We start from the raw sequence: 56,806 nt of genomic DNA, 5'->3' as shown, positions 1-56,806 counted from the left end.
GCGGGATCGTTCGGTTGGCCCTGCACCGCGAATATGCCCTGGTTGTCCAGGCGTGCTACCACCGTATCGATCCGACTCATGCCGGCGATCTTGGATGCATAGGCCACTTGTCCCGCCGCGTTCTCCAATTGGTTGCGGTCATTGAACAGCGGCGCCAGGCGGCCCTGATGACGCTGCTCTTCCAGCACTTCCAGCTTCTCCACGGCTTGCTGATAACGTGGATTGTCCGCATGACCCGGGGTAGCCATGGTTGGTTCGGTGGCCTGTCTTGTCTGCTCGCCCTGTTGCTGCAGGGCGCTCTCCAGGGCGCCGAGCGTGCCGCGCCCGGCCTTGCCGTCCACGGTCAGTTGGTGATCCTGCTGGAACTGCTGCACCGCCTGCAGGGTGCCGGGGCCGAAGTGGCCATCGGCCACCAGCGGTGCGCCGTCCTTGCCCAGATAGCCCAGGTCGGCGAGCTTCTGCTGCATGGCCTGCACGTTGTCGCCGCGCGCACCGCTGACCAGCGCCGCGCCCGCCGTCGGCGCGCCCGGCGCTGACGGCAAACCATGCGATGGTGTGGTGGCGGGGGTGATGCCCAGCTGGGTCATCGCGGTGTCGAAACGTGCGTCACGACTGGCAACTGCGCCAGGTGATTCGATGCCGTACTTGGTGGACTCGACGAAGGTCTGCAGGTCTGCGCGAGTCGGCGGATCGCCGGCCTGGATCTTGCGGCCCTGCAGAGTCACTTCGTTGCCAGCCAGATAGCTGATGAACTGTGGCCCCATGCTGCCGAACTGGTTGTCGTAGTCAGCCATGGCAAGCTGCAGTTCCGGGTTTGCAGCAATGGCATCGGCGGCGGCCGGACTGGTTGCACGCACGCGGGTGATCGCATCGCCCACGCGCTCGATCGCACTATCCAGCTTGGTGTTGGTGAGCTGGTCGATGTTGGCTTGCGGGATAGCCTGCAACTTTGCATCCAATGCAGCTAGCTGCTGGCTGCTCAGGCCGCCTTGCTGGGACAGCAGAGCAATGTCGCCGGTGCTGAAGCCGTTGTCGCGCAAGAAGCGTTGTGCCTGCGGATTCCTGCCCACATCGAACTGCACTAACCCGAAGGAGTACGTGCTGCTGCCCTTTTGGGCGTACGAGAAGTGATCCAGATGGCGCGTATCGCCCCCCAGTTCGGTGTTCAGATAGAGCGTACCCAGTTGTTCGCGGGTGATGGTGGATTCCGTTGCCATTGTGGTCTTCCTTCAGGGTATTTGGGGTGGGCGTGATCGGCGGTTTACCCGGCGCAGTGCTGTTGAGTGAAGGCCACCAGCTGCGCGATGGCTTTTTCGCCGTAGGCAGCCGGTGCCGGTTCGACAACAAAGTCGCCGACCATCTGGTTGCTGCAGACCTGCACATTGCTGTTGCCGGTCGCGCTTTGCAGCGTGCAGTTGGCTGCGAACAGGTCGTTGCCGCCGGCTGTTCCTGCGGCCAGATTGGTCGCTGCGGTGCAGCCCAGCAAGGTGCCCTGCTGTGAGTTTTGACCCATCAGCGTGTTGAAGTTGGCCAACTGACTGTTGGCGTCGCGCAGCTTCATCACGTCCACGCAGTCCTTCTGCCCGTCCGCGGCAACACACATGGCCTGGTCGGTCAGTGCGGTGCGGGTGGTCGACACGATCTGGATGCGGTCGGCATAGACCTGTTGCAGGCATTGCGCGTCGACGCAAAGGTCACGGGTGTGCTGCCGCCAGCGCTGCTGTTCGGCCTCCAGCTGTGCCTGGCCGGCGGCATCGAGGGTCGCGCGCGTGGTCGCAATCGCCTTGGCCAGGTCGGCGTCCAGACGGGTCAGCGCCGGGGTCTTGCAGACCAGCGCCTGGGTCGGTGAGGTTGCAGCCGCACAGGCGGCCTGGCCGGTGGCGGCGGCCGCAGGCGTGCTGGCGGCCTTGTCGGCGGCGCTGGTCTTCGCCTGGACGTCGCTTGCAGGCGGGGTGCAGGCGGCCAACAGGGCCAGCAAACACAACGGCATCAAGAGCTTGGTTGCCCGGGAAATACGTTCGGTTCTGCTGCGCTGCATTGTCTTTCCTTCCTTTGATCTTTGACGTCCTGAGACGTGGCCTGCAGGTTGCGGGCACATCGGCCGAACCATGGGGCGAGAGGCACCATCGGGACCGCGCGGGGCGGTCTGGGTGTGGAACACCTGGCGGCAGGCATCTTTCTGCGGCGGCGAAGCTAGCAAGCTCCACCTTAGCGTTCTGTGACGGGCTGTAGATCAAGATTCGGCGCTCCAGAACACAGAACGGGCGCCTTGCGGCGCCCGTTTTTACACACGTCATTGCGTGGGCGACACTCGCCCGATCACTCAGTAGCGATAATGATCCGGCTTGTACGGGCCGGCCACGTCCACGCCGAGGTAGCCGGCCTGGTCCTTGGTGAGGGTGGTCAGCTTGACGCCGATCTTTTCCAGGTGCAGACGCGCGACTTCTTCGTCCAGGTGCTTGGGCAGGATGTAGACCTTCTTCTCGTAGCTGTCGCGCTTTTCCCACAGGTCGATCTGCGCCAGGGTCTGGTTGGCGAACGAGTTGGACATCACGAAGCTCGGGTGGCCGGTGGCGCAGCCCAGGTTGACCAGGCGGCCGTCGGCCAGCAGGAAGATCGCATTGCCGTTGCCGAACACGTACTTGTCGACCTGCGGCTTGATGTTGATCTTTTCCACGCCCTTCAGCGCGTTCAGTGCGTCGACCTGGATCTCGTTGTCGAAGTGGCCGATGTTGCAGACGATGGCCTGGTCCTTCATCGCCTGCAGGTGCTCGACGGTGATGATGTCCTTGTTGCCGGTGGTGGTGACGTAGATGTCGCCGCGGCCCAGCGTGGATTCGATGGTGTTGACCTCGAAGCCCTCCATCGACGCCTGCAGGGCGCAGATCGGGTCGATCTCGGTGACGACCACGCGGGCACCGTAGGCACGCAGCGAGGCGGCGCTGCCCTTGCCGACGTCGCCGTAGCCGCAGACCACCGCGACCTTGCCCGCCAGCATCACGTCCATCGCGCGCTTGAGGCCATCGGCCAGCGACTCGCGGCAGCCGTAGAGGTTGTCGAACTTGCTCTTGGTGACCGAGTCGTTGACGTTGATGGCCGGGATCAGCAGCTTGCCGGCTTCGGCGATCTGGTACAGGCGGTGCACGCCGGTGGTGGTCTCTTCGGAGACGCCCTTCCAGTCCTTGACCACGCGGGTCCAGTAACCCGGGCGTTCGACGGCCACGCGCTTGAGCAGCGCCTTGATCACGCCTTCCTCGTGCGAGGAGGCCGGCTCGTCGACCCAGGTGCTGCCGTTTTCGAGCTCATAGCCCTTGTGGATCAGCAAGGTGACGTCGCCGCCGTCGTCCACCACCAGCTCCGGGCCGGTCTGGGTGCCGTCGGGCAGGGTGAAGGTCAGCGCGTCCAGGGTGCAATCCCAATACTCTTCCAGCGTCTCGCCCTTCCAGGCGAACACCGGCGTGCCGGAGGCGGCGATCGCGGCGGCGGCATGGTCCTGGGTCGAGAAGATGTTGCACGAGGCCCAGCGCACGTTGGCGCCGATGTCCTTGAGCGTTTCGATCAGCACGGCGGTCTGGATGGTCATGTGCAGCGAGCCGGTGATGCGCACATCCTTCAGCGGCTTGGTCTGCGCATGCTTGCGGCGGATCGACATCAGGCCCGGCATCTCGTGCTCGGCGATGTCCAGCTCCTTGCGGCCCCAATCGGCCAGCGAGAGGTCGGCGATCTTGTAATCGGTATGTGGGGCGATTTTCGTGACAGCGTTCATGCAATAGCTCCGGTAAGCAGATCAATGTCTGCAATTCGGGGCGCCGTTGAACGATGAATGCTTGTCGAGCCTGGCCGTATTTCCTGCACTTTCGTGCAGTTGGCGGATCAGTCCGCCATACCGGTCGCAGCGCCCCTCGACGAGAGCATCGATTATATCGGCAGCACCCCCCTCCGGCATGAATTGGCCGGCTTGAATCGGCACGACCCCCAACCAACGGCAGGGGAGCGGCGGAACGCATGGCTGCTATGGTCCGGAGTCGATCGACACTGGGGATGGATAATGCAGGCGACACCCGATGCACGGCACGGCAGGCGGCAGCAGCGATGGGCCCTGGCAGGGGTACTGGCGCTGAGCGCACCACTGGCTGCGGCGGCAGCCGTCGCACCGGCTGGCCCGCCTGCCGCTGCGGCGAGCACTGGCTACCAACTGCCCTCCAAGGCACTGCAGGCGGTGGTGGATGCCCCACGTGCGCCGCTGCTGCAACTGTCGCCCAAACGCGACCTGGCCGCGATGCTGCAGTTGCCGGCGCTGCCGGACATCGCCGAGGTGGCCCAGCCCGAACTCAAGCTGGCCGGCCTGCGCATCCATCCCAAAACGTTTGCCAGCAGCCGGTTCTCCTTTGCCGACAAGCTATGGCTGCTGTCGGTGGCCGACGGCAGCGAGCGGCAGATCGCCGGGCTGCCGTCACCACTGTCGCTGGCCACGTTGAGCTGGTCGCCGGATCAGCGCTACCTGGCGTTCCGTCGCGAGGACGCGACCAGCGGGGTCAACGAACTGTGGCTGGTGGACGTGGCGGCCGGGCAGGCGCGACGTCTGGTGGCGGAATTGAACACCAGCATCACCGACGATCTGCGCTGGTTGCCTGATGGCAGCGGGCTGCTGCTGCAACAGCAGGTGGCCGGGCAGGGCGCGCCACCGGCGCGCGACGCGACCCCGAACGGCCCGGCGGTCCAGCAGACCAGCGCCGCCGCCGGCGTGCGCTCGCTGCCGACCTATCAGGACCTGCTGCGCAACGAGGCCGATGCGCGTGTGTTCGAGTACTACGCCACCGGCCAGCCGATCATCGTCAGCGTGAGCGGCCAGGTGCGCCCGATCGCCACGCCCGGCATCTATCTCAACCTGTCGGTGTCGCCAGATGGCCGTTACATCCTGAGTGAACGCAGCGAGCGGCCGTTTTCGTACGTGGTGCCGGTAGACAATTTCGGGCGTCGCATCGAGGTGCTGGACCTGCAGGGCAAGCTGGTGCGCCAGATCGCCAGGCTGCCGCTGGTGGAAGGCCTGCCGACCGGCAACGACGCCGTGCCCACCGGCGTGCGCGACATCGCCTGGCGCGCTGATGCGCCGGCCACGCTGGTCTGGGCCGAGGCGCAGGACGGCGGCGACCCGGCACGCGAGAGCAAAATCCGCGATGCGGTGCTGATGCAGGCCGCGCCGTTCGCGCGCGCGCCGGTCACGCTGGCGCAGTTGAGTAGCCGGTTCGAAGGCATCCAGTGGGGCCGTGGCGATCTGGCCATCCTCAGCGAGAGCTGGTGGAAGACCCGCCGCATAAAACAGTGGCGTATCGCACCGGATCAACCGCAGCGTGCGCCCGAGTTGCTCTGGGACCGCTCCTCGCAGGACCGCTACAACGATCCCGGCACGCCGGCGACCGTGGCCGACGGCAAGGGCCGCGCGTTGCTGCAGACCGGCGCCGATGGCAACAGCCTGTTCCTGCTCGGCAAGGGCGCCTCGCCGGAAGGCGACCGCCCGTTCGTGGATCGCTTCGATCTGCAGAACAAGCGTGCCACGCGTCTGTTCCATTCGCAGGCCCCGACCTATTCCGCGCCGCTGGCATTGCTGGATGCGCAGGGCACGCAGTTGCTGCTCAGCCGCGAATCGCCCGAGGAGCCGGCCAACTATGTGGTGCAGGCGCTGGGCGATGCAGCGCCTGCGCCGCGGGCATTGACGCATTTCGCGCATCCGCTGCCGCAGTTGCGCGGCGTGCAGAAGGAGCAGATCCGCTACAAGCGCGCCGATGGCGTGGACCTCACCGCCACGCTGCTGCTGCCGCCCGGATACGACCCCAGGCGCGACGGCCCGCGGCCGCTGCTGATGTGGGCCTATCCGGGCGAGTTCAAGAGCGCCGACACCGCCAGCCAGGTCACCGACTCGCCCTATCGTTTCAACGCGATCAGCTACTGGGGCCCGCAGGCGTTTCTGGCGATCGGCTATGTGGTGCTCAATAACCCGACCATGCCGATCGTCGGCGAAGGCGATGCCGAACCCAACGACACCTACGTGCCGCAGCTGGCCGCCGATGCGCAGGCTGCGGTGGACGAGGTGGTGCGGCGCGGGGTGACCGACCGCGCGCACATCGCCATCGGCGGGCATTCCTATGGCGCCTTCATGACCGCCAACCTGCTCGCGCACACGCGGCTGTTCAAGGCTGGCATCGCGCGCAGCGGCGCCTACAACCGCACGCTGACGCCGTTCGGCTTCCAGGCCGAGGAGCGCAACTACTGGCAGGCGCAATCGGTGTATCAGGCGATGTCGCCGTTCAACTACGCCGACAAGATCAAGGATCCGCTGCTGTTGATCCACGGCCAGGACGACAACAACACCGGCACCTTCCCGATCCAGAGCGAGCGCATGTTCGCCGCGATCAAGGGCCTGGGCGGCACCGCGCGGCTGGTACTGCTGCCGAACGAATCGCATGCGTATCGCGCGCGGCAGTCGATCCTGCAGATGCTGGCCGAGAGCGAGCAGTGGTTGAAGACTCATCTCGGCGAGCCGGTGAAACAGACCGGCGCGACGCGCACGCGGTGATGATGGTGCGCTGGCACCGGTAGGAGCGCGCTTGCGCGCGATGCGGCGTCACCGATAAAGCGTCGTCGCGCCCGGGTGCGCTCCTACGGTGAATGCGTCCGCCTCGCGTCCCGGGAAGATTCGCTGCGCCGTCCACACGATTGCCGCGATCACCGGTAGGAGCGCACCCGGGCGCGACGGAGCATGACCAGGACAGCCACATCGCGTAGGAGCGGGCTTGCCTGCGATGGGCATGACCGGGAAAGCCCCGTCGCGCGCCAGCGCGCTCCTGCGAGAGCCATCGGATAAGGGGCATTGGCACATGATGGTTGGTGTTGAAACCGTCGTGCCGGTCGCGATCATCTAATCCTTTTGGGTTAGTCTTCGACGACTTTGCGCTTGAGAGGGTGTGCGTTTCCGATGAACGAGTACCGCAGCAGTCTTGTGTTCGCTACCCCCGATCTTGCCTTGCGCGACGATGTGCGTCGGCTCGGTGCACTGGTCGGCGACCTGCTCGCCGAGCAGGTGTCTGCGGAGTTCCTCGAGGAAATCGAACGCGTCCGCACCACGGCGATTGCGCGCCGCGAGAGCGATGCACCGCCGTCCACGCTGAGCGCGCAGCTGGCCGGGCGCGAGCCGCGTCAGGCCGAGTCGCTGGTGCGCGCCTTCAGTACCTACTTCCAGGTGGTCAACATCGCCGAGCGCGTGCACCGCATCCGCCGCCGTCGCGAGTACCAGCGCAGCGGCACCGACACGCCGCAGCCGGACGGTTTGCACGATGCCTTGCGCCGGCTCAAGGCGCAGGGCGTGACGATGGACGAACTCAGCGCGTGGTTGCCGCGTATCGACGTGGAGCCGGTGTTCACCGCCCATCCCACCGAAGCGGTACGCCGCGCGCTGCTGGAAAAAGAACAGCTGATGGTCGCCAGCCTGGTCGACAACCTGGATGGCATGCGCACGCCCAACGAGCGCGCCACCGATGCGGCGCGCTTCCGCATGGCCTTGACCGCCTCCTGGCAGACCGCCGATTCCTCGCCGGTGCGTCCCACAGTGGAGGACGAGCGCGAGCATGTGGGGTTCTACCTCACCCAGGTGCTCTATCGCGTGGTTCCGGTGATGTACGAAACCCTCGAACACGCCATCGAAGAGACCTACGGCAGCGTGCCGACCCTGCCGCGGCTGCTGCGCTTCGGCACCTGGGTCGGTGGCGACATGGACGGCAACCCCAATGTGGATGCCACCACCATCGCCGGCACGCTGGATGCCCAGCGGCGTGCGGTGCTGGACCGGTATCAGAAGGAACTCTGGCAACTGGCCAGCCTGCTCAGCCAGTCGACCACGCTGGTGGCGGTGAGCCCGGCATTGAGCGAGCAACTGCAGCGCTACCGCGCGTTGTTGCCGGAGGACGCCGCACGCTCGCGTCCGCGCCACGGCGACATGCCGTACCGGCTGCTCAACGATCTGATGCGCGCGCGTCTGCAGGCCACGCTGGACGATGCCGACGGCGCCTACACCACCCCGTCCGAGCTGGAACACGATCTGCAATTGATCCTGGACAGCCTGCAGGCCAACAAGGGGCTGCACGCCGGTTGGTTCGCGGTGCGCCGCCTGTTGTGGCGCGTGCGCAGCTTCGGCTTCCACCTGGCGCGTCTGGATGTGCGCCAGGAATCGAGCGTGCATGCGCGCGCGGTGGCCGACGCACTCGGCCAGGCGGACTGGGACGAACAGGATGCCACCCAGCGCGCTGCATTGCTCGGCCCGTATGCCTCTGGCGAACAGGCATTGCCGCGCGTGGATGACGAAGGCAATGCGCGGCTGGATGCGGTGTTTGCCGCGCTCGCCGATGCGCGCAGCCGCCACGGCGCCGATGCGCTGGGCAGCTACATCATCTCGATGGCGCACAGCCGCGCCGACGTGCTCACCGTGCTGGCGCTGGCGCGCCGCGGCGGTCTGGTCGACGACGCCGGCACGGTGCCGCTGGATATCGTGCCGCTGTTCGAAACCGTGGACGATCTGCGCGGCGGTACCGGTACCGTGCAGGATCTGCTGGCCGACCCGGTCTACCGCCAGCACCTGGCTGCGCGCGGCGATACGCAGATGGTGATGCTGGGGTATTCGGACAGCGGCAAGGACGGCGGCATCACCGCCTCGCGGTGGGGGCTGCAACGCGCGCAGGTGGAATTGCTCGAAGCCGCCGCCGAGCTGGGCGTGCGGCTGACCTTCTTCCACGGCCGCGGTGGTTCGATCGCGCGTGGCGGCGGCAAGACCAGCCGCGCGCTGGATGCCGCGCCGCGCGGCAGTGTCGATGGCCGGCTGCGCGTGACCGAACAGGGCGAGGTGATCCATCGCAAGTACGGCATCCGTGCCCTGGCGCTGCGCTCGCTGGAACAGATGACCGGCGCGGTGCTGCTGTCCAGCCTGCGTCCGCGTGCGCCCGAGCCGCGCGAGGATCGCTGGCGGCCGGTGATGGACCTGGTCGCCGAACGCAGCACCGTGGCGTATCGCGCCTTCGTCGGCGCGCCGGATTTCATGCAGTACTTCCGCCGCGCCACGCCGATCGATGTGATCGAACGCATGACGCTGGGCTCGCGCCCGTCGCGCAGGCTCGGCCAGGACGCGGCCTTGTCCAACCTGCGCGCGATTCCGTGGGTGTTCGCCTGGAGCCAGGCGCGTGCGGTGATTCCGGGCTGGTACGGCGTGGGCAGCGGCCTGCAGGCGGCGGTGGATGCCGGGCACGAAGAGACATTGCGCGAGATGGCGCAGGACTGGCCGTTCTTCCGCACCTTTCTCGACGACGTGGCGATGGTGCTGTCCAAGGGCGACCTCACCATCGCCGAGCTGTTCTCGCGGCTGTCGGGCGACCTGCACGCGCGGTTCTTCCCGGGCATCGGCGCCGAGCTGGCGCTGACCAAGGGCTGGGTGAAGGCGTTGACCGGCCAGCAGTCGCTGCTGCAGCACGACCCGCGGCTGGCCTTGTCGATCCGCCTGCGCAACCCCTACATCGACCCGATCAGCGTGCTGCAGGTGGATCTGCTGCAACGCTGGCGCGCCACCGATGGCGAAGACGACGAACTGCTGCGCGCGTTGGTCGCCTGCGTCAACGGCGTTTCGCAAGGCGTGCAGAACACCGGCTGATCCGGTTCGTCGCTACGACCGTCGCATCAGATGGTTGAATCCGACCACCTGATCCGACCGTTGGTCGGAGAGGGCGGGGAATCGGCAAGCGGACTCTGGCGTAACCGGACAAATCTGTCCGATAATGCCGCGATGACGACTTCCCGCCCTGATGCCGCGCTGCGCCGCCGGCAGATACTCGATGCCGCCGACGAAGTGTTCAGCGAACACGGCGTCAACGCCCCGCTGGAACTGGTGGTCGAGCGTGCCGGCCTTGGCCGCGCCACGCTGTACCGCAATTTCCCCGACCGGCTCGCGCTGATGACCGCGCTGATGACCCGTGGCCTGGATGGCCTGGAACGGCTGGCCGCCGATCTGGCCGAGCGCCCGGACGGGCTGGCCGTGCTGCTGCACGACGTGGCCGAGCACATCGCCCAGTCCGCCCCGCTGGTGGATTTCTGGCGTTCCATCGAACGCGCGCACCCGGCCGTGGAAACCGCCGATCGGCGTGTGGTGAGCATCTTCCTGCCGTTCGTGCATCGTGCCCGCGACGCCGGCCTGTGTCGTGCCGATGTCGACGACGAGCAACTGCTGCTGGTGATCGACATGCTGGGCAGCTGCCTGCGCGGCAATGACGAATCCGAACGCAAACGGCTTGCCCATCGCTCGGCCGATCTGTTGATGCACGCCCTGGGCATGCAGGTGCCGGAAGGCGGCACCCGATGAAACCGGCCACGCGTTCGCGCATCGGGCGCTGGGCGCTGCGGGCGGCGCTGGTGCTGGCCGCGTTCTGGGGCGGGCTGGCGATCTACTTCGCACTGACCGGCAATGCGTTCGTGCGCGCGGCGTGGGTGGGCTCGTGGTGCGCGATGGCAATCGCGGCGTTGTGGGGCCTGCGCCGTGGCCGCGAGAACTGGGCCTTGGTGGGTATCTTCAGTGCGGCATTTGCGGTGCTGGCGGTGTCGTGGTGGATGATGCAGCCGAGCCAGGACCGCGACTGGGCCGACGATGTCGCCCAGCGCCTGCAGCCCGAGGTGCACGGCAACATCGTCACGCTGCGCAACGTGCGCAATTTCGATTGGCATGGCGAAACCGACTACCAGCCGCGTTGGGAAACCCGCCAGTACGATCTGGACCGTCTGGTCAGCGCCGATCTGGCGCTGTCGTACTGGATGGGCCCGGCGATCGCACACACCCTGGTGTCGTTCGGTTTCGACGACGGCTCGCACGTGGTGTTCTCGCTGGAAATCCGCAAGGAACGCGACGAGTCGTTCTCGGCATTGGGCGGGTTTTTCCGCAGTTTCGAAGAGACTCTGGTGGCCGCCGACGAGCGCGACATCCTGCGCGTGCGCACCAATGTGCGCGGCGAGGACATGTATCTGTATCGGCTGGCGATTCCCAAGGCCGGGCTGCGCCGCATGTTCATGGGCTACGTGGGCCTGGCCAACAAGCTGAATCGCGCGCCTGCGTTCTACAACACGCTCACCAGCAACTGCACCACGATCGTGTTTGCGCTGGCGCGGCAATTGCAGCCCACATTGCCGCTGGATCATCGCCTGCTGCTGTCCGGCTACGCCGACGAATACGCCTACGATCACAATGGGCTGATGCCCGGCTACGACTTCGCCACCCTGAAGCAGCACGGGCATTTCACCGCCCGTGCGATCGCCGCCGACAAGGCGGCGGACTTCTCCGAGCGCATCCGTGCCGGCATGCCGCAGGCACCGGCACCTGCAGCCACCGCGAGCGCACCCCGGTGATGGCGGACCTGCGTGGATGCCGCACCGTTTTAATGCTGGCGGGCGTGCTGGCGAGCCCGTGGCTGAGCGGCTGCGCCATGGTCACGGTGCAATCGCGCGGCAGCGGCGACTACATCGCGCGCACGCGTGGCGATGTGCTCAGCACCGGCGCGTTGAGTCAGGCCAGCAGCGAGACGGTGCAGGTGGCCGGTCTGCAAGCCAAGGCCTGCCGCAGCGACCCGCTGCCCTGCCTGCAGCAACTCACCACCGTCGCAGGCATCGGCAATGAGCGCCTGCTGGCGACGCAGTCCGAGCTCTGGACGGCGCATGCGATTGCCCTGGGCGGGCGCGACCCGACAACGATGAGCGATGCCGCAGTCGACGCCTGGCTGGAGGCCGCGCGGCATGCGTACGCGTACCTGTTTTTCACCGATCGAGCACCCAGCGCGCGTGCGTTCGAAAATCGCCAGACGCAGGTGCGCGACTACTACAACTACGCGGTGCAGCAGGTGATCGAACGCCTGTTCGCCCGCGCGCAGCAGACCGGCCAGACCGAGCGCGAACCGACCACCATAGGCCGCTGGCAGGTCGGTATCGACATGTCTGCATATCGGCTGCCGGGCGGCGGCAACACGCCGCGCGCGATCTTCGCCGCCTCGGCATTGCGCTTCGATGGACTGCGCAGCACCTATCGACGCGACGGCTTCGGGGCCGAGCTGGTCGCCGAGGTGGCCCCACAAGCAGTCGGCGACCCTGCCGGGCTGGCCTTGCAACCAGCCGCCGCCGCCGCAACACCGGAGCGTCCGCTGCCAACCTTCAGCGAGATGCCGTACGCACCGGCAACGCTGCTGCTGCGCTTCGATGGCGACACGCTGAATGCGGTGCTGCGCGGTCATGCCGCCACCGTGGTGCCCTACGACCCGTATCGCCAGAACGAGGTGGTGCTGCATGGCCAGCGCGTGCCGCTGGCGGCCAACTTCACTGCGGCCTATGGCCTGTGGCTGGCCAGATCCGGTTTTGCCGCGCAGTCCCTGCGGTCGATGCTGGGCAGCGCGCGCGGCATCGACCGCCCGCATCTGTATCTGATGCAGCCCTACGACCCCGACCGACGCGTGCTGCTGATGCTGCACGGGCTGGCCAGCAGCCCGGAAGCCTGGGTCAATGTCGCCAATGAAGTGATGGGCGATGAAGTGCTGCGCCAGCGCTACCAGATCTGGCAGGTGTATTACCCCACCAATGCGCCGGTGGCGGTCAACCGCGCAGAAATCCAGGCCCTGGTGGAGGGCAGCCTGCAGCACTTCGATCCGGCCGGCACGGCGATCGCATCGCACGACATGGTGTTGATCGGCCACAGCATGGGCGGGGTGATCGGGCGCCTGCTGGTGTCTTCGTCGGGCGAGCGCCTGTGGAATTCCCTGCTGGAAAGCTATCGGCTGGACGGCGAGCGCGGCGCACGCGTGCGCGCGAAACTCTCGCCGCTGCTGCATTTTTCGCCAATGCCGCAGATCGACCGTGCCATCTTCATCGCCGCGCCGCATCGCGGCACGCCCTTGGCCGAAGGTGGGCTCGGGCGCTTCGTCGGCCGCCTGGTGCGTTTGCCGATCGCCTTGCTGGATCGCTTTGGCGATGTGTTTCAGGACCTGGCCAGCAGCGAGCGTGGCGGGCAGGGCGGCGACCCGCGACGCAGGGGGCGTCTGCTGCCGCCGACCAGCATCGACAACCTGCGCGATACCGACCCGTTCGTGCGCGCCAGCATGGATCTGCCGATCTCCCCGCAGGTGCGCTACCACACCATCGTCGGGCGCGAAAAACCGCAGGTGCCGCTGGCCGATTCCGACGATGGCCTGGTGCCGTATCGCAGCGCGCATCTGGACGGCGCCGCGTCCGAACTGGTGCTGACCTCCTGGCATAGCGTGCAGGAAACCCCGCAGGCGATTCTGGAGATCCGGCGCATCCTGCACGAGCAATTGCAGTCCGAAGCAGCGGGCGCGACGGATGCGCAGGGCAAGCCACCGGCCGCAACGCCAGCGACATTCTGAGGGCGAGACAGCGCGCGACACATCGTCTCAAGCAGATGATTCGACCGGCTGACGGCGGCCTGCCGATTGCGTGCAGCCACCGACGTTGGTTGCGTTCGGCATGCGGCGACGGTCGTGCGGCAAAGACCGATTGCCGAGGTCGCGCACGCCGGCCCGGCGCTTGCGCGGCCATGCCGATCGATGGCTCTTTGCGCATCGTTTACCGGGCCCGTGCGGTCAGGCGGTCTCTCGAACACGTCCACACCAGGCAAGACGCAATGCGCAAGACGGCGCGCCCAGTACCGCAACCGTGCGGCTGATTCGGCGCATCCGTTACCAGGTGGCGCCTGCCCGGACAGGTGCGGGAAGTTCCGCCGGGTGTCGTCTGCGTTGCACATTGGCAACGTAAATTCCGCCATGACCAACGGGACGACCGCCAAGCATGTGTTCTGAGTACGCGATGACAACGGGGCAGGGTGGTGAACGGACCCCCGCAGACGATGACGGCAACGACGCGATGAGGATCGCGTCGTTGCACGCAGGTATCAGGCCACGATCGACGACAGCGCATCGGTCGCGATGGCTGATGCCGGCACTCGCACTCGGTGCGCTGCTGCTGATCGGCTGCATGCCGCGTCCGCCCGGGCCGCCCGCAGCCGCTCGAACTGCGCAGGCCGCGCAGCTGGAACGCGTGGTGCTTGTCTTTCGGCACGGCGTGCGCGCACCGCTGCAGGGCGAAGCCGCCGCGGCGCGCTATGCAGACGCGCCATGGCCGCAATGGTCCACAGCGGCCAGCCTGCTGACGCCACACGGGCGCATCGGTGTGCAGTTGAGCGGCGATTATCTGCGCCAATGGCTGGCGCAGCAGGGCGTGTTGCCGCGGAGCGGCTGCCCGACGGCAGGCAGCGTGTCGGTATGGGCCAATACCGACCAGCGCACCATCGACAGCGGCGCCTTGCTGGCCGCGGCGCTGGCCCCGGGTTGCAGGATCGTCGCCGGGCATCGCCAGGCCGGCAGCAACGATCCGTTGTTCCGACCGATCGAAGCCGGCACGGTGCCGTTCGATGGCACGGCGGCGGTCGCGGCGATCGAAAAGCAAACCGGTGGCCCTGACGCATTGCTGCGAGGGCACGCGGCCGAGTTGCAGGCGCTGCAGCAGATTCTGGGCTGCACGCGCACGCCCTGCGACTTTGCCCAGATGCGGTCCACGCTGACGCCGTCGGCCAATGGGCGCGGCCTGGCCCTGGGTGGGTCGATCGATCTGACCTCCGGCACCGGCGAGGTGTTGCTGCTGCAATACGCCGAAGGCCTGCCGCTGTCGCAGGTCGGCTGGGGCCGCGCCACACCCGAGCGGCTGGCGCAGGTGTCGCGCCTGCATGCGTTGTTGTTCGACATCTACGCACGTCCGCATTACATGGCCTCACGTTCGGGCGCACCGCTGGCGCGCGAAGTGCTGCAGCGCTTCGGCGATCGTCAGGCGCCAAAGGTCTCTGTCTTCGTCGGCAGCGACACGCATATCGCCGCGTTGAGCGGTTTGCTGGGCGTGCACTTTCATCTTCCCGGCTACGGCGCCGACGATCCGCCGCCAGGTGGCGCGTTGGTACTGGGGCTATGGCGCGAACCGAACGGGCAGCAGGTAGTGCGTGCGCAGTATCTGGCGCAATCGCTGGATCAACTGCGGACGTTGGCGCTGCTAAATCTGGAGCATCCGCCGTTGCAGCAGAAGCTGGCGCTTGGCGTTTGCACAGCAGAGCAACGCATGGCGTGCCCGTTGCCGGAGTTTATGCAGGCGCTCGAGAAACAGCTGCAGCTCGATCGGTAACCGTGCAGCAGCAATCTTTTTCTCGAAAAGGCAATCACCGACTGTTCCTTCTCCCACCGGGAGAAGGTGCCCCGCAGGGGCGGATGAGGGTACCTGCGAAGCCTGGTGTCATCGAACATGCAAAGAGGCTCCGCCCCGTACCCTCACCCCAACCCCTCTCCCGCAGGAGAGGGACTTTTTTTTTCAGCCGCCGACAATGATCGGTGGTGCTTGCGCGGGTGCCGGCGTGGGACCTTGAGCGGCATGGATGCCGCGCCAGATGCTACATGGACGTACTTGCGGCGTGTCCCACGCTGGTACGCGTGCAAGCGCCCTCAGTAGACCGAAGCATTCGCATGGAAACGGCAGATGTCGTGCGCAAGGTTGATCGGTGTACGGAGTTGGTCGGCAGCGCGGCGCCGCATCCAGTGTCGGGACACGCCGTGAATCCGTCCCTGGAGGCTCGGTGGCGGCATCCATGCCGCCACACGGTCCCGCCCCCGGACGCGGCACCTCGCTCCCAGCGTTGCCACTGCTGATCGGCAGGCGATTACGCTTGCAAGCGCCTTCAGTGGCCGAAGCCTTCAGTCACAGAGCATCAGTGACCGGAGCATTCGCACAAACCCACTAGACGTCCAACGCGGAGATTCGTCGGTAAGCGGTGGCCGCATCAAAAAACCGGACACGCAGTGAATCCAGCCGTGGGGTTGCGTTGAAAGCATCCATCCCATCAAAACGCACATGGGCCGCATCAGCGGCCCATGTGCAATTCACTGCATCCGCTCCCGCAGCAGCGGCTGGCTTACTTCAGCTTGGCATCGGCGCGCAGGGCGTCGGCACGGTCGGTCTTTTCCCACGAGAACGCGGTGGCGTTGTGCTGCGCGCCGGTTGCGTCGGCGTAGGAGAAGTCCTTCGGCTTGCGGCCGAAATGACCGTAAGACGCGGTCTGCTGATACATCGGGTGGATCAGGTCCAGCATCTGGATGATGCCGAACGGACGCAGGTCGAAATGCTTGCGGATCAGCTTTTCGATCTGCTCGTCGGCGATCTTGCCGGTGCCGAAGGTGGTGACCGAGATCGAGGTCGGCTCGGCCACGCCGATGGCGTAGGAGACCTGCACTTCGCAACGGTCGGCCAGGCCGGCAGCCACCACGTTCTTGGCCACATAGCGCGCAGCGTAGGCTGCAGAGCGATCGACCTTGGACGGATCCTTGCCGGAGAACGCACCGCCACCGTGACGCGCCCAGCCGCCGTAGGTGTCGACGATGATCTTGCGGCCGGTCAGGCCGCAATCGCCCACCGGCCCGCCGATCACGAACTTGCCGGTCGGGTTGATATGGAACTTGGTGCCCTTGTGCAGCCACTTGGCCGGCAGCACCGGCTTGAGGATTTCCTCGCGCACGGCTTCGACCAGATCCTTCTGCTTGATGCCCGGATCGTGCTGTGTCGACAGCACCACCGCGTCGATCGCGGTCGCAACGCCGTCTTCGTAGCGCAGGGTGACCTGCGACTTGGCGTCCGGACGCAGCCAGGACAGCGCCGAGTTCTTCTTCTTGCGGATCTTGGCCTGCTGCTCGACCAGGCGGTGCGCCAGATGGATCGCGGCCGGCATGTGGCTGTCGGTTTCGTTGGTCGCATAGCCGAACATCAGGCCCTGGTCGCCGGCGCCCTGCTGTTCGGGGTTCTTGCGGTCCACGCCCTGGTTGATGTCCGGCGACTGCTTGCCGATCAGGTTGAGCACGCCACAGGTCTCGCCGTCGAAGCCGACGTCGGAGCTGTTGTAGCCGATGTCCAGAATGACCTTGCGGGTCAGCGCTTCCAGGTCGATCCAGGCACTGGTGGTCACTTCGCCGGCAACGATCGCCACGCCCGTCTTGACCATCGTCTCGCATGCCACGCGGGCGCGCTTGTCCTGGGCCAGGATGGCATCCAGCACTGCGTCGGAGATCTGGTCGGCGATCTTGTCCGGATGGCCTTCGGAGACCGATTCGGAGGTGAACAGGTAGCTGGACATCAGGCTTATATCCCTTGATTCGGATGAAAAGATGGGTGCGGATGATACACCGTCCGACAACCCTGTGCATTGTGCGCCTGAACCGCCCGGCGTGGCGTTAAACCCGTGTCGTGGCGCGGGTTTGCACGGTCATCGGGGTGTCGTCAGCTTGCCATGCAGTGGTCGTATCGACCGGTCAGCATGCGCGCGTGCCTGGCGGCATGGCTGCGTGCAGCCGCGGCGCGGGAGGGGAATAAGCGATGGCGTTGGACAGCGTGCCGGGGCAAGGGCGCATGGCTGCCATGGCGACCACGATCTGGGGGCGCTGGTCCGATGCAGCGCTCTGCGCCGCGGCTTGCGGCGCAGGCGCATCTGCGTGAGCGCGCTGCCGACGCCTGCGGGCGGTGTACGCAACCTGCCTGCGCGGCGCCCGATCGCGGCGCCGAGATTTTTGCCCTGGAGATGTCCGCATGCACTTGTCCACGTTGCATCCCCCCGTCCGCGCCTTGTTCCTGTCCGACCTGCACCTGGGTTCGCGGCATTGCCATGCCGCCGAGATCGCCGCGTTCATCGGCCGCCAGCGTTGCCAGACCCTGTATCTGGTCGGCGACATCATCGACCTGTGGTGGATGGCGCAGCGGCGCGCGGTCTGGGATGTGGCGCATCAGCAGGTGATCGCCGCCCTGCATGCGCAGGCCAGGCGCGGCACCGAGATCATCTACGTGCCCGGCAATCACGACCGTGCCATCCGCCGCTTCTGCGGTCTGGTGATGCCGGCCATGCAGGTGCGCCGACGCAGCGTCCACACCTTGCTGGACGGGCGCCGGCTGCTGGTCACCCATGGCGACGACTACGACGCGCAAACCCATTTCGGTGGCTTGCAGGAGCGATTCGGCGACTGGCTCTACTATCGCATCCTCACCGGCAATCAGCTGACCAATCGTCTGCGGCGGCGCCTGGGCATGCGCTACTGGTCGCTGGCCGAGTTTCTCAAGCGACGCAGCGGTGCGGCCGAGCGCTATATCGGCCGCTTCGTGGCGGCCGGCCTGGCCGATGTGGTGCGTCGCGATCTGGACGGCATCGTCTGTGGGCATATCCATCGCGCCGCACTGCACATGCAGGCCGGCCATCTCTACGCCAACACCGGCGACTGGGTGGAGAGCCTGACGGCGCTGCGCGAAACGCAGTCCGGCGCACTGCAACTGGTCAACCATCATGGCGACGTGCTGGCCGAGCTGGCGCCGCAATCTCACCCCGCGCAGCAGCGCGCGGCGTGAGGCCGCCACGCGCAGCACACGCCGGCAGAGCGCAGCGGCCGGTGACTGCCGTCGGACGTACGCGGCGTACAGCGTCAGCTGTCCTGGTGCAGCGAATACGGACGGCGGCTGCAGCGTCGTTTTCGACCGGGAACCGCAGCGCGATACGAGGAACGCGCCTGCTGCCTGACTGCCCGCCGGCCAGAACGCACGCGATGGCACTGGACGATGTCCGGCCTGCTAGCATCGGCCGATGGATTCATTGACCCAGATCGTTCTCGGCGGCGCCGTCGCTGCCGCCATCGCACCGGCCGGACAGCGCCGTGCAGCCCTGTTGGCCGGCGCCGCACTGGGCACCTTGCCCGATCTCGATGCGCTGGTGTTGCTGCCGCTGACCGACGATCCGGTCACGCTGATGACGGTGCATCGCAGCGCGAGCCATTCGTTGTTCGTGCTGCCGTTGCTGGGCTGGCTGATCTGGTGGCTGTTTCGCCGTTACGGCAGTGGGCGCGTGGCCAGTGCGCCCAAGCGCTGGTTCTGGGCGATCCAGCTGGCCTTGATCACCCATCCCTTGCTGGATGCCTTCACCGTCTACGGCACCCAGCTATGGTGGCCGCTGCAGCCGCATCCGGCGATGTGGTCGAGCGTCTTCATCATCGACCCGGCCTACACGCTATGGCTATTGCTCGCCTGTGCGGTGGCATGGTTTGCGCGCACGCGGCCGCTCGCGCAGCACGCGCTGGTGATCGGGCTGGTGCTCAGCTCCGCCTATCTGGGCTGGTCGTTGCTGGCCAAGCACCTGGTCGACCAGGAAGCGGACCGTGCGCTGGCCGCGCTCGGGTTGAAGGATGCGCCGCGCTTCTCGGTGCCGATGCCGCTCAATACCTTGCTGTGGCGGGTGGTGGCGATGACGCCCAACGGCTATGTGATCGGCGAGCGCTCGCTGGTGGCCGACAAGGGCCCGATGCAGTTTCGTGGCTATTCCAGCAATACCCAGGCCCTGGGCGAAGTGGCCAGTTTCGATGCGGTGCGCCGGTTGACCTGGTTCAATCGCGGTTTCATGCGCGCACGCCTGATCGATGACGAGTTGATGCTCAGCGATCTGCGCATGGGCCTGGAGCCGGACTACAACTTCAACTTCGTGGTGGCCCATCGCCAAGACGGGCGCTGGCAGCCGATCGCGCCGCGACAGATCCAGGCCGCTTACCGCGCGCCGGTGGCGCGCGATCAGATCGGCGAGGTGCTGGCGCAGATGTGGCGCCGCATCTGGCACGAGCCCACCGGCACGGTGCTGACCGGCGACCTGGAGCATGCCGCCACGCCTGCGCCGGCCGCTCGCTAGGCTTGCTTGGCGGGAGCGCTCGGCAATGCGCACGCAGCAAGTCCGGGCAGCGCGCCGGCTCAATGCATCGTCGCGAGCGCCTGCACGAAAACGAATGAAAGAACACCGCGTTCGGGCCGCTGTGCACCTGCGCCAATTCGCCGCGCATGCCGTCCACGCTATTTGCGTTAACCGTGCCGGCCTCGAGCAACGGGTCGGCTGCCGACAGCAGCACGTCTTCCCAGAACCCGATCATGGTCTTGCGCCGGCCCGGCTCGCGGTTGTCCGGATGCAGCGTCCAGCGCAGGAAAAACTCAGGCGGCAACCGACAGCGCGGGCGGTACGCCGGCGATCAAGGCATCGAAATAATCACGGGTCAGTTCCAGCTGCGCTTCCGGTGTTTCGGCGCGATTGACCACCGCACGGAAGTCGGCGCTCTGCGGGTGATCCTTGGCGTACCAGCCCAGATGCTTGCGCGCGATGCGCACGCCCTGCGGCTGCCCGTAGAACGCATGCAGCGCTTCCAGGTGGCCAAGCAGGGTGTCGCGCACGAACGCCAACGACGGCGGCGGCAACAACTCGCCGGTGGACAGATAATGCGCCACCTCGCCGAAGATCCACGGACGCCCCTGCGCCGCACGCCCGATCATCACCGCATCCACGCCGGTCTCGCGCAGCACCAGCGCAGCCTTCTGCGGCGAATCGATATCGCCATTGGCGATCACCGGAATCTGCAGCGCCGCCTTGATCTGCGCAATCGTGGCGTACTCGGCAGTGCCGGTGTAATGCTGATCGCGGGTGCGCCCGTGCACGGCCAGCGCGGCGATCCCGCAGTCCTGCGCGATGCGCGCGATGGTCGGGCCGTTGCGGTGATCGCAGTTCCATCCGGTGCGGATCTTCAGGGTCACCGGCACATCCACCGCCTGCACCACCGCACTGAGGATGCGTGCCACCAGGCCTTCATCGCGCATCAGTGCCGAGCCGGCCCAGGCGTTGCAGACCTTCTTGGCCGGGCAACCCATGTTGATGTCGATCAGCTGCGCACCGTGGTCGACGTTGTAGCGCGCTGCCTCGGCCAGTTGCTGCGGCTCGGTGCCGGCAATCTGCACGCTGACCGGATCCGGCTCGCCGGCGTGATCCATGCGGTGCAGCGATTTGCGCGTGCCCCAGAAGCGCGGATCGGAGATGGTCATCTCCGACACCGCCAGCCCGGCGCCCAGCCGTTTGCACAGCAGCCGGAACGGCTTGTCGGTGACACCGGCCATCGGGGCCAGGATCACTTTCGGGTCGATGGAGTAGGGGCCGATCTGCATGGCGGCATTGTAGCTGGGTGGGGGACGGGGAGTCGGGAGTCGGGAGTCGGGAATCGGGAATCGGGAATCGGGAATCGGAAGAGCGCTTGCGCCTTCGGTGCTGTGCGCCTGGTCTGAGTGAAGTAGCGCGGCGGGTAAGGATGGCAATTGCGAATACTGGTTGACCGTCTCCCCACCCCAACCCCTCTCCCGACGGGAAAGGGGTCGTGATTCCTTCTCCCGTCGGGAGAAGGTGGCGCGTCAGCGCCGGATGAGGGGACGGGCGCCCGACGCTGCATCACGCCAGACCCTCACCCAGACTGCTATCCGATCGGGAAGATCGAAGGTCCGCCGGAGAGGGGTTCGCAGCGACGCACAGGTCTCGACATGCCGTTCGCGGATCAAACCAGTCTCATGTGTATGCCAACGCCCTGAACGCAAAAGGCGACCGCATCGCTGCGGTCGCCTTCGTTGTTCGCTTGACGCGCGCGGATCACATGGCCGGTTCGGGCACCATGCGCGGCATCGAGGTGGCGGCGCCTTCCATTTCGGTGGAGCGCGCGGCGTAGCGGGTGGCAAAGCGCACGTGGGTGATGAAGCTGGCAGTGGGTGCCTGTGCCAGCGAGGCCACCAGTGCGCCGTTGAAGGCGTCGCCGGCGCCGGTGGTGTCCACCGTCTGCGCGCTTTCCGCGCCCACCCGGTAATGCGCAGCCGTATCGCCGCGCAGCTGTTCTTCCGCGTGCGAGATGAAGGCGCCCACCGATCCCAGCGTCACCACCACCGTACCGCCCGGCAGCAACTTGCGGCACAGCGAATGCAGCGTGTTGCCATCCAGCGCCGCCACATTGTCGGCATTGATGCGTTCGCCGACGTGGCGGCCGAGCAGGGCGGCGAATTCGGTTTCGTTGGGCGTCAGCACATCCGACAGCTTGAGCAGGCCGATCGAGGTCGGCGCATTGGCCGGTGCGGCGTTGAGCACGGTCAGCACGCCGCATTCGCGTGCCAGCGCCAGCGCCGACTCGATGGTTTCCGCCGGCGATTCCAGCTGCGCAGCAGCACGCCGGACGAGGCCACCAGCGCGCGCTGGTTGTCCACGAACGCTGCGCTCAGCACCGAGTTGGCACCGGCACCGATCACGATGGTGTTGCGGCCGTGTGCATCGACATAGATGCCGCCGGTGCCGGTCGGCTCATTGCTGGGCTCGGCGATCAGCGCGAAACCGTCGTGCGCAGCCAGCGAGCGCGCCAGCGCACCGCCGGCGTCGTCGCCCAGCGCGCATAGAAAGTGCGTCCTGGCGCCGGCACGTGCGGCCGCGACCGCCTGGTTGAAGCCCTTGCCACCCGGGCCGGTGCTGTAGCGACCGGCAATGGTGGCACCCGGCGCAGGCAGGACATCGCAGCGCCACACGTGATCGACATTGAAGGACCCGACAACGACGACCGAACTCATAAATACCCTTGACTTGAATGACTGAATGAAACGTGGCGTGCGGCGATTAGACCGTCGCACCGATGAACCCGCGCCGCCTCAACCGAAATGCGAGAGCACACCGGCAATGGTAGCGGTCATGAAGGTGGCGATCGAACCGCCCAGCACCGCGCGCAGGCCGAACTTGGCCAGATCGTGACGGCGTTCCGGTGCCAGCCCGCCGATGCCGCCGATCTGGATCGCAATCGAGCTGAAGTTGGCAAAGCCGCACAGGGCATACGTGGCAATCAGCCGGCCCTCCGCGCTCAGGCCCACGCCCGGCACTTCGCCCTTCACGATACGCGACAGCTCGCTGTAGGCGACGAACTCGTTGATCACCACCTTCTGTCCGATCAGCGAACCGACCGTGGTCGCGTCCACCCACGGGGTACCGATCACCCAGGCGATCGGCGCCAGCACGTAGCCGAAGATCGTCGACAGGTTGGTCGGCCGGCCCAGCAGCGCGGCGGCGCCGGTGATCTCGCCCAGCCAGGTCAGCGGCGCATTGATCAAGGCGATCAGCGCAATGAAGGCCAGCAGCATCGCGCCGATGTTCAGCGCCAGGCGCAAGCCATCGCCGGCGCCGGCCGCCGCCGCATCGATGACGTTGCTGGTGGTCTTTTCCACTTCCATCTTGACCGTGCCGCGGGTCAGCGGGGTGCCGGTTTCCGGCACCAGCAGCTTTGCCACCACCAGGGTGGCGGGCGCGGCCATGATGCTGGCGGCGAGCAGATGCTTGGCGTAGAACGCCTGCTGCGCGGGGTCGCTGCCACCGAGCATGCCGACGTAGGCGGCCAGTACGCCGCCGGCGATATGCGCCATGCCGCCGATCATCATCGTCAGCAGCTCGGACTGGGTCATCTTGGGGATGTACGGCCGCACCGTCAGCGGCGCCTCGGTCTGGCCGATGAACACGCTGGCGCACACGCTGGTGGTTTCCGCGCCGGACACGCGCATCACCTTGGTGATCGCCCAGGCCATCGCACGGACCACTACCTGCATCACGCCCAGGTGGTAGAGCACACCCATCAGCGCCGAGAAGAAGATGATGGTGGGCAGCACCTGGAACGCGAAGATGAAGCCATAGCTGTCGATGTTCATCAGGTTGCCGAAAATGAAGGTGGACCCCTCATTGACGAAGCTCAGCACCTTGACGAAACCCTTGCCCAGCGAATCGAACACATCGCGCCCGCCCGGCACCAGCAGCACCAGTGCGGCGAACGAAATCTGCAGCGCCAGACCGGTGGCGACCAGCCTCCAGTCGATCGCGCGGCGGTTGCTCGAAAACAGCCAGGTGATGCCGATGAGCACCGCCAGACCGAACAGGCCGAAACCGATCCTTCCCAAACCTTCGACCATTCCAATCCCCGGAGCTGCTGACGGCAAAACGAGAAGCCTAGAGCAGGGGGGGACCGTGGGCAAGGCGAGCAGCATTCAGGGCCTGCCCGTTGGCCCGCAGGCGAGCCAGGGCGGGCGCGGGTAGTTCCCTGCGCGCGGGCAGGCGAGCCGCGCTTGCGCAAGGTCATGGATCGGGGGGCATCGATTCGCCGCCCGTGCGTCGCCCGCAAAGACCGCGCCCCGAAGCGCGATCACCCGACCGGCCGCCGCTTTCCCCCTCAGCCATCGACGAAAACCGGTGGTGCTTGCGCGCGTACCTGTGTGGGACCTTGAGCGGCATGGATGCCGCGCCAGCGCCTACAAGGACGTACTTTCGGCGTGTCCCACGCCGGTACGCGCGCAAGCGCCCGCAGCAGACCGAAGCATTCGCGTGGAACTCTAGATGTGGTGCACAAGATTGATCGGTGTGCGGAGTCGGTCGGCGGCGCGGCGCCGCATCCAGTGTCGGGACACGCCGTAAATCCGTCCTTGGAGGCTCGGTGGCGGCATCCATGCCGCCACACGGTCCCGCCCCCGGACGCGGCACCACGCTCCCAACATTACCGCCGCTGATAGGCAAGCAAGGCTTCAAGCACGTGTCGATGCCTGTGGACTCCGTGGCCGATGTCATCGGTAAGCCATCCATTTGCTGTCACGCCACCAGGAATGGAAGCTCGGAAGAACGTGCAGCTCATCTGGCTGTTCGCATTTCTTTCCGGAACCGATAGCAACTGGTGGTGCTTGCGCGCGTACCGGCATGGGACCTTGAGCGGCATCGATGCCGCGCAACCCTGTCGCCCCGGCAACGCCAGGTCCTACACTGCGCACGCCGATCCGGGGCAGGGCGCCGCGGAGGTTGTTGGAGTCTGCCAATGCATTACCGTCGTCTGGGTTCCACCGGGCTGCAGCTGTCGGCCCTGTCGTTCGGGGCCTGGGTCACCTTCGGCAAGCAGATCGGGCGCAGCGAAGCGCGCAACCTGATCGCCGCTGCCTGGGACAACGGCATCAACTTCTTCGACAACGCCGAGGTCTACGCACGCGGCCGCGCCGAAGAGGTGATGGGTGATGTGATCGCCGACCTGCGTCTGCCGCGCGATGGCTACTGCGTGTCGAGCAAGGTGTTCTTCGGCGCGGTGGACAGCCCGCGCCCGACCCAGCGCGGGCTGTCGCGCAAGCACGTCAACGACGCCTGCCACGCCGCACTCAAACGCCTGCGCGTTGACTATCTGGATCTGTACTTCTGCCACCGGCCCGATCCGGACACGCCGATCCGGGAAACCGTGCGCAGCATGGATGCCCTGATCCGCCAGGGCAAGGTGCTGTATTGGGGCACTTCCGAGTGGAGCGCCGAGCAGTTGCGCGAGGCCATCAGCATTGCGGACCAGGAGCACCTGCACGCTCCGGCGATGGAGCAACCGCAGTACAACCTGTTGCACCGCGACCGGCTGGAGCGCGAATACGCGCCGCTGTGCGAGGGCGGGCTGGGCACCACGATCTGGTCGCCGCTGGCCTCGGGCCTGCTGACCGGTAAGTACAACGCCGGCGTGGACGTCGATAGCCGCCTCGGCCAGCCGGGCAATCAATGGCTGCAGGACGAAGTGCTGGGCGCACCGGAAGCGCGCCGCCTGGAACGCGCCCGCGCGTTCTTCGCACTGGCCGTCGAGCTGGGCCAGTCGCCCGCACGCCTGGCCATTGCCTGGTGCCTGCGCAACCCGCACGTGTCCACGGTGATCCTGGGGGCCAGCCGGGTGGCACAGCTGGAAGAAAATCTTGGCGCGCTGGACACCTTGACCCAGGTCGATGCGGCCGGCTGGGCACGGGTGGAGGAGGCGACGCGCTGAGGAGTGCCCCCATGCCGTGGGCTCAAGTGCGGGACGATTGTGTGCGATGCGTTGGTTTGTCGGGCTCTTCAATGCAAACGAGAGACTGCATCTGCCCGGTCGTGCACGCCAGCCCAATCTTTGCATTGCAATGTGCTGACGTACCGTCAGTCGTCCCCTCGCTTGCCCAGTAAAGGCCTCACCAGCGGAAAGGTGATCAGCGAAGCCACGGTCTGCGCGCGTGAAAACCGCTGACGGGAATCATGGTCAAGGCGTTTCGATAGATTAAATGAATCGAAATTGTTCAATCCATGCAAATTTAGCACCACAGAGATGAGAATGGCTCTTGATCATTAAATGAGAATGGTTATTATTTGTCTGGCCAACCGACTGGAGATCCAGATCATGACCGCTCATCCCGTGCTGCTCCGCTCCGAACCGGTCAACCTGCGCGACCGCGCTGCCCCGCGTGCCGTTCCTGCAGAAGACCTCATCAGCAGCGAGGCGCTGCTCAAAGGCCGTCGCGAAGTGCTGATCCAGCATGGCGACCGCGTCTATCGCCTGCGCCATACCAGCAACGACAAGCTCATCCTGACCAAGTAAGTCCAACCCTCCGATTCCGCGCATTGGCGCAGGGGATCGGGTTGTCTGTCGCGGGCGTTGCCGCCGCCGTCCGCGCACCCCACGCTCTCCCCGGCGGCCGGTCGCGGCCTTGTCTGCAGCACTTGCTGCCGGGAACTTCCCTTGAAAGGTTCCCGATGATTCGCCTGCATCCGCTGGTGGTCGCGCTGTCACTTGCGCTGCCTGCTCTTCCGTTGTGTGCCCACGCTGCCGACCTCACCGCCAGTGGTGACGCCGCGCGTGAGGTCCACGACTTCGACCGGTTGCAGGTCACCGCCACGCGTACCCAGCGCGCCCTGGTCGATGTGCCGAGCACGGTGGATGTGATTGATCGCGAACAACTGGACAACCAACTGGTGCGCGAGCTCAAGGATCTGTTCCGCTACACGCCGGGCGTGTCGGTGACCAGTACCAGCGGCCGCTTCACCGGCGCCAACGGCATCCGCATCCGCGGGCTGGACGGCAACCGCGTGGCGATCCTGGTCGACAACGTGCCGGTGTCGGACACCTTCAGTTTCGGCAGCTACCTCAACGCCAACCGCAACTTTGTCGATCTGGAAACGCTCAAGCGCGTCGAAGTGGTGCGCGGGCCGGCCAGTTCCCTGTACGGCTCCGACGCCCTGGGCGGCGTGGTGGCCTTCGTCACCAAGGACCCCTCCGATTACCTGAGCGCCGGCAAGCACAGCTATGTCGGCCTGAAGTTCGGCTACGAAGGCGACTGGAACGGCCTGTTCGCCGGTGCCACCGGTGCGTTCGGCGGCGAGCGCTGGAGCGGCATGGTGGCGGTCAGCCATCGCCAGGGCCAGGAAGCGCAGAACCAGGGCGACAACCGCAGCCGCGATGTCACCCGTACCGCTGCCAACCCGCAGCGCATCGATGGCCGCAGCGTGCTGACCAAGCTGGTGTACGCGCCGAACGCACAGCAGCGCTTCAAGCTCACCGTGGAAGGCAACGAAGACTACGGCAGCATCGAGGCGTTGACCGGCATCGACCCGCGCGTGACCACCCCATCGTTGCGCATCCTGTCGCAGGACGGACGCGACCATCAGACCCGCGCCCGTGTCTCGCTACGGCACGAACTGGATGCGCTGGGCTGGGCGCTGGCCGACGATCTGCAGTGGCAGCTGTATCGCCAGGACAGCGAGAGCCTGCAGCGCACCGACGAACTGCGCGGCAACAACACGCGCCGGCATAACGAACACAACTTCGATCAGCGCGTCTACGGCTTGCTGGTCAACGCGCACAAGGCGATCGACACCGGCACGCTCAGTCACGCCATCACCTATGGCCTGGACGGTACCTGGACCGACACCCGCGCCAAGCGCGATGGCTACTCGGTCAATCTGGCCAATGGCGCGATCACCAATCGGGTGGGGCAGGACGTGTTTCCGGTGCGCGATTTCCCCAAGAGCGAGACCACCAAGCTCGGGTTGTATGCGCAGGACGAGATCGGCCTGTTCGACGGCAAGCTGTCGCTGACGCCCGGTGTGCGCGTGGATTATTTCCGGCTGTCGCCGCAGGTGGATGACATCTTCCGCGAAGACAATCCCGGCGTTGCCGCCGAGACCATCGACGAGACCCAGGTCTCTCCCAAGTTCGGTGCGGTGTGGCGGTTTTCGGATGCCTGGTCGGCCTATGCCAATTACGCGCACGGCTTCCGCGCGCCGCCGTACAACGACGTCAATATCGGCTTCACCAATCTGCAGGCGCGCTACACCGCCATCGCCAATCCGGACCTGAAATCGGAAACCAGCCGCGGTGGCGAACTGGGGCTGCGCTTCAATGATGCCATCGGCTATCTGGGCGTCAGCGTGTACTACACCGACTACCGCAACTTCATTGAATCGTATGCGCCGGCCGGCTTCAACGCCGAAGGGCTGATGCTGTTCCAGTCGCGCAACGTGGACGATGTGGTGATCAAGGGCGCCGAAGCGCGCGGCGGAATCGATCTGGGCGCCCTGGCCGGCTGGCAGGGCTGGTCGCTCAATAGCGCCGTGGCGTACTCGGAAGGCGACAATCTCACCGACGACACCCCGCTCAACTCGGTCGACCCGCTGCGCGGCACGCTAGGCGTGGCGTTCGACAGCGATGGCTGGGGCGCGGAACTGATCGGCACGGTCGTCGCGCGCAAACGTCGCCCGCAGCTGGACAGCTACTACACCCCGGCCGGCTACGCCACACTGGATCTGATGGGGCACTGGGAGTTCGCACCCGGTGCCAAGGTCACCGCCGGCATCTTCAATCTCGCCGACCGCCGCTATGTGGACTGGAACGCGCTGCCCAACGGCACGCTGGCCAGCAGCACGGTGCTCGATCGCTTCACCGGCGCCGGGCGCACCGCCTCGGTCAGCCTGGCGGTGAGCTGGTAGCGGCCATGCCCATCGTCCGCCCGCTGCCGTCGTTGTCGCATGCACGTGCCGCCCGCGCTACGTTGCCGCGTCCGCAGCAGTTGGCGGCGCTGGGCACGGTGCTGTGCCTGTATCGGCCCGCATTGGGCAACGAACTGGCTGGCTGGCAACACGCGGTGGATGCGGCGGCGTGCCGGCAGGTCGACAGCGATGGTGTGCGCGAGAGCATCTGGTTCTTCGATGCGGAGGGGCAGTGCTGCTGGCGGATCTGTCTGTTGCCCGACAGCGATTTTCTGATCTGGGATCGCCTGGTCTCGCGCCTGCCGCCACTGCCGATGGAAAGCCATGAGCTGGGTGTCGGCGAGCGGCTGTGGCGTCGCCTGGCCGGGCGCATGCGGGGTGAGGCGTGGCGATTGAGCGCGCTGCGCCTGCAGGCCGCCGCCACTCGCGAGCAACCGTTTGTCGCCAGCCTGGCGACCGTGTCGGCGCTGGGCGCCGAGGTCGCCGCACGCCTGGCACGCGAGGAGGGCATCGACGGCCGCGTGGCGGTGGATGATTGCTGCTGCGCGCGCGCTGCCGCCTTGCGCACGGCCTCTGCCACATCCAGCAACAACAATCCATCCGACATGACGACGTCGCTGGTGCGCCTGCGCCGCTGATGTCTCCAACCACTGCCGAGAGTTCCGATGAGCCGAACGTTTCCCCGTTGTATCGCAGTGACGCTGAGCCTGTTGCCGTTGATCGCCGCCGCCGACGCCCAGCGCGATCGGCAGAGCATCTTGGCGATGCAGGGCGAATACGCGGTGGACTTTGCCTTCGACGAGACCGTGCTGCTCAAGCCCGGTTACGAGCGTGCATCGGCCATGCGCAGCGGCGCCAGCGAAGTGGTGATCGTGGTGGAGGATTCACCGCGCAAGCTGGTGCTGCAGCATCTGCTGGTCGACGAAAAGAGCAAGCACGTGACCAAGCACTGGCGGCAGGACTGGATCTACGAGGCGCCGCAGCGTTTCGAATTCAGCGCCGATCAGACCTGGACGGTGCATGCGCTGCCGCCGGCAGTCACCACCGGCGCCTGGACGCAGTGCGTCTACGAGGTCAGCGACGCGCCGCGCTATTGCGGCACCGGTCGCTGGGACTATGCCGACGGCCATCCCACCTGGACCAGCGATGTGAGCTGGCGCCCGTTGCCGCGCCGCGAGTACGCCAGGCGCAGCGACTACAACGCGCTATCGGTGATCAATCGCCACACGCTCACGCCCAACGGCTGGACCCACGAACAGTTCAACACCAAGGTGCTGCGCAAGCCCGACGGCAGCCAGGAAGCGATCGCGCGCGAGTTCGGCTTCAACGATTACCGCAAGACCACCGATGTCGACTTCGCCCCGGCCTATGCATACTGGAAGGGCACCCAAGGCTACTGGGCCAAGGTGCGCATGCGCTGGGCCAGGTTCCTCGACACGCCGCCGGGCCTGCATCTGAAGACCAAGCCCGACGGCATGGCGATGATCATGCCGATGTTCCAGCAGGCCGAGGCGGTGCAGAACGGCGAGCGGGTCAAGGATGCGCAGCTGGACGCGGTGTTCGCGCAGTGGGTCGAACCGGCGAATTAGCCACCCCGGGTCGTAGGAGCGCACCAGGGCGCGACGGGGCATTCCCGACAACGCCCCCATCGCGCGCCCGGCACGCTCCTCCAAGGTCGCGCCCTGGTGCGCTCCTACGGGCAAGACCGTCGTGAGCTCTTCAAGGGCGGTTATTCCTTGAACATCAGGAACGCCGCGACCAGGATCAAGCCGAACGCGGCCCAGTGATTCCACTTCAACGACTGACCCAGGTAGAACGTGGAGAAGCCAGCGAACACCAGCAGCGTGATCACTTCCTGCATACCCTTGAGCTGCGGCGCCGAGTACACCGCGCTGCCCAGGCGGTTGCCCGGCACCTGCAGGCAGTATTCGAAGAACGCAATGCCCCAGCTGACCAGGATGGCGATCATCAGCGGCGTGCTCTTGTACTTCAGGTGCCCGTACCAGGCGAAGGTCATGAACACATTGCTGGCGAGCAACAACAGCACCGGATACAGATAGGCAGTGAAGGGAGCGGTAGGCATGACGGCAGGCGGCAGGAAAGGGGCCGGCAGCATAAGCCGGCCCCGTTAAGCGCACGCGACCGTGCCGATGAGCCCGGCTCGCGGGCTCATGCTGTTGGAGGCCGAGGCCAGCGCGAAACCCTCGCATGCAGCACGGCCAGGCAACACGCCTGGCCACGCATCGCCGCGCGCGCGGTTACTCCCTAGCGTTGCATGCCCCACCGGCGCACGGTCAGCCGCTCGATGGCCTGAAACACCACGCCTTCCACCAGCAGGCCCAGTACGATCACCATCGCCAGGCCGGCGAACACGCGGTCGGTATACAGCTCGTTGCGGTTCTGGAAGATGTACCAGCCCAGGCCGCCCTGGCCGGAGGTGGCGCCGAACACCAGCTCGGCGGCGATCAAGGTGCGCCAGGCGAAGGCCCAGCCGATCTTCAGCCCTGACAGGATCGCCGGCAGCGCGGCAGGAATCAGCAGCTGCGCCACGTAGCGTGGCCCACGCAGTCCATAATTGCGCCCGGCCATACGCAGGGTTTCCGGCACTGCCTGGAAGCCGGCATAAGTGGTCAGCGCCAGCGGCCACAGCACCGAATGCACCAGCACGAACACCAGGCTGCCGGTGCCCAGGCCGAACCACAGCAAGGCCAGCGGCAGCAGCGCGATGGCCGGCAGCGGATTGAACATGGCCGTCAGCGTACCGAGCACGTCGCGGCCCCAGCGCGTGGAGGCGGCCAGCGCGGTCAGCACGAACGCCAGCACCACGCCCAGCGCGTAGCCCTGCGCCAGCACGCGCAGCGACGCGCCCACGCGGCGCAGCAACTCGCCCGACAGCAGCCCGTCGTAGAACGCGCGTGCGGTCTGCAGCGCGCTGGGCAGCATCAGATCGTCGCCAACCACGCGTGCGGCGATCTCCCACATCGCGATCAGCACCACCAGCACCAGCGCCTTGCGCAGCCACGGTGGTGCCTGCCAGCGCGTCGGCGCAGCGGCTGCAACCAATGCGGGGTCCAGCGGCTGCAGGGCCACTTCGTACTCGGCCCGCACCGGTGGCAATGGCGGCAGCGCGGTGGCGTTGCCGCCGCTCATGGCAGCACCTCGCGCTGGCGCTCGGCAGGGCGACGCAATGGCGCCACCTTGGCATCGTCCAGGGTGTCGTCGGGCAGGTCGAACAGTAGCCGATGGATCCGCTGCGCGGTCTGCTGGAACGCCACGCTACCGGCGTTGTGCGGGCCGAACGCATGCGCGTTGAGCTCGGCGCGTACCTGGCCCGGATGTGGCGACAACAACAGCACGCGGTTACCGACCACCAACGCCTCCTCGATCGAATGGGTGACGAACAACAGGGTGAAGCGCGACTGCTCCCACAGCTCCAGCACCTGCTCCTGCATGCGCGAACGCGTCAACGCATCGAGCGCGGCGAACGGCTCGTCCATCAACAACACGCGCGGCCGCATCGCCAACGCGCGCGCAATCGCCACGCGTTGCTTCATGCCGCCGGACAAGGTGTGCGGATACGCCTGCGCAAACGCGCTCAGCCCGACCTGCGCCAGGCTGTCGTCGGCACGTTCGCGCGCTTCGGCACGCGACAGCTTGCGGGTGGCGCGCAGGCCGAACACCACGTTCTCGCGCACGGTCTTCCAGGGCGCCAGCTGGTCGAATTCCTGGAACACCACCACCCGGTCCGGCCCCGGCCCGGTGACCGCATTGCCATCCAGACGGATCTGCCCCTCGCGCGGGGTGACAAAGCCAGCCACTGCCTTGAGCAAGGTGGATTTGCCGCAACCCGAAGGCCCCAGCAGCACGAAGCGATCGGCTTCATGCACATCGAAACGCACGCGATGGGTGGCACGCACCACGCGCTGCGCGGAGGCGTATTCCAGGCTGACGTGATCGACCTGCAGCAATGGTGTAGGCGTGCCCATCGCTCAGCTCCCGCCCGCAATCAGCGGATCGTCGAAGAAGTAGTCGCCCAGCTTGCTCGGTGTCTGCTTGATCGCGCCGCTGTGCTGCATGAACTTGCCCAGTCCCAGCGTGTTCTGCGGCACCACGGTGAACTGCACTTTCGGGTCCTTGAGGATCTGCAACACCAGCGCGCGATCGATGCTCGAGCCATTGCGACGCAGGAAGATATCCGCCGCCTGCTCCGGATGCGCGGTGACGAAGCGTGCGGCCTGATCCAGCGCCGCGACGAAGGCGCGATAGGTCTTGGGATTGTCGCGGCGGAATTTTTCGGTGGCGTACAACACGGTGGCCGACGCGGGGCCGCCTTCGATCTCGTAGGAGCTGGTCACGATATGCGCGGCCGGATTGCGCGCCAGTTCCTGCTCCTGGAATGGCGGGCTGGCGAAGTGGGCGGTGATCTCGGTGCGGCCGCGGATGATCGCGGCGGCCGCGTCCGGGTGCGGCAAGGCGACCTGCAACGGATCCAGCTGGCGGGTGCCCTTGTCGCCCCAGCGCTGTTGCGAGGCGTGCTGCAGGAAACGCGACTGCACCGACACGCCGGTGGCCGGTACCGCAATGCGGTCCTGCGGGGTGAAATCGCCGATGGACTTGATGCGCGGATTGTTGCTGATCAGGTAGTACGGAAAATTGCCCAGCGATGCCACGCCGCGCACATTCTGGCGGCCATGGGTGCGGTCCCAGATGGTGAACAGCGGTCCGACACCGGCACCGGCGATATCGATCGAACCGGTCAGCAGGGCATCGTTGACGGCCGCGCCACCGGACAACTGCAGAAACTGCACGTCGATGTCCACGCCGGCCACCTTGCCCTGCTGCTCGATCAGCTTCTGATCCTGCGCCACGTCCAGCAGCAGGTAGACGATGCCGAACTGCTTGGCGATGCGCAGCTTTCCTTCGGCCTGCGCCTGCGCGCTGTGCAGCAACGGCAATGCGGCCAGGAACAGCAGCGCAACACGTCGGGAAAAACGTCTGTGCTGCGGACGCGCGTGAGAAGTGACGGTCAAACGCATGCGGCGCTCCAGTCGAGAGGGGGAGGGGGGCATCTCAGGGGGGGCGTACCGCGAGACGCGCATGGGGCAGCAGCTTGTCTAGAACGGCGCATCGCCTTCGATCGTGGTGCGGTTGAGCCGACGACGCAGGTGATCGGGCGTGCCGGCGGCCAGATGCATGACCGAGCGGTTGTCCCAGAACACCATGTCGTGCGGCTGCCAGCGATGCCGATACACCAGGGCATCGCCGGTGCTGTGTGCGAACAGGGCCTGCAGCAGTGCATTACTTTCGTCGTCGGGCAGGCCGACGATGCGGGTGGTGAAATGCTCGCTGACAAACAGCGCTTTCCGGCCGGTTTCCGGGTGCGTGCGCACGACCGGATGCTGCACCGGTTTCACTTCGGCGATCTGTTCCGGCGTCAGCGCCGGGCGCCACGGATTGCGCGCACGCAGTTCTTCGTACTTGGCCAGGTAGCTGTGCTCGGCACGCAGGTCCCGCACCGCGTGCTTGAGCGCGTCGGGCAGGGTCTGCCAGGCCAGGTGCTGGTTGGCGAACAAGGTGTCGCCGCCTTCGCTGGGCAGTTCCTGCGCATGCAGTAGCGATCCCAGGCTGGGGGTGTCCTTGTAGGACAGGTCCGAGTGCCAGTAGTGGCCGGCATCGCCCAGACCGATCGGCTCGCCGTTTTCCTTGATGTTGGACACCACCAGCACTTCCGGATGCCCGCGCAACTGGAAATTGCGCAGCACATGGATCTGCAGCGGGCCGAAGCGACGGCTGAAAGCGACCTGCTGCGCCGGCGTAATGCGTTGCTCGCGGAACACCAGCACGTGGTAGTCCAGATGCGCGCGATGGATGCGCGCAAAGGTGTCCGCATCCAGCGGCTGCGCCAGATCCAGGCCGATCACTTCGGCGCCCAGCGGGGCATCGAACGGCACGATCCGGACACTGGAAGCGTGTTCTGTGGAAACCGCATCGCGCGGCGGCTGCGCACGCGCAGCGGAAGGGACGCTGGCCATGACGGTGGAACCTCGACGGCAACGAATGGCCGCCTGGGTCGGCGGCCGGACACATCACTGTAGGCAGTCCGGTCGTCGCTGCGAACGTACGATTGGCAAGGTGCTTATGCGCTGCCGGTATATGCACCGGTGCGACCGAATGCAAAAGGGCGACGCCCGCGCGCCGCCCTGCTCACGGGTTCAGCCGCCCCTGGCCCTAGTCGGTCCGCAGTGCCAGCGCCGGTGGCGTGGACAGGATGCGACGCGTGCCCGACCAGCCGGCCAGAAGGCTCAAGGCCAGGCCAAACGCGCCGCCGAGCAGCAGGCGCGGCCAATCCGGCATCAACGCGATCTCGAACGCCTTTTGCCCGACCACCGCACCGATCACCGCCGCGGCGGTCACCGCCAGCGTTGCCGCCAGCAGGCCGAGCGCGCCGAACTCCACCAGCACCGCACCACGCAACTGGCCGCGCCGCGCGCCCAGCGTGCGCAGCACCGCACTGTCATAGCGGCGCTCGCCTGCGGTGGCCTGCAAGGCCGCCAGCAGCACCAGCACACCAGCCAGCAGGCTGAAGCCCATCACCAGTTGCACCGCCTGCGCCACCTGGTCGATCACCTCGCGCACGCGGCCGAGGATCGCATCGATGTCCAGCACCGAAATGTTGGGGTAGTCGCGACTCAGCGACGCCAGCCTGGGCGCGTTGCCGGGCGGCAGGTGGAAGCTGGAAATCAGGTTGTACGGCGCATCGCCGACCGAGCCCTGATTGAGCAGCAAGAAGAAATTGACCCGGAATGAATCCCAGTCGGCCTTGCGGATGCTGGTGACGGTGAAACTGCGCTGCTGCTCGCCCAGCAGCAAGGTGATGCGATCACCCAGTTTGAGCTGATACCGCTGCGCCCAGCCTTCTTCCACCGAAGCCTCCGGCGCGGTGCTGTCGGCCGCCCAGAACTTGCCTTCCAGCAAGGTGTTTGCAGGCGGAAATGCATGCCGCCAGGAGAAATTGACCGGCCGGTTGTCGCCGTCGCCATCGTCGGCCGGATCGCGATCGCCGCGCAGCGGCGGCTTGTCGTTGATCGCCACCAGGCGCCCGGTCGAAAACGGCTCCACGGCCGCATCCTGCACACCCAGGCCACGCAGCGTCTGCAGCACCGGCTCGGTCTGCTCGGGCTGGATGTTCATCAGGAAATAGTTGGGCGTCTCCACCGGCAGGCGATCGCGCCATTGCCCGAGCAGGCCGGGGCCGACCACCGCCAGCAGCAGCAGCGCGCACAACGACAGCGACAGCCCGACCAGCTGCACCACGCTCAGCCCGCGCCGCCGCGTCAGCGAGGCCAGGCCCAGCTTCCAGGCGCCGCGCAGGCGATGCTGGATCGGCCGCAGCAGGGCCAGCAGGCCCAAGCCCAGCGCCATTGCCACCAGTGCCAGTGCAGCCAGGCCGCCCAGCACCCAGCCGGCCAGCACCAGGTTGCCTGTCGCATACACGGTCAACGCCAGCATGGCCACCAATGCCGCTGCGTAGACCAGCAAGGAACTCGGCGGCACCGCGGCAAAGCTGCGGTTGAGCACGCGCATCGGCGGCACGTTGCGCAGCCGTAGCAGCGGCGGCAAACCAAAGCCCAGCAACAGCACCAGGCCAATGCCTGCGCCCGCCAGGGCCGGGGTGGCCTGCGGCAACGGCAACCGGTTCGGAATCAGGCTACCCAGCGCCTGTACCAGGCCTTCCTGCGCCAGCATGCCCAGCCCGATCCCGACCAGGCAGGCCGGTATCGCGGTGAGCAGCAATTGCAGCGACAGCATCGCCAGGATGTCGCGCTGGCGTGCGCCCAGGCAGCGCAGCACCGCCACCGTGTCGATACGGCGCATCGCAAAGCGGTTGGCTGCCAACGCGGTGGCCACACCGGACAACAGCACCGCCAGCAAGGCCGACAAGGCTAAAAAGCGGCCCGCGCGATCGAACGCCGCGCGCATGCCGCGCTGGGTGTCCTCGATGCCGACCAGGCGGAATTCGCTGGCGCGCGGCTTCAGCCAGGCGCGTAAGTCGGCGATGGCATCGGGCGCACCGGAGAACATCAGCCGGTACGAGGCACGGCTGCCGGGGCCAAGCAGGCCGGCACCGTCGATATCGGTGCGATTGACCAGCAGCGGTGGCGACAGCTGCATCAGCTCGCCGGACGCATCCGGCTCGGCACGCAGCACGCCGGTGATGGTGAGATGGCCGGCGCCGAATTCCAGCTGTTCGCCCACGCGCAGGCCCAGGGCCTCCAGCAGGCGGGGATCGGCGTAGGCCTGGCCCGGCGGCGGTGCGCCCGCAGGCGCGCCCTCCATACCGGCGCTGTCCCTGGAGACCAGCAATTGTCCGCGCAGCGGGTAGCCCGCGCCGACACCGCGGATATTGGCCATCTGGCTGGCGTCGCCATGAAACAGCACGCTGGGGAAGCTGACCATACGCGTGCTCTGCAAGCCACGTCGTTGCGCTTCTTCGGCGAAGTTGGCGGGGATCTCCTGGCGGCCGGTCACGCCCAGATCGCCACCGAGCACTTCGGCCGCACTGGAGGTCAGCGCCAGGGTCACCCGATCGACCAGCGTGCCGACGGCCGTCATCACCGCCACGCCCAGCACCAGCGCGGCGAACACGGTCAGCAGGTCGCCGGCCAGGAATTCGCGGCGCACGGCGCGCGCGGCTTGGCGCAGCACATTCATGCGGCCGAACCGGTCTGGGCGTGCAGGCGGCCGCTGTCGATGCGGTAGATGTGGTTGCAGCGCTGCGCCAGCGTCATGTCGTGGGTCACCAGCACCAGCGTGGTGTCGCTGGTGGCATTGAGCGCGAACAGCAGGTCGCTGATCTGCGCGCCGGTGGTCTGGTCCAGGCTGCCGGTGGGCTCATCGGCGAACAGGATGCGCGGTCTGGCCACGAACGCGCGTGCCAGCGCCACGCGTTGCTGCTCGCCGCCGGACAGCTGGCGCGGGTAGTGGCGCGCGCGCGCGCTCAGGCGGACCGCCTCCAGTACCTCGCGCACCCGCGCCGGATCCTCGCGCCCGGCCAGTTCCAGCGGCAGCGCGATGTTTTCTTCGGCGGTGAGTGCCGGCAGCAGATGGAAGCTCTGGAACACGAAGCCGACCTCGCGCGCGCGCAGGGCCGCGCGCGCCTCCTCGTCCAACTGGCCCAGCTCCTGGCCGGATAGCGCGATGCTGCCGCGGCTGGGCAGGTCCAGCCCGGCCAGCAGGCCGAGCAGGGTGGTCTTGCCCGAGCCGGACGCGCCGACGATGGCGATACTGTCGCCTTCACTGACCGTCAAGCTGATGTTGTCGAGGATGTGCAGCGTTCCCTCCGGTCCACTGACGGACTTGCCGACCTCGCGGACGTCGATGGCGGTGCGGGTGCTGGAGCGGGGGGCCAGGCTGTCGATGAGGAATCTCCGAATGCGTGAAAGAACACTGCGATATGGCGCGCTGGTCCTGTGGCTGCTGACACTGTCCCTGCTCGCGCCGGGAATTGCCTCTGCCAAAAGTCCGGTGGCGACCGCACCGGTCCTGGTGGTCGGCGACAGCCTGAGCGCTGCGCACAACATCCCGGTGCAGTCCGGCTGGGTCACCTTGCTGGACCAACGCCTCAAGCGTGACATGGCGACGCCACCGGCGGTCGTCAATGCCAGCATCAGTGGCGAAACCACATCCGGTGCGTTGACGCGGCTGCCCGGCCTGCTGCAGAAGCACCACCCCGGCGTGGTGGTGATCGAACTCGGCGGCAACGATGCGCTGCGCGGCCTGACCCCGGCACAGCTCAAGGGCAACCTGGAAAAGATGATCCAGCTCAGCCAGCAGGCCGGCGCGAAGGTGCTGCTGCTGGGCATTGATGTGCCGCCGAATTACGGCCCCGCCTATCGCGAACGCCTCAAGGCGACCTATGCCGATCTGTCCAGGCAGTACAAGACGGCGCTGGTGCCGTTTTTCCTGGAAAAGGTGGCGCTGCAGCCAGGCCTGATGCAGGCGGACGGCTTGCACCCCACTGCCGCAGCCCAGCCCAGGGTGCTGGAAACGGTGTGGCCGGCGCTGCGCCCCCTGCTCAGGCGCTGACGGTCGGCCGCCACCGCCCGCCGTCACAAAACGTTAGTTGGTCTTCACGCGCTTTCCACTGCCGATCCGGCATGTTTCACAAAGCTGAAGACCGAGGAAAGTCCATGCGTCAGACCAAGGAAACGTCCGGCCTCGTGCTGGTCGTCGAAGACAACCGCAATATCTCTGAAATGATCGGCGAATACCTGGAAGGCCGTGGCTTCGAGGTCGACTACGCGCAGGACGGACTCGACGGCTACCGTCTGGCCGCCGAGAACAGCTACGACGTGGTCGTGCTGGATCTCATGCTGCCACGTCTGGACGGCATCGAAGTGTGTCGCCGCCTGCGTAACGACGCACGCAAGTCCACCCCGGTGCTGATGCTGACCGCCCGCGATACGCTGGACGACAAGCTCACCGGCCTGGGGTTCGGTGCCGACGACTACCTGACCAAGCCGTTTGCGATTCAGGAACTGGAAGCGCGCCTGCGTGCCCTGATCCGTCGCGAGCGCCGCCAGGTGGGCTCGGAAGTGCTCAAGGTCGCCGACCTGGTGCTCGATCCGGTCAGCATGCGCGCCACCCGCGCCGGCACCGAGCTGCAGCTCTCGCCGATCGGCCTGCGTCTGCTCACCATCCTGATGCGCGAGTCGCCGCGGGTGGTGACCCGCCAGGAAATCGAGCGCGAGATCTGGGGCAACGGGTTGCCGGATTCGGACACCCTGCGCAGCCATCTGTACAACCTGCGCAAGATCATCGACAAGCCGTTCGACCGCCCGCTGCTGCACACCGTGCAGAGCGCCGGCTATCGCATTGCCGACATCGCCCAGCCGATGGCCTGATGTCGCCGGTCGGCCGCCGTTCTGGCGGCCGGCCACCTCCTGTAGGCGCCCACGCGCCGCTCGTTTCCGCGCGCTGCCGTCTGGCTGCACGACGGGCTTACGGAAGCGTTGCCTATAATCCGGCGCTCTCCCCTGGATGCAGCAATGCCGCACGGGCTTCCACGAAAAATACGTCTGGCCTTCCTCCTGCAGGTCGCTCTGGCGAGCCTTGCGATCGTGCTGGGCGGCTATCTGCTGTCCTTCGTGATCAAGTACAGCCTGGTACGGACCGTGCTGGCCGACGAGGCGGTGCATTTCTGGCGCGTGCACAAGGGCGCACCGGACAACCCGCCGCCGAATACACGCAATATCCAGGGCTATTTTTCGCCTGCCGGCCAAGGCCGCGACGCTGCACCAGCGGCGTTGCAGCGGTTGTCGCCGGGCTTCAGCGAAGTGGCTGCCGCCGATGCCCTGGTGTATGTCGATCAACGTCGGGAAGGGCGTTTGTATCTGGTGTTCCCACGTTCGCGTGCGGCCCATCTGACGCTCTGGTTCGGGGTGGTGCCGGCGATGCTGGTGCTGATGGCGATCTATGGCGTGTTCTGGGTGACCTACCGGATTTCCAAACGGCTGGTGTCGCCGATCAGCTGGCTGGCGCGGCGCGTGTCGCAGTGGGATCCGCGCAACCCCGATGTCGATGAACTGGCACCGGAGCGGCTGCCCGCCGACCTGCAGGGTGACACGCGGCAATTGGCCGCCGCGCTGCATGCGTTGGGGCAGAAGGTCAGCGACCATGTCGCGCGCGAGCGCAACTTCACCCGCGATGCCAGCCACGAGCTGCGCACACCGTTGACGGTGATCCGGGTGGCCAGCGACATGGCGCTGGCCGACGACGAATTGTCGCAACGCACCCAGCGCAGCCTGCGCCGGATCCAGCGCGCCGGCCGCGACATGGAAGCGGTGATCGACGCCTTCCTGATCCTGGCGCGCGAGGCCGAGATCGACCCGCAAAGCGAAACCTTCGATGCCGCCGAACTGGCCAGCGAAGAAGTCGATAGCGCCCGCGAACTGCTGGGCGACAAGCCGGTGTCCCTGACGATGGTCGGCGACCGCAGCCTGCAGATGTTCGCTCCGCCGCGGGTGATGCGCGTGGTGCTCAGCAACCTGCTGCGCAATGCCTGCGCCTATACCGACACCGGCAGCATCGAAGTGGAAGTCACCCAGGACCGCATCATCGTGCGCGATACCGGGATCGGCATGAGCGAAGAGGCCCGCGCGCGCGCATTCGAGCCGTTCTTCCGCGCCGATCCCACCCGCCCGCAGGGCACCGGCCTGGGCCTGTCGATCGTGCGCCGGCTGTGCGATCGCTTCGGCTGGCGGATCGAACTGCATAGCGAGTCCGGCGTCGGCACCTCGGTTGCGGTGGTGGTGGCCTGAGGGAGGAGTGGCCGTAGCGGCATGTGGGTTGCCTGGAATCTGCCATTGACGAAGAAGATGCGCCGCCTGCGCCCAGTGCGCCGTTTGCGGTTGCCGATGCTGCTGTTTTCCACCTCGCGGCAATGAGGCTGCGCGCCTTGCCGATATGCCGCAGACGCCAGATGCATCTGCGGCATCTGCGGCATCGGTGGCATCGGTGGCGCAATCGATCGATCTGGCGAGTGCGACACCAGAGCGATCCGTCAAGCGTTACTTCTGCTCCAGCACCGGTGCCACGGCCTTGCGCCAGATGGCATAGCCATCGGCGGTCATGTGCAGCATGTCCTGGCGAAACAGCGCGGTACTTGGCTTGCCGTCGACATCGAGCATCGGCGTGTAGACGTCCACGTAGTCCACACGTGCCAGCGGCGCGAGTGCGTCCTTGATCAGGCGATTGGCGGTGACGATCGCCGGCAGCAGATGCGCGCGCGACGGGCTGGGTTTGATCGACAGATAGCTGATGCGCGCGGTAGGCAGATCGCGGCGGATGCGCTTCACGAATGCCAGCACGTCGTCGCGCACCTGCTGCGGCGTGCGGCCGCTGTTGAGATCGTTGTCGCCGGCATACAGCACCACCTGGCGCGGCGCATACGGGGTCACGATGCGGTCGGCGTACCAGGTGCTGTCGCGCACTTCCGAGCCGCCGAAACCCCGATTGATCACCGGCATGCCGGGGAAATCCTGGGCTAGCGTGTCCCAGAAGCGGATCGACGAACTGCCGACGAAGACGATGCCGTGCCTGGGCGGCGGTGTTTGTGCGTCGCTGGCTGCGAAGCGCTGCATGTCGGCTTCCCAGGCGGCATTGGACACCTGCGCCGGTATCTGCGGCGCGGTGTGCGGGGCGGCGGCGTGGACGTGGCCGGAGAACAAGGCAAGGACGCACAGCAGCGTGCGCAAGGGATGTTTGATCATGCGAAAGAACCTGCGACAGCGGAGCGGACCACCATGGTGCGACAGGCCGGAAGTGCAGGGCAAACCGGTGGGCTTCCAGCGGCTGCTATCGCCTTGCTCGCACGACGATGCGGCAGAGATTGTGCCAAGCGGCAGCATCGGACGGCCTTGCAGGCCCAACGCCAGCTGTTCGACCGCGTGGCAGCGCCCTGGCGGCGCGCTGCACGACGGTGCAAGATTCGCACTTTCCTCAGTAGTGACCATGCCATGCGTTCGAGCCGTCCCCAGACATGCCCTTGCGGCCGGAAGCACTGACCGCATGGCCGATCAACTGGGACACGTGCCGCGCGGCCCGCGCCGCATGCTCAAGGCGGCGATCTGGTCGTGGCAGGGATTGCGCGCGGCATGGCTGCATGAATCCTCGTTTCGGCTGGAGGTGTGTCTGGCGGCAGTGATGTCGCCGCTGGGGCTGTGGCTCGGCCAGTCCGGCCTGGAACGCATCGCGCTGGTGGCGCCATTGCTGATCGTGCTGGCGGCCGAATTGCTGAATTCGGCGATCGAGGCGGTGATCGAGCGCTACGGCCCCGAGCACCACGTGCTGGCCGGCCGCGCCAAGGACATGGGTTCGGCGGCGGTGTTCCTGCTGCTGATCAATGTGCTGCTGTGCTGGGGATTGATACTGCTGCCGCGGTGGTTCTGAAGGGCAGTGCGTCTGCGCGACCTGCAGCCCCCCGTCGGCTTGTGTAGGCGATTGGATTGGCGGATGCATGGAGCATTCGTGGCGATGCGCCGAGGCGCCAGCGACGTGGCAACCCGCCACGCAGCATGCAGTGACTGCTTCTTCCGGTTGCCAGGCTCCCGCTTGCTTGGTCGCAATCACCGGCCAGGCGAACGCATGTGCATGCCGGCTTGACTCGCCGCATGGCATGCTGCGGCTCTCTTTCAACGGAATCGCCTGCATGCCCGTCCTGATTCGCGCCCTGGTGTTGCTGATGCTGACCGTCTCGCTGTCCGGTTGCGGCTACAACGCGATCCAGCAGAAGGAAGAAGGCGTCAAGGCAGGTTGGTCGGAGGTGCTGAATCAATATCAGCGTCGTGCCGACCTGATTCCCAATCTGGTGCGCACCGTGCAGGGCTATGCCCAGCAGGAGCGTCAGGTGCTGACCGAAGTGACCAATGCGCGCTCGCGGGTCGGGCAGATCCAGGTCAACGCCGACGACGAAGCCTCGCTGAAGCAATTCCAGCAGGCGCAGGGCGAACTCGGCAGCGCGCTGTCGCGCCTGATGGTGGTCAGCGAAAACTATCCGCAGCTGAAATCCGACCAGTCGTTCCGCGATCTGCAGGTACAGCTGGAAGGCACCGAAAACCGCATCACCGTGGCGCGCGGTCGCTACATCCAGACGGTGCAGGACTACAACACCTATATCCGTTCGTTCCCGCAGGTGATCACCGCCAAGATCTTCGGCTATCAGCCCAAGCCCAACTTCAGCGTGGAAAACGAAGCGCAGATTTCGCGCGCACCGCAGGTGGATTTCGGCAATCAGCAGGCGCCGCAGCAGCAGCCGCAACCTGCGCAGTAACAGCGCTTACCAGGCAGGAGTCAGGCAATGCGGCAAACGCACAGCTGGGTGTTGTGGATGATGGCGCTCTTCTTGCTGCCGGCTTCGCTCCTGGCGCAGGATCTGGCGGCCATTCCGCCGCTACGCTCGCCCGTGGTCGATACCACCGGCACCTTGGATGCCACGCAGATCCGGCAACTCGAGCAGCAGGCGCTGGCCTTGCAGCAGCGCAAGGGCGCGCAGTTGCAGATCCTGATCGTGCCGACCACGCAGCCGGAGGCGATCGAGCAGTACACCCAGCGCGTGTTCGATCAGTGGAAGATCGGCCGCAAGGGTGTGGACGACGGTGTGTTGCTGCTGGTGGCCAAGGACGATCGCCGGGTGCGGATCCAGCCCGGTTACGGCCTGGAAGGCGCAATCCCCGACATCACCGCCAACCGCATCATCCAGGAGTACCTGGCACCGCGCTTCCGTGAGGGCGACTACGCAGGTGGCATCAGCGCTGCGACCGCAACGCTGGCCGGGCTGATCGAGGGCGAGGCCTTGCCCGCACCGGTCAGCGGGCACGCCGATGCCGGCGCCGGCAATGGTTCGGGCGGAGGCGGTGGCTGGATCATGGCCTTGTTCATCGGCTTTGTGGTCGCGATGGTGGCGCGTGGCATCCTCGGCGCCCTGCCGCGGCCGCTGCGTGCGTTACTGACCGGCGTCGCTGCCGGCGGTGCCGCCTTGCTGTTTACCTCGCTGCTGTTCGCCAGCGCCGGTGCTGCGGTGATCGGGCTGCTGGCAGGCCTGGCGTCCGGTTCGCCGGGGCGCTTCGTCGGCGGCGGTGGCTGGGGCGGTGGTGGATTCGGTGGCTTTGGAGGCGGTGGCCGTGGCGGCTTCGGCGGCGGCGGCTGGGGTGGTGGGGGCGGATCATCGGGAGGCGGTGGCGCCTCGGGGAGCTGGTAATGCGTTGGCTCAAACACATTTTTGCGCCCTCGGCGCAGCGCAGTTTCCCGGCCGGCTGCATGGATGCGATTGCCGCGGCAGTTGCCGCCAGCGAGCGCACCCATACCGGGCAGATCATGGTGGCAGTGGAAGCCGACCTGCCGCTGGACGCACTATGGCGCGGGCAGACCGCACGCCAGCGCGCCGAGCAGGCCTTCGCGCAATTGCGTACCTGGGACACCGAAGCCAACAACGGGGTGCTGCTCTATCTGCTGCTGGCCTACCACGCCATCGAAGTAGTCGCCGATCGCGGCCTGCGCAGCCGGGTGCCGGAGGCGCAATGGGCCGAGGTGTGCCGGCGCATGCAGCAGTTTCTGCGCGATGGTGAGCACGAGGCGGCGGTGCTGGCCGGGATCGAGGCAGTGACCGAGCTGTTGACCGCGCATTTCCCTGCCGCTGCCGGCTCCCAGCATGAAGACGAGCTGCCCGATCGTCCCCAGCTCTTAGGCTGAGCGCGTGCGAGGTGTCAGAATAGACGCCTCGCTTTTTTGTGATCCGCGGTCCGCATGATCTATCTGCACGCCATCGACCCCATCGCCTTCTCGCTTGGACCGGTGCAGGTGCACTGGTACGGGTTGATGTACCTGGCCGCGTTCTTCTCCGCCTGGGCACTGGGGCGCTCGCGCATCCTGCGCGGCCGCCTGCCGGGCGTGGACATGGACGGATTCTCCGACCTGTTGTTCTACGGCATGCTCGGCGTGGTGCTGGGCGGGCGCATCGGCTACATGCTGTTCTATGCGTTCGACAGCTTGCTGGCCAACCCATTGATCCTGTTCAAGGTATGGCAGGGCGGCATGAGTTTCCACGGCGGCCTGCTGGGGGTGCTGATCGCCTGCGGGCTGTGGGCGCGCAAGCACCGGCTGCACTTCTTCGACGTGATGGATTTCGTGGCGCCGCTGGTGCCGCTGGGTCTGGGCTTCGGGAGGCTCGGCAATTTTGTCGGCGGCGAGTTGTGGGGCAAGTTCACCGATGCCGGCTGGGGGGTGATCTTCCCGCTTGCGCCGGAGTTGGTAGGCCAATTGCCGGCACAGATTCAGGCGCAGTACGCCGCCGGTGCATTGAACCAGTTCGCGCGCCATCCTTCGCAGCTCTACGAAGCGGCGCTGGAAGGCGTGGTGATGTTCGTGGTGCTGTGGGCGTTCTCGATGCAGCCGCGCGCCCGCTATGCGGTGTCCGGGTTGTTTGCGCTGCTGTACGGCGTGTTCCGCTTCATCGTGGAATTCGTGCGGGTACCGGATGCGCCGATCGGCTACCTGGCCTTCAACTGGCTGACGATGGGGCAAATCCTGAGCCTGCCGTTGATTGCGGTGGGCCTGGTGCTGCTGGCGATGTCGCGCCGCGCGCCGGTGTTGCAGCCGGTGCGGGTGCAGACCGCGGGCGTGGAGGCGGCCAAGTGAAGCCCTATCTGGACCTGCTGCAGCATGTGCTGGCACACGGCGCCGAGAAGTCCGATCGCACCGGCACCGGCACGCGCAGCGTGTTCGGCTGGCAGATGCGCTTCGACCTCAATGACGGCTTTCCGCTGGTCACCACCAAGAAATTGCATCTGCGCTCGATCATCCACGAGCTGCTGTGGTTCCTGCAGGGCGACACCAATATCGGCTATCTCAAGGACCACCAGGTCCGCATCTGGGACGAATGGGCCGACGCCGATGGCAATCTCGGCCCGGTCTACGGCAAGCAGTGGCGGCGCTGGACCGGCCCGGACGGGATCGAGATCGACCAGATGCAATGGCTGGTGGACGAGATCAAGCGCAACCCGGATTCGCGCCGGCTGGTGATCAGCGCATGGAATGTCGGCGAACTGCCGCAGATGGCCTTGATGCCATGCCACAGTCTGTTCCAGTTCTATGTGGTCGATGGCAAGCTCAGCTGCCAGCTGTATCAGCGCAGCGGCGACATCTTTCTGGGTGTGCCGTTCAATATCGCCAGCTACGCACTGCTGACCCATATGGTGGCGCAGGCCACCGGCCTGGGCGTGGGCGATTTCGTGCATACGCTGGGCGATGCGCACCTGTACTCGAATCACTTCGAGCAGGCACGCGAGCAACTGACCCGCACCCCGCGCGCGCTGCCGCGCCTGCGCCTGAATCCCGCCGTGACCGACCTGTTCGCGTTCCGCTTCGAGGACATCGCCATCGAGGGTTACGACCCGCATCCGGCGATCAAGGCGCCGGTGGCGGTGTAAGCGTCGCTTGGCTGGCGAGTGATGCCACACATTGATTTGATGTTCGAAGGGATATCGTCCGCTGCATGAAACTTATCCTGATCGTCGCCTTCGACCGCAACAACGCCATTGGCCGTGATAACGAATTGCCGTGGAAGCTGCCGGACGACCTGAAGCGCTTCAAGGCGCTGACCTTGGGCAAGCCGATCCTGATGGGGCGCAAGACTGCGCAATCGTTGGGACGTGCCTTGCCGGGACGTTTGAACCTGGTGCTGACGCGTGCCGGGCAGGTGCCGTTTGCGGCCATGCGGGCGGTGGCGTCGGTCGATGAGGCGATTGCGCAGGCCGAGGCGGCCGGTGCGCAGGAGCTGTGCGTGATCGGTGGCGGCGAGGTCTATCGCCTGACCATGGAACGTGCCGACCTGCTGGCTGTCACCGAGGTGGACACCAGCGTGGAGCGGGCCGACACCTACTTTCCGCCGATCGACCCGGCCGTTTGGGAGGCCGTGCAGCGCGAACAGCACGCGGTCGATGCGCGACATGCCTTCGCGTTCGACTATGTCGACTATCGGCGGCGCTGAGGCTTGCGTTTCGACTGAAGAGCGAGTGGCTCGGCGGTTGCGGCAACCCGTGCCGTCCATGCGCTGTTGGGTACTGCGCGCAGATCACGTTCAAGCAGCTGCCGCGCGATCACCCGATACGCTTGTTCACCACCAGCTCGCCCAACGCGATCAGGCGCGCACGCACGATGTTGCGGCTTAATCCCAGTAAGGCGGCAGTTCTGACCTGATTGTGGTGACAGTGGCGATAGGCGGCGCGGAACAGTTGGTCTTCGACCGTTGCATGCAGTGCGGCGCCGGCACTTTCGAACAAGCTGTCGAAGGCGCGTTGGAGCAAGGCCTGGCCGTCTTCAGGCGCATCGCCGCCTGCCTGCGCCGGAAGTCGCAGTTGCGACAGGCGGATGTCCTGGGCATGCACCACACCATCGCGATGGATCAACAAGGTGTGGTGGATGACGTTTTCCAGTTCGCGGATATTGCCCGGCCAGGGATACTCCACCAGCAGGCGTTCGGCGTCCGCGCTGATCGTCACCTGGCCGTGGCCCAGCCGCTGGCTGTAGATGTCGACGAAGTGGCGAATCAGCGGCGGAATGTCGCCAGGCCGGTCGCGCAGCGGCTTGAGTTCCACACCGACCACGTTGAGGCGGTAGAACAGGTCCTGGCGAAAATGCCCTTGCCCAATCGCCTGATCCAGCGGCACGTTGGTGGCGGCCAGGACGCGCACGTCGATCGGCACGCTACGGCGCGAGCCCAGCCGCACCACTTCGCGCTCCTGCAGCACGCGCAGCAGCTTGACCTGAATCGGCATCGGCAGATCGCCGATTTCGTCGAGAAACAAGGTACCGCCGTTGGCTTCCTCGAACCAGCCGGCCTTGGCGCTGAGCGCGCCGGTGAAGGCGCCTTTCTCGTGCCCGAACAGTTCCGCATCCACCAGCGATTCGCTGAAAGCGCCGCAATTGACCGCCACGAACGGGTGGCGCGCACGCGCGCTGCAGTTGTGGAGGTGGCGTGCGACCAGTTCTTTACCGGTGCCCGATTCGCCGACGATCAGCACGCTGGCTTCGCTCGGCGCTACGCGTTCGAGGTGTGCCAGCAATGCCTGCGAGGAAGGGTCTTCGAACACGTGCGCGCTGGCGCGTACGGGGTGGTTGGCGGGCGCGCGCTGTTGCGCGGCAGGCAAGCTCAGCAAGCGGAGATCGGACATGGGACGGGCTCGTGCATGGGGGAGGGACGGGCGCGAGGCGGCGTCGGTTCAACACGGCGGGACGCGAGGTCCGAATTGCAGGTGCAGGCCGAGCATCGGAAGGCTCAAGAATAGAAACTGGGCGTGGGCGGCTGCTGGCGCAGCGCCCATTCGCCGAGTTCGCGGAGCTTGTAATCGACCGGGTCGTGCAGCGTCTGGGTGCGCAGGTTGCGCCAGTAGCGGTCCAGCCGCAGCGCGGCGTGCGTGGCGCGCGCGCCGGTGACCTCGAACAGCTTGCTGCACACCTCCAGCCCGACCCGGGTAGTGGCGACCTTGGCGGCAGCCACCGCCAACGCGACCTGCGCGCGTTCGTCACTGCTTAGTGCGTGTTCTTTACGCCAGGCGGTGTCTAGCAATTCTGCAGCGCGGCCGGTGAGCAGCCGGGCGCTTTCCAGGCCCAGCCAGAACTCGCCGTAATGAGCCAGGATATAAGGGTCGTCACTGGCCTGCTCGACCCCGGAGCGGTGCCAGGCGCGGGCCTCGGTCAGGGTGTAGGTGCGCGCTTGCTCGAATGCGCCTTCGGCGATGCCCAGGAACAGATGCGCGAACAGCAACTGTGCGATCAAGGGGCGTAGACAGGCGAACGGCGTGCTCAAAGGCCCGGGGTCGAGCAGCAGCTCGCTTTCTTCCACGCGCACGCGCTCGAAGGTAGTGCTGCCGCTGTCGGTCTGGCGTTGGCCGATGTTGTCCCAGTCGTGGCCCAGCGTGATGCCGCTACGCGCGGTGGGAATGGCGCCGATCAACAGCTTGCCGCTGCGTTCGTCCAATGCGGAGGCGATCAGCATCTGTGAGTCGATCGCGCCGGAACAGAAGCTTTTCCTGCCGGAGAACTCGCGCCATCCTTCGCATTGCACGGCGATGGTGCGGGTATCCAGCGGATTGAGCGCGTTGCCCCAGAACCATTGCTTGCGCGCAGTCTGCTCCAGCCACGGCTGCCACTGCGCTGGCTGGCCGAACAGGCGCACGGTGGCCAGCATCAAATGATGGAAGCCGAAGACATGCGCGATGGAGCTATCGACCTTGGCGAACGCGCGCACGATCTGCAGCACCTCGCTCCAGCTGGCACCAAGGCCGCCGTATTGCAGCGGAATGCTGAGGCCGAGCAGGCCGCTGGCACGCAGCGCGTCGCGCTCGGCCTTGGGCGTGCCGCCGCGTGCATCGCGCTCGACGGCGGTGTCGGCGAAGTCGGCGGCCAGGCGCTGGGCGGCCTGCAATGGATTGAGCACAGTCGGTTGCGGTTGACGGCTGGTCATACGCGATGGCCTTGTCTTGATACGAAAGGAGGAGTGCTGGCCGAAGGAATCATCAGCGCGACTGCAGATGATCGCGGCCGCTGACGCGCGCCGCCCTGGGCACGAATTCCAGCCCGGAACGCCGGTCAAAACACATGGATGTCGTGCAGCGCTGCGAGCAGGGTCTGACGAGCCTGACGCAGCGCCTGTTCGTCGGCTTGGCGATCGCGCGGACGTGGCGTGTCCAGCCGCAATGCGTGCGCGATCGATCCGGGCTGGCCGCCGATGACGATCGCACGGTCGCTCAGATACACCGCTTCGTCGATGTCATGGGTCACCAGCAGTACGCTGAAATCGTGTTCGTTGGCCAGACGCAGCAGCAACTCCTGCAATTTGAGACGGGTGAAGGCATCCACCGCGCTGAAGGGTTCGTCGAGCAGCAGCACGCGCGGTTGCCGGTACAGCCCACGGGCCAGCGCCACGCGTTGCGTCTGGCCGCCGGACAGCTGCTTGGGCAGCGCGCTTGCGTAGTCGAGCAGCCCGACCTCGCTGAGCAACTGCCGCACGCGTGGAGATTGCCGCGCCGCAGCTGGCGATAGATCGCTTTCGTCGGCGAAGGCGACATTGGCGGCGACGTCCAGCCACGGCAGCAGGCGCGGTTCCTGGAAGATGAAGCCGATACGCCGGTCGACACCGCGCACACGCGCACCATCCAGCACCACCTCGCCGGTGTAATCGCGTTCCAGGCCGGCCACGATGCGTAGCAGGGTGCTCTTGCCGCAGCCGCTTGCACCGATCAGGCTGACGATCTCGCCCGGCGCCAGTTGCAGGTCGATGTCGCGCAGCACATGGCGCGCGCCGAACTGCTTTGCGGCGATACGCAGCTGCAGACCGGTGCCGCTCACGTGTGGTCTCCTGCGTGAGCGGGCACGCTGCGGTTCTGCAGGTTGTCGCGCCAGCGCAAGGTGCGCGATTCGATCGCCTTGAGCACGCCATCGCTGAGCTTGCCGAGCAGGGCCAGCAGCACGATCGCGCCGATCACGATGTCCGGCCGCGAGGTCTCGCGCCCGTCGCTGAGCAGATAGCCCAGCCCGCGCGTGGCGGCGATCAGTTCGGCGGCCACCAGAAACATCCAGGCCAGACTCAGGCTGGTGCGCAGCCCGGTAAAGATGGACGGCAGCGCTGCCGGTAGCAGGATCCGCCGCACCAGCCGCGGTTTGGACAGGCCGTAGCTTTCGCCCAGTTCCACCAGCGTGCGGTCGACCTGGCGCAGGCCGCTGACCACACCCAGATACACCGGAAAAAACGCACCGATGGCGATCAGGGTGATCTTCGGCGCTTCGTCGATGCCCATCCACAGCAACAGCAACGGCACCCAGGCTAGGCTGGGCACCGCGCGCAGCGCCTGGAAGCTGGGGTCGATCAGCTGTTCCAGCCAGCGGCTCAGGCCCACCCCCACGCCGATCAGCAAGCCCAGGCCGGCACCGATGGCGAAGCCGGCCAACACCCGCAACACGCTGGCGCCGATATGGCTGGTCAGCCCGCGGCCTGCTTCGTCAGCCAGCGTGGTCAGGATCTGGCTGGGCGGCGGCAGCAGGTAGCGCGGTGTCCAGCCGAGCGCCGAGGCGATTTCGAGCGCGCCGAAAAAGCTCAATGGCAACAGCCAACCCAGGCTGCTGGCCGGCAGTCTGAGTCGCGTTCGCGAGCGCGGAGTGGTCGCCAAGGTGCGCGCGGCGTGCAAGGAGGTGTTGTTCATCGCCACGCTCAGCCCTGCGCCACGCGTGCGCGTTTGGCGTAATCGGGATCGATCAGTGCGGCCAGCACCTTGTTCAGATCGGTGCCGGGCCGGACCAGGCCCTCTTCCAGCAGGATGGGCGCCGCGCTGTGCAGCGCCGCGCGCTCTTCGGGACCAATCACCGGATTGCGCAGGTCGGTGCGCTGCAGCTGTAGCGTAGCGACCTGGAGCGACAACCGGGCCTCGGCGGCGATCAGTGCGGCAAGTTCGTCGGGGTGCGCGATCGCCCATTTGCGCGCTTTTTCGTAGGCCTGGATCACCAGCGGAATCTGATCGGGATAAGCAGCCGCGAACGTCTCGCTGACATTCAGGAAGCCACGGGAATTGAAGGCGACGTTGCGGTAGATCAAGCGCGTGCCGGCCTCGATCTGGCTCGCGGCGAGGTGCGGGTCCAGGCCGGACCAGGCGTCCACATCGCCGCGTTCGAGCGCGGTGCGCCCGTCAGGATGCTGCAGATGGACGATCTCCACGGCGTTCTTGCTCAACCCGGCCTGCCGCAACGCGCGCAGCAGGAACAGGTAGGCGTCAGTGCCCTTGGTGGCGGCGATGCGTTTGCCTTTGAGTTCGGTCAGCTGCCGGATGGGCGAATTCTTGCCCACCGCCAGCGCGATCCATTCCGGCCGCGAGTAGATGTACACGGCCTTGATCGGATTGCCGTTGGCGCGCGCCAGCAGCGAGGCCAGGCCGGCGGTGCTGCCGAAGTCGATGCTGTTGCCGCCCAGGTATTCGAGTGCGCGATTGCTGCCGGCCGACAGCACCCACTTGACCTGCGTGCCCTGCGCCTTGAGCGCTTCTTCCAGCCAGCCGAAGTGCTTGAGCACCAGCGAGGTCGGCGAGTAGTAGGCGTAGTCCAGGCGCAGCTGTTTGGGAGCCGAGGGTTTGGCTTGCGCAAAGGCGGCGCTCGACAGCAGCGGCGGGGCGCCGAGCGCGACGCCGGCGAGGGTTCCTAAGGTGAGCAGATTGCGACGCTTCATGGTATGTCCTTCAGCGCGCCGAGGCGCGCGGCACAATGGTGTTGGCGATGACCTCGCCGAAGGGACCGCTCAGGGCCTGCCCGGGCAGCTTCTGTTTGACTGCGCGCGGCAGCAGCGGGAACACCAGTTCGGCGAAGCGATAGGCCTCCTCCAGATGCGGATAGCCGGAGAAGATGAAGGTGTCGATGCCGAGTGCGGCGTATTCCTCGATACGCGCGGCCACGGTCTGCGGGTCGCCGACCAATGCGGTGCCGGCACCGCCGCGCACCAGGCCGACCCCGGCCCACAGGTTGGGGCTGACTTCCAGATCGGCGCGGGTGCGGCGCTGACCGCGGCTGTGCAATGCGGCCATGCGACGCTGGCCCACCGAATCCATGCGCGCAAACGCACTCTGTGCGCGCTCCACGGTGTCATCGTCGAGGTGACTGATCAGCGCCTCGGCTGCCGCCCAGGCCTGTGCATCGGTTTCGCGCACGATCACGTGCAGGCGGATGCCGAAGGTGAGCGTGCGCCCGAGCGCGGCGGCCTTGCTGCGTACCGAGGCGATCTTTTCCGCCACCGCCTGCGGCGGCTCGCCCCAGGTCAGATAGGTATCCACCTGCTCGGCGGCCAACTCGTGCGCAGCGTCGGAAGAGCCACCGAACCACACCGGCGGATACGGCTGCTGCACAGTGGGGTACAGCAGCTTGGCCGCCTTGACCTGCAGATGTTTGCCGTCGAAGTCGTAGCTGTCGCCGGCGTGGCCGTGGGCGATGATTTCGCGCCAGATGCGGATGAATTCTGCCGAGGCTTCATAGCGCTCGGCGTGGTCGAGAAACACGCCATCGCCTTCCAGCTCGCCGCGGTCGCCACCGGTGACCAGGTTCACCAGCAGGCGCCCGCCGGACAGCCGGTCGAAGCTGGCGGCCATGCGTGCTGCCAGCGCCGGCGCCATCAGGCCGGGACGCAGTGCGACCAGAAACTTCAGCCGGCGTGTGGCATTGATCAGGCTGGATGCGATCACCCAGGGGTCTTCGCAGGAACGCCCGGTAGGAATCAGCACACCGTCGTAGCCCAGCGTGTCGGCCGCAACGGCCACCTGGGTGACGTACTCGGCGCTGACCTGGCGTGCGCCCTCGCTGGTGCCCAGATAGCGGCTGTCGCCGTGGGTGGGAATGAACCAGAACATATCCATGGTTGGTCTCGGTAATGCGAGTCCCTCGCAAGAAACCGCAGATCCATTTGCGGGGATTTAATGGGCGAGTCCGTTGCGAGAGCGCTCATCCATTGCGAGGCTCCGCTCGGGCAACTGCTTTTCGAATTGGCACTGTCATGTACGGGAACTTGGTGGCGCTTTGTTTCGAAACGGCCAGCACTGCAGTGTTCGCGCGTTTCATTGAGCGCGACTTGTGATCAGGCGATGCGGCGCAGCGCGTCGCGGCGGGCGCCGAGCAGGCCGGCGGCGCGCTCGGCAGCCAGTTCGATGCGTTGGTGTAGCGCTGGGCTGGCCACGCGGTAATCCTGGAAATCGGTCTCGGTGGCATAGATGCCGATCGGCAAGGTCAATGCCTGGAAGAAGGCGAACAGCGGGCGCAGTTGGTGATCGATCACCAGCGCGTGCCGCTCGCTGCCGCCTGTCGCCGCGAGCAGCACCGGCGTGTCGATCAGCGCATTGATGTCGATCAGATCGAACACGTGCTTGAGCAGCCCGGGATAGGAGCCGCGATACACCGGCGCAACGACCAATAGCAGGTCGGCCGATTCGATCTGGCGCAATGCCTGCTCCGACGTTTCGTCCAATTCGCTGCGCCACAGTGCCGCGCCCAGCGGCCGGGCGATATCGCCGAGCTGCAGGATGCTGGATTTGATCGCTAGTCGTTGCGCAAGTTCGGCAAGCGTTGCCTCAGCCAAGGCAAGGCTGCGAGAGGGGCGCGAGGTGCCGCCGGAAACGGCAACGACATTCAACGGAGTACGCATGCGTGGGTCCTGTGGTGGCGGTGTCTGATGGCAACGCAATGTCCGTGCCATCCGGATAGCAACAGTGTTGCTGCAGAAACAAAAAACGATGCCTCGACACTGTTTCTGTATCGACAGCGGGGCATTCCATCTGACTGCACGCCGCCAGACATGGCAATGGTGCGCAGCCTTCAAATGCACGCAAGGCTTATCAGATTTGAGAATGTCTTGATGAAAAATCCGGTAATTCGCCTTAGTTTTCGATTTGGCCATCGCAGCTCATGGCGTTTATGTCATGACGAAAGTGCGTGCAGATATAACGGCGCAGAAAATGTTTGTGCAGAAACATCGAAGCAGCAGTTTTTTGCAGAAAGTTGCGAAGGGTGTGCTGGATTCAGTGGGTTTTACCGACGCCCCACGACCTGCATGCGCTGATTTCGTGTCTCGCTGGCGATGGCACGCGATGTGCGTGCAGTGTGGCCGCAGCGCAACGCATTCCAATGCGCTTGGAACGTCGGCACTGATTCATCGCTTTTTCGCGATCGCTGCAGTTTCGACATGGCAGTCCGGTCCAGCGCGTCATGCGCGACGCCACCTTACGTTCGCTGCCCGATCCCACGTCTCTTTCTGAGGAATTCGCAATGAGCCATTCGAGCAAAACCAATCCGCTGACGTTTGCCTACTGGGTGCCCAATGTCAGTGGTGGGCTGGTCGTCAGCACGATCCCGCAGCGCACCGACTGGCGTCTGGACTACAACGTGCGCCTGGCGCAGGCGGCCGAGCATGCCGGTTTCGACTACGCGCTCACCCAGATCCGTTTCACCGCCGGTTATGGCGCTGAGCATCAACACGAGTCGGTGTCTTTCAGCCAGGCCTTGCTGCACGCCACCACGCGGTTAAAGGTGCTGGCCGCGATCCTGCCCGGGCCGTGGACGCCGGCGGTGGTGGCCAAGCAGATCGCCACCATCGATCACATCAGCAACGGCCGCATCGCCATCAACGTGGTCAGCGGCTGGTTCAAGGGCGAGTTCTTGGCCATCGGCGAGCCCTGGCTGGAACACGACGAACGCTATCGCCGTTCCAAGGAATTCATCCAGGTGCTCAAGGGGATATGGACCCAGGATAGTTTTAGTTTCCACGGCGATTTCTATCGTTTCAACGATTACACGCTCAGTCCCAAACCGCTGCAGAAACCGCATCCGGAGATCTTCCAGGGCGGCAGTTCGCGCGCGGCGCGCGACAATGCAGCCAGCGTGTCGGACTGGTACTTCACCAACGGCAATACGCCCGAGCAGTTACGGCTGCAGATCGACGACATCCAGACCAAGGCGGCAGCCAACGGTCACACCGTCAGAGTCGGCGTCAATGCGTTCGTCATCGCGCGCGACACTGAAGCGCAGGCTAAGGCCGTGCTGCAGGAGATCATCGCGCATGCGCATGTCGATGCGGTCAATGCGTTCGGGGATGCCGCGCGTCAGGCTGGGCAGGCATCTCCGGAAGGCCAAGGCAATTGGGCTACCTCCACGTTCGAGGATCTGGTGCAGTACAACGATGGCTTTCGCACCAATCTGATCGGCACCCCGCAGCAGATCGCCGAACGCATCCTCGCCCTGCAGGACGTGGGCGTGGATTTGGTGCTGTGCGGCTTCCTGCACTTCATCGAGGAAGTCGAATACTTCGGCCGCGAAGTCCTGCCGCGCGTACGCGCGCTGGAAGCCGAACGTGCGGGCGTGCCAGTCGCGTAGCGACTGCGCGCTAACGTTGAGGCGCGCTCGCCGAGGCACTGGCTCGGCATGCTGCTACCCGTATGCCGACCAGGCCCGCTGCTCAGTCTGCAGCGGGAGCGGGTGGCGCCGTATTCGGAGCAGTGGGAGCACTTGCGTTCGCGTTCGGGTTGTCGCCACCACCCCGCTGGCGTTGACGCCGGCGCGGCGGCCGGTTGCGCTGCGCGCTCTGTGTTGGCTGCGTGATCGGGATTCCCGGCACCTGCACCACGCGCAGTTCGTCGGTATCCAACTGCAGGGCGGTGAGCTTGCCGCCCCACACCGCACCGGTATCGATGGCGTGCACCCCCTGGGTGATGGTCAGCCCAAGCGCGGACCAATGCCCGCAGACGATCTTGAGATCGCGCTCGACCCGGCCCGGCACTTCGAACCACGGATACAGGCCTTGCGCCTGGGTACCCGGCGTGCCCTTGTCGTCGGTGGCGATGCGCCCGCGCGGGGTGCAATAGCGCATGCGCGTGAACAGGTTGATGATCGCGCGGCTGCGGTCGTACCCGCTCAGGCCCGGCGACCAGCCTGGCTGATCGCCGTACATGTTGCGCAGCAGTTTGCGATAGCCGCCGCCCTGCAGTTGCTGCT

46 protein-coding genes, 2 pseudogenes and 1 riboswitch (2 of these 49 running past the window's edge) are annotated in these 56,806 nt (G+C 66.2%); of the genes and pseudogenes, 24 read left to right on the top strand and 24 right to left on the bottom strand.

The features are described 5' to 3' along the window. From XaplCFBP3123_RS05205 to ahcY, 3 genes are all read right to left on the bottom strand, one after another. Positions 1 to 1,217 carry the 5' portion of a peptidoglycan-binding domain-containing protein gene (locus tag XaplCFBP3123_RS05205; protein ID WP_104533039.1) on the bottom strand. Its footprint begins 145 nt before the window's first position, so only the first 1,217 of its 1,362 coding nucleotides appear in the window; its start codon is at positions 1,215 to 1,217; the stop codon falls past the left edge of the window. A gap of 44 nt (positions 1,218 to 1,261) precedes the next feature. Further along, positions 1,262 to 1,990 (bottom strand): hypothetical protein, encoded by a 729-nt coding sequence (locus tag XaplCFBP3123_RS05200; RefSeq protein WP_253254133.1) that lies wholly within the window; start codon positions 1,988 to 1,990, stop codon positions 1,262 to 1,264. Between the two features lie 333 nt (positions 1,991 to 2,323). Beyond that, entirely contained in the window at positions 2,324 to 3,766 is a 1,443-nt protein-coding gene (gene ahcY / locus XaplCFBP3123_RS05195; RefSeq protein ID WP_104533037.1) for an adenosylhomocysteinase, read from the bottom strand. A gap of 31 nt (positions 3,767 to 3,797) precedes the next feature. Continuing rightward, positions 3,798 to 3,910, bottom strand: a riboswitch (S-adenosyl-L-homocysteine riboswitch). Between the two features lie 189 nt (positions 3,911 to 4,099). On the opposite strand from ahcY, the gene XaplCFBP3123_RS05190 reads away from it, so the two are divergent. From XaplCFBP3123_RS05190 to XaplCFBP3123_RS05160, 6 genes are all read left to right on the top strand, one after another. Further along, positions 4,100 to 6,574 (top strand): S9 family peptidase, encoded by a 2,475-nt coding sequence (locus XaplCFBP3123_RS05190; protein WP_429001615.1) that lies wholly within the window; start codon positions 4,100 to 4,102, stop codon positions 6,572 to 6,574. A gap of 399 nt (positions 6,575 to 6,973) precedes the next feature. After that, a complete protein-coding gene (ppc, locus tag XaplCFBP3123_RS05180; protein WP_104533034.1) occupies positions 6,974 to 9,688 on the top strand; it encodes a phosphoenolpyruvate carboxylase in 2,715 nt (904 codons plus the stop codon). A gap of 132 nt (positions 9,689 to 9,820) precedes the next feature. After that, positions 9,821 to 10,393: a TetR/AcrR family transcriptional regulator gene (locus XaplCFBP3123_RS05175; RefSeq protein ID WP_016902213.1), complete on the top strand. Its 573-nt coding sequence runs from the start codon at positions 9,821 to 9,823 to the stop codon at positions 10,391 to 10,393. Then, on the top strand, positions 10,390 to 11,427 hold the full coding sequence (locus XaplCFBP3123_RS05170; protein WP_104533032.1) for a DUF4105 domain-containing protein: 1,038 nt from the start codon (positions 10,390 to 10,392) through the stop codon (positions 11,425 to 11,427). Before XaplCFBP3123_RS05175 ends, XaplCFBP3123_RS05170 begins: the two co-directional genes overlap by 4 nt. Then, positions 11,427 to 13,445 carry an alpha/beta hydrolase gene (locus XaplCFBP3123_RS05165; protein ID WP_146091271.1) on the top strand — a complete coding sequence of 673 codons (2,019 nt, stop codon included), beginning with the start codon at positions 11,427 to 11,429 and terminating at the stop codon, positions 13,443 to 13,445. The genes XaplCFBP3123_RS05170 and XaplCFBP3123_RS05165 overlap by 1 nt, the downstream gene beginning before the upstream one ends. A 439-nt stretch (positions 13,446 to 13,884) precedes the next feature. Next, positions 13,885 to 15,246: a histidine-type phosphatase gene (locus XaplCFBP3123_RS05160; RefSeq protein WP_429001609.1), complete on the top strand. Its 1,362-nt coding sequence runs from the start codon at positions 13,885 to 13,887 to the stop codon at positions 15,244 to 15,246. A gap of 781 nt (positions 15,247 to 16,027) precedes the next feature. Here the strand turns inward: XaplCFBP3123_RS05160 and metK are convergent. Continuing rightward, positions 16,028 to 17,239, bottom strand: a complete 1,212-nt coding sequence (gene metK, locus XaplCFBP3123_RS05155) for a methionine adenosyltransferase (protein ID WP_104533029.1) — start codon at positions 17,237 to 17,239, stop codon at positions 16,028 to 16,030. 449 nt (positions 17,240 to 17,688) lie between these two features. Between metK and XaplCFBP3123_RS05150 the strand changes: the two genes are divergently transcribed. Both XaplCFBP3123_RS05150 and XaplCFBP3123_RS05145 read left to right on the top strand, forming a co-directional pair. Continuing rightward, positions 17,689 to 18,495, top strand: a complete 807-nt coding sequence (locus tag XaplCFBP3123_RS05150) for a UDP-2,3-diacylglucosamine diphosphatase (protein WP_104533028.1) — start codon at positions 17,689 to 17,691, stop codon at positions 18,493 to 18,495. Positions 18,496 to 18,727: 232 nt separating this feature from the next. Continuing rightward, complete coding sequence (locus XaplCFBP3123_RS05145) at positions 18,728 to 19,816, top strand: metal-dependent hydrolase (RefSeq protein WP_104533027.1); 1,089 nt, start codon at positions 18,728 to 18,730, stop codon at positions 19,814 to 19,816. A 59-nt stretch (positions 19,817 to 19,875) separates the two neighbouring features. Here XaplCFBP3123_RS05145 and XaplCFBP3123_RS05140 read toward each other — a convergent pair. The 4 genes and pseudogenes from XaplCFBP3123_RS05140 to XaplCFBP3123_RS05125 form a co-directional block, all read right to left on the bottom strand. Then, a pseudogene (locus XaplCFBP3123_RS05140) lies at positions 19,876 to 20,093 on the bottom strand (SAM-dependent methyltransferase); the annotation flags it as partial. Between the two features lie 16 nt (positions 20,094 to 20,109). Continuing rightward, positions 20,110 to 21,108: a tRNA dihydrouridine synthase DusB gene (gene dusB, locus XaplCFBP3123_RS05135; protein WP_104533026.1), complete on the bottom strand. Its 999-nt coding sequence runs from the start codon at positions 21,106 to 21,108 to the stop codon at positions 20,110 to 20,112. Between the two features lie 472 nt (positions 21,109 to 21,580). Then, positions 21,581 to 22,536 (bottom strand): annotated as a pseudogene (locus XaplCFBP3123_RS05130) (ribokinase). A 78-nt stretch (positions 22,537 to 22,614) separates the two neighbouring features. Continuing rightward, positions 22,615 to 23,913: a NupC/NupG family nucleoside CNT transporter gene (locus tag XaplCFBP3123_RS05125; RefSeq protein WP_016903833.1), complete on the bottom strand. Its 1,299-nt coding sequence runs from the start codon at positions 23,911 to 23,913 to the stop codon at positions 22,615 to 22,617. Positions 23,914 to 24,803: 890 nt separating this feature from the next. Here XaplCFBP3123_RS05125 and XaplCFBP3123_RS05115 point away from each other — a divergent pair. The 5 genes from XaplCFBP3123_RS05115 to XaplCFBP3123_RS05095 all read left to right on the top strand — a co-directional run bounded on the left by XaplCFBP3123_RS05115 (position 24,804) and on the right by XaplCFBP3123_RS05095 (position 30,330). Beyond that, positions 24,804 to 25,772 carry a potassium channel beta subunit family protein gene (locus XaplCFBP3123_RS05115; protein ID WP_104533024.1) on the top strand — a complete coding sequence of 323 codons (969 nt, stop codon included), beginning with the start codon at positions 24,804 to 24,806 and terminating at the stop codon, positions 25,770 to 25,772. Between the two features lie 342 nt (positions 25,773 to 26,114). Continuing rightward, entirely contained in the window at positions 26,115 to 26,354 is a 240-nt protein-coding gene (gene hemP / locus XaplCFBP3123_RS05110; protein WP_024938306.1) for a hemin uptake protein HemP, read from the top strand. 155 nt (positions 26,355 to 26,509) lie between these two features. Next, on the top strand, positions 26,510 to 28,741 hold the full coding sequence (locus tag XaplCFBP3123_RS05105; protein ID WP_104533023.1) for a TonB-dependent hemoglobin/transferrin/lactoferrin family receptor: 2,232 nt from the start codon (positions 26,510 to 26,512) through the stop codon (positions 28,739 to 28,741). 5 nt (positions 28,742 to 28,746) lie between these two features. Further along, positions 28,747 to 29,379: a Hemin transport protein gene (locus XaplCFBP3123_RS05100; protein WP_104533022.1), complete on the top strand. Its 633-nt coding sequence runs from the start codon at positions 28,747 to 28,749 to the stop codon at positions 29,377 to 29,379. A 27-nt stretch (positions 29,380 to 29,406) separates the two neighbouring features. Then, complete coding sequence (locus XaplCFBP3123_RS05095) at positions 29,407 to 30,330, top strand: DUF6607 family protein (protein WP_104533021.1); 924 nt, start codon at positions 29,407 to 29,409, stop codon at positions 30,328 to 30,330. A gap of 140 nt (positions 30,331 to 30,470) precedes the next feature. Here the strand turns inward: XaplCFBP3123_RS05095 and XaplCFBP3123_RS05090 are convergent, their stop codons facing one another. The 7 genes from XaplCFBP3123_RS05090 to XaplCFBP3123_RS05060 form a co-directional block, all read right to left on the bottom strand. Next, the gene (locus tag XaplCFBP3123_RS05090) at positions 30,471 to 30,824 is read right to left on the bottom strand and encodes a DMT family protein (RefSeq protein WP_064630977.1); all 354 of its coding nucleotides are present in this window, start codon (positions 30,822 to 30,824) and stop codon (positions 30,471 to 30,473) included. 182 nt (positions 30,825 to 31,006) lie between these two features. Then, positions 31,007 to 31,891: an ABC transporter permease gene (locus XaplCFBP3123_RS05085; protein WP_104533020.1), complete on the bottom strand. Its 885-nt coding sequence runs from the start codon at positions 31,889 to 31,891 to the stop codon at positions 31,007 to 31,009. Further along, positions 31,888 to 32,727, bottom strand: coding sequence for an ABC transporter ATP-binding protein (locus XaplCFBP3123_RS05080; protein WP_104533019.1), 840 nt, complete (start codon positions 32,725 to 32,727; stop codon positions 31,888 to 31,890). Before XaplCFBP3123_RS05080 ends, XaplCFBP3123_RS05085 begins: the two co-directional genes overlap by 4 nt. A 3-nt stretch (positions 32,728 to 32,730) precedes the next feature. After that, positions 32,731 to 33,777 (bottom strand): ABC transporter substrate-binding protein, encoded by a 1,047-nt coding sequence (locus XaplCFBP3123_RS05075; protein WP_104533018.1) that lies wholly within the window; start codon positions 33,775 to 33,777, stop codon positions 32,731 to 32,733. Positions 33,778 to 33,855: 78 nt separating this feature from the next. After that, a complete protein-coding gene (locus tag XaplCFBP3123_RS05070; protein WP_104533017.1) occupies positions 33,856 to 34,773 on the bottom strand; it encodes a TauD/TfdA dioxygenase family protein in 918 nt (305 codons plus the stop codon). 196 nt (positions 34,774 to 34,969) lie between these two features. After that, positions 34,970 to 37,453, bottom strand: coding sequence for an ABC transporter permease (locus tag XaplCFBP3123_RS05065; protein WP_104533016.1), 2,484 nt, complete (start codon positions 37,451 to 37,453; stop codon positions 34,970 to 34,972). Beyond that, on the bottom strand, positions 37,450 to 38,049 hold the full coding sequence (locus XaplCFBP3123_RS05060; protein WP_104533015.1) for an ABC transporter ATP-binding protein: 600 nt from the start codon (positions 38,047 to 38,049) through the stop codon (positions 37,450 to 37,452). Before XaplCFBP3123_RS05060 ends, XaplCFBP3123_RS05065 begins: the two co-directional genes overlap by 4 nt. Positions 38,050 to 38,158: 109 nt before the next feature. Between XaplCFBP3123_RS05060 and XaplCFBP3123_RS05055 the strand changes: the two genes are divergently transcribed. The 3 genes from XaplCFBP3123_RS05055 to XaplCFBP3123_RS05045 all read left to right on the top strand — a co-directional run bounded on the left by XaplCFBP3123_RS05055 (position 38,159) and on the right by XaplCFBP3123_RS05045 (position 41,061). After that, entirely contained in the window at positions 38,159 to 38,827 is a 669-nt protein-coding gene (locus XaplCFBP3123_RS05055; protein WP_172453114.1) for an arylesterase, read from the top strand. A gap of 104 nt (positions 38,828 to 38,931) precedes the next feature. Further along, positions 38,932 to 39,645, top strand: coding sequence for a response regulator transcription factor (locus tag XaplCFBP3123_RS05050; protein ID WP_002811889.1), 714 nt, complete (start codon positions 38,932 to 38,934; stop codon positions 39,643 to 39,645). 144 nt (positions 39,646 to 39,789) lie between these two features. Beyond that, positions 39,790 to 41,061, top strand: a complete 1,272-nt coding sequence (locus tag XaplCFBP3123_RS05045) for a sensor histidine kinase (protein WP_104533013.1) — start codon at positions 39,790 to 39,792, stop codon at positions 41,059 to 41,061. Between the two features lie 249 nt (positions 41,062 to 41,310). On the opposite strand, the gene XaplCFBP3123_RS05040 is transcribed toward XaplCFBP3123_RS05045, so the two are convergent. Then, a complete protein-coding gene (locus tag XaplCFBP3123_RS05040) occupies positions 41,311 to 42,012 on the bottom strand; it encodes an SGNH/GDSL hydrolase family protein (RefSeq protein ID WP_104533012.1) in 702 nt (233 codons plus the stop codon). 298 nt (positions 42,013 to 42,310) lie between these two features. On the opposite strand from XaplCFBP3123_RS05040, the gene XaplCFBP3123_RS05035 reads away from it, so the two are divergent. The 7 genes from XaplCFBP3123_RS05035 to XaplCFBP3123_RS05005 all read left to right on the top strand — a co-directional run bounded on the left by XaplCFBP3123_RS05035 (position 42,311) and on the right by XaplCFBP3123_RS05005 (position 47,285). Continuing rightward, positions 42,311 to 42,691 carry a diacylglycerol kinase gene (locus tag XaplCFBP3123_RS05035; protein ID WP_104533011.1) on the top strand — a complete coding sequence of 127 codons (381 nt, stop codon included), beginning with the start codon at positions 42,311 to 42,313 and terminating at the stop codon, positions 42,689 to 42,691. A gap of 259 nt (positions 42,692 to 42,950) precedes the next feature. Continuing rightward, complete coding sequence (locus XaplCFBP3123_RS05030; protein ID WP_104533010.1) at positions 42,951 to 43,571, top strand: LemA family protein; 621 nt, start codon at positions 42,951 to 42,953, stop codon at positions 43,569 to 43,571. Between the two features lie 27 nt (positions 43,572 to 43,598). Next, positions 43,599 to 44,498, top strand: a complete 900-nt coding sequence (locus XaplCFBP3123_RS05025; protein WP_104533009.1) for a TPM domain-containing protein — start codon at positions 43,599 to 43,601, stop codon at positions 44,496 to 44,498. Continuing rightward, entirely contained in the window at positions 44,498 to 44,989 is a 492-nt protein-coding gene (locus tag XaplCFBP3123_RS05020; protein ID WP_104533008.1) for a TPM domain-containing protein, read from the top strand. Before XaplCFBP3123_RS05025 ends, XaplCFBP3123_RS05020 begins: the two co-directional genes overlap by 1 nt. Before the next feature lie 54 nt (positions 44,990 to 45,043). Further along, the gene (lgt, locus tag XaplCFBP3123_RS05015; RefSeq protein ID WP_104533007.1) at positions 45,044 to 45,934 is read left to right on the top strand and encodes a prolipoprotein diacylglyceryl transferase; all 891 of its coding nucleotides are present in this window, start codon (positions 45,044 to 45,046) and stop codon (positions 45,932 to 45,934) included. Further along, complete coding sequence (locus tag XaplCFBP3123_RS05010) at positions 45,931 to 46,725, top strand: thymidylate synthase (RefSeq protein ID WP_104533006.1); 795 nt, start codon at positions 45,931 to 45,933, stop codon at positions 46,723 to 46,725. The genes lgt and XaplCFBP3123_RS05010 overlap by 4 nt, the downstream gene beginning before the upstream one ends. Positions 46,726 to 46,790: 65 nt before the next feature. Beyond that, positions 46,791 to 47,285 carry a dihydrofolate reductase gene (locus XaplCFBP3123_RS05005; protein WP_104533005.1) on the top strand — a complete coding sequence of 165 codons (495 nt, stop codon included), beginning with the start codon at positions 46,791 to 46,793 and terminating at the stop codon, positions 47,283 to 47,285. A gap of 109 nt (positions 47,286 to 47,394) precedes the next feature. Here the strand turns inward: XaplCFBP3123_RS05005 and XaplCFBP3123_RS05000 are convergent, their stop codons facing one another. From XaplCFBP3123_RS05000 to msuE, 7 genes are all read right to left on the bottom strand, one after another. Further along, positions 47,395 to 48,468 (bottom strand): sigma-54 interaction domain-containing protein, encoded by a 1,074-nt coding sequence (locus XaplCFBP3123_RS05000; protein ID WP_104533004.1) that lies wholly within the window; start codon positions 48,466 to 48,468, stop codon positions 47,395 to 47,397. Between the two features lie 104 nt (positions 48,469 to 48,572). Continuing rightward, positions 48,573 to 49,760, bottom strand: a complete 1,188-nt coding sequence (locus XaplCFBP3123_RS04995) for an acyl-CoA dehydrogenase family protein (RefSeq protein WP_104533003.1) — start codon at positions 49,758 to 49,760, stop codon at positions 48,573 to 48,575. A 125-nt stretch (positions 49,761 to 49,885) separates the two neighbouring features. After that, positions 49,886 to 50,644: an ABC transporter ATP-binding protein gene (locus tag XaplCFBP3123_RS04990; protein WP_104533002.1), complete on the bottom strand. Its 759-nt coding sequence runs from the start codon at positions 50,642 to 50,644 to the stop codon at positions 49,886 to 49,888. Further along, positions 50,641 to 51,495, bottom strand: coding sequence for an ABC transporter permease (locus XaplCFBP3123_RS04985; RefSeq protein WP_104533287.1), 855 nt, complete (start codon positions 51,493 to 51,495; stop codon positions 50,641 to 50,643). The genes XaplCFBP3123_RS04990 and XaplCFBP3123_RS04985 overlap by 4 nt, the downstream gene beginning before the upstream one ends. An 8-nt stretch (positions 51,496 to 51,503) precedes the next feature. Further along, positions 51,504 to 52,508: an aliphatic sulfonate ABC transporter substrate-binding protein gene (locus XaplCFBP3123_RS04980; RefSeq protein WP_104533001.1), complete on the bottom strand. Its 1,005-nt coding sequence runs from the start codon at positions 52,506 to 52,508 to the stop codon at positions 51,504 to 51,506. A 10-nt stretch (positions 52,509 to 52,518) separates the two neighbouring features. Then, entirely contained in the window at positions 52,519 to 53,682 is a 1,164-nt protein-coding gene (gene ssuD, locus XaplCFBP3123_RS04975; protein WP_104533000.1) for an FMNH2-dependent alkanesulfonate monooxygenase, read from the bottom strand. A 218-nt stretch (positions 53,683 to 53,900) separates the two neighbouring features. Continuing rightward, complete coding sequence (gene msuE / locus XaplCFBP3123_RS04970) at positions 53,901 to 54,464, bottom strand: FMN reductase (protein ID WP_104532999.1); 564 nt, start codon at positions 54,462 to 54,464, stop codon at positions 53,901 to 53,903. Between the two features lie 620 nt (positions 54,465 to 55,084). Here msuE and sfnG point away from each other — a divergent pair. Further along, the gene (gene sfnG, locus XaplCFBP3123_RS04965; RefSeq protein WP_104532998.1) at positions 55,085 to 56,188 is read left to right on the top strand and encodes a dimethylsulfone monooxygenase SfnG; all 1,104 of its coding nucleotides are present in this window, start codon (positions 55,085 to 55,087) and stop codon (positions 56,186 to 56,188) included. 82 nt (positions 56,189 to 56,270) lie between these two features. Here sfnG and XaplCFBP3123_RS04960 read toward each other — a convergent pair whose 3' ends face one another. Then, positions 56,271 to 56,806, bottom strand: the 3' portion of a protein-coding gene (locus XaplCFBP3123_RS04960) for a symmetrical bis(5'-nucleosyl)-tetraphosphatase (protein ID WP_104532997.1). 424 nt of this gene lie beyond the right edge of the window; the window shows 536 of its 960 coding nt (coding positions 425-960); its start codon lies beyond the right edge, outside the window — the gene reads right to left on this strand; its stop codon occupies positions 56,271 to 56,273.

The organism is Xanthomonas arboricola pv. populi (assembly GCF_002939945.1).
In the GTDB taxonomy this organism is placed as follows: domain Bacteria; phylum Pseudomonadota; class Gammaproteobacteria; order Xanthomonadales; family Xanthomonadaceae; genus Xanthomonas; species Xanthomonas arboricola_A.
The sequence above is the reverse complement of the archived record's forward strand: the minus strand, read 5'-3'. Positions and strand labels throughout refer to the sequence as shown.

Coding starts and splice junctions, on each gene's coding strand:
- msuE (WP_104532999.1), bottom strand. CDS start 54,464: ATGCGTACTCCGTTGAATGTCGTTGCCGTTTCCGGCGGCACCTCGCGC.
- XaplCFBP3123_RS05125 (WP_016903833.1), bottom strand. CDS start 23,913: ATGGTCGAAGGTTTGGGAAGGATCGGTTTCGGCCTGTTCGGTCTGGCG.
- XaplCFBP3123_RS05175 (WP_016902213.1), top strand. CDS start 9,821: ATGACGACTTCCCGCCCTGATGCCGCGCTGCGCCGCCGGCAGATACTC.
- XaplCFBP3123_RS05000 (WP_104533004.1), bottom strand. CDS start 48,468: ATGTCCGATCTCCGCTTGCTGAGCTTGCCTGCCGCGCAACAGCGCGCG.
- lgt (WP_104533007.1), top strand. CDS start 45,044: ATGATCTATCTGCACGCCATCGACCCCATCGCCTTCTCGCTTGGACCG.
- XaplCFBP3123_RS05025 (WP_104533009.1), top strand. CDS start 43,599: ATGCGGCAAACGCACAGCTGGGTGTTGTGGATGATGGCGCTCTTCTTG.
- XaplCFBP3123_RS05145 (WP_104533027.1), top strand. CDS start 18,728: ATGGATTCATTGACCCAGATCGTTCTCGGCGGCGCCGTCGCTGCCGCC.
- XaplCFBP3123_RS05030 (WP_104533010.1), top strand. CDS start 42,951: ATGCCCGTCCTGATTCGCGCCCTGGTGTTGCTGATGCTGACCGTCTCG.
- ppc (WP_104533034.1), top strand. CDS start 6,974: ATGAACGAGTACCGCAGCAGTCTTGTGTTCGCTACCCCCGATCTTGCC.
- metK (WP_104533029.1), bottom strand. CDS start 17,239: ATGTCCAGCTACCTGTTCACCTCCGAATCGGTCTCCGAAGGCCATCCG.
- XaplCFBP3123_RS05100 (WP_104533022.1), top strand. CDS start 28,747: ATGCCCATCGTCCGCCCGCTGCCGTCGTTGTCGCATGCACGTGCCGCC.
- XaplCFBP3123_RS05105 (WP_104533023.1), top strand. CDS start 26,510: ATGATTCGCCTGCATCCGCTGGTGGTCGCGCTGTCACTTGCGCTGCCT.
- XaplCFBP3123_RS05055 (WP_172453114.1), top strand. CDS start 38,159: ATGAGGAATCTCCGAATGCGTGAAAGAACACTGCGATATGGCGCGCTG.
- XaplCFBP3123_RS04980 (WP_104533001.1), bottom strand. CDS start 52,508: ATGAAGCGTCGCAATCTGCTCACCTTAGGAACCCTCGCCGGCGTCGCG.
- XaplCFBP3123_RS05115 (WP_104533024.1), top strand. CDS start 24,804: ATGCATTACCGTCGTCTGGGTTCCACCGGGCTGCAGCTGTCGGCCCTG.
- XaplCFBP3123_RS05090 (WP_064630977.1), bottom strand. CDS start 30,824: ATGCCTACCGCTCCCTTCACTGCCTATCTGTATCCGGTGCTGTTGTTG.
- XaplCFBP3123_RS05045 (WP_104533013.1), top strand. CDS start 39,790: ATGCCGCACGGGCTTCCACGAAAAATACGTCTGGCCTTCCTCCTGCAG.
- XaplCFBP3123_RS05200 (WP_253254133.1), bottom strand. CDS start 1,990: ATGCCGTTGTGTTTGCTGGCCCTGTTGGCCGCCTGCACCCCGCCTGCA.
- XaplCFBP3123_RS05080 (WP_104533019.1), bottom strand. CDS start 32,727: ATGGGCACGCCTACACCATTGCTGCAGGTCGATCACGTCAGCCTGGAA.
- dusB (WP_104533026.1), bottom strand. CDS start 21,108: ATGCAGATCGGCCCCTACTCCATCGACCCGAAAGTGATCCTGGCCCCG.
- XaplCFBP3123_RS04985 (WP_104533287.1), bottom strand. CDS start 51,495: ATGAACAACACCTCCTTGCACGCCGCGCGCACCTTGGCGACCACTCCG.
- XaplCFBP3123_RS05085 (WP_104533020.1), bottom strand. CDS start 31,891: ATGAGCGGCGGCAACGCCACCGCGCTGCCGCCATTGCCACCGGTGCGG.
- ahcY (WP_104533037.1), bottom strand. CDS start 3,766: ATGAACGCTGTCACGAAAATCGCCCCACATACCGATTACAAGATCGCC.
- XaplCFBP3123_RS05160 (WP_429001609.1), top strand. CDS start 13,885: ATGACAACGGGGCAGGGTGGTGAACGGACCCCCGCAGACGATGACGGC.
- hemP (WP_024938306.1), top strand. CDS start 26,115: ATGGTTATTATTTGTCTGGCCAACCGACTGGAGATCCAGATCATGACC.
- XaplCFBP3123_RS05020 (WP_104533008.1), top strand. CDS start 44,498: ATGCGTTGGCTCAAACACATTTTTGCGCCCTCGGCGCAGCGCAGTTTC.
- XaplCFBP3123_RS05150 (WP_104533028.1), top strand. CDS start 17,689: ATGCACTTGTCCACGTTGCATCCCCCCGTCCGCGCCTTGTTCCTGTCC.
- XaplCFBP3123_RS05040 (WP_104533012.1), bottom strand. CDS start 42,012: ATGATCAAACATCCCTTGCGCACGCTGCTGTGCGTCCTTGCCTTGTTC.
- XaplCFBP3123_RS05170 (WP_104533032.1), top strand. CDS start 10,390: ATGAAACCGGCCACGCGTTCGCGCATCGGGCGCTGGGCGCTGCGGGCG.
- XaplCFBP3123_RS05050 (WP_002811889.1), top strand. CDS start 38,932: ATGCGTCAGACCAAGGAAACGTCCGGCCTCGTGCTGGTCGTCGAAGAC.
- XaplCFBP3123_RS05095 (WP_104533021.1), top strand. CDS start 29,407: ATGAGCCGAACGTTTCCCCGTTGTATCGCAGTGACGCTGAGCCTGTTG.
- XaplCFBP3123_RS05070 (WP_104533017.1), bottom strand. CDS start 34,773: ATGGCCAGCGTCCCTTCCGCTGCGCGTGCGCAGCCGCCGCGCGATGCG.
- XaplCFBP3123_RS05075 (WP_104533018.1), bottom strand. CDS start 33,777: ATGCGTTTGACCGTCACTTCTCACGCGCGTCCGCAGCACAGACGTTTT.
- XaplCFBP3123_RS05035 (WP_104533011.1), top strand. CDS start 42,311: ATGGCCGATCAACTGGGACACGTGCCGCGCGGCCCGCGCCGCATGCTC.
- XaplCFBP3123_RS05165 (WP_146091271.1), top strand. CDS start 11,427: ATGGCGGACCTGCGTGGATGCCGCACCGTTTTAATGCTGGCGGGCGTG.
- XaplCFBP3123_RS04995 (WP_104533003.1), bottom strand. CDS start 49,760: ATGACCAGCCGTCAACCGCAACCGACTGTGCTCAATCCATTGCAGGCC.
- ssuD (WP_104533000.1), bottom strand. CDS start 53,682: ATGGATATGTTCTGGTTCATTCCCACCCACGGCGACAGCCGCTATCTG.
- sfnG (WP_104532998.1), top strand. CDS start 55,085: ATGAGCCATTCGAGCAAAACCAATCCGCTGACGTTTGCCTACTGGGTG.
- XaplCFBP3123_RS05005 (WP_104533005.1), top strand. CDS start 46,791: ATGAAACTTATCCTGATCGTCGCCTTCGACCGCAACAACGCCATTGGC.
- XaplCFBP3123_RS05065 (WP_104533016.1), bottom strand. CDS start 37,453: ATGAATGTGCTGCGCCAAGCCGCGCGCGCCGTGCGCCGCGAATTCCTG.